Raw genomic sequence first — 57,671 nt, forward strand, 5'->3', positions numbered from 1 at the left:
AATCTAGCTGGAGTTTTTCCACTTAGTTTTCATTTTTCGCCCAAGAGAAGCAAACTAACTGTATAAAATCCATTAAGTCTGCCGGGATTCGCTGGTCTTTTGGGCACGAGGTGCGATGTTTGGCGTCGCATGACGGTGGTCAAGCACAAGCCGGAGAGGCACTCGTTGTGCGAGGCCTTAACGGTGGTGCTCTGTCAGCGGCGCGAGGGGTGGACTAACTGTATTTTATGCAGGTAGTTTGGGGCCAATGGCCAAAATGATCGTAACTAACTGGAAAAGATGTAGTTAGAATGGGGGATTTTTGCTGATATCGCCCTTTTTGTATAATCTAGCTGGAGTTTTTCCACTTAGTTTTCATTTTTCGCCCAAGAGAAGCAAACTAACTGTATAAAATCCATTAAGCCTGGCCGCGAGTCGCCGGTCTTGGGGAAGCTATCCAGAAGGGCGGGGTTTCTGTCACTCGAGGGGCCAAGCGGCCAAAGCCCGGAGGAATACCCCGTATGCCCCGGTTCAAGCGGCAATTAAATTTAAGTGTTAACCTACAACAAATTAAATCGATCATTGCAATCAGGTTTTGAGCGGGTGAATGGTTTCAATGGTCATAAGAAGGGATTTTTAAACATAACAGGAATTTGACATTGACGGTAAAGCGCATACCATGGTATAGTAACGATTAATTCTTTAATTTGGTAGTATGGTAGCACACTAAAGCGAAGCGGGTGCATAATGGGTGCAGGGTGTACGACTACCTGGCAGGTGCGCTTCTATCTATGGTTGGCCATTATTTATCCGGCTTTGGTTCGTTGTTACTACGGATGATTACCTATTAGACTAAATGGACAGCATTAACTTTTATAAAGGGGGGGGAGCTTATGTCCAAACCGAAAGTATTTGAAAAGCCGACCGGAGTCAAGGATTACTTGCCCGAAACGGTTTCCAAGCTGCGGAGTATCGAGACTCGCGTTCTTGATTGTATGGAGAAATGGGGATATCAGCAAATTATTACGCCTACGCTGGAATTCTATGATACGGTGGGGACTGCGAGCTCCACGATGGACAGGAAGCTGTTTAAGCTGCTGGATCAGAATGGACGGACGTTGGTGCTCCGTTCCGAGCTAACGGCTCCTATAGCGCGTGTGGTGGCTTCTCTCCTTAAGGATGAGCCTTTTCCGCTGCGTTTATCTTACCATTCAAATGTATTCAGAGCTTTCGAACAGGAAGCGGGCCGCGAGTCGGAGTTTTTCCAGACGGGAGTCGAGCTGGTCGGAGACGGGTCTCCGGAAGCGGATGCGGAGGTTATCGCTCTGGCAATCGCCACTCTGCAGGCGGCAGGAGTGCATGCCTTTAAAATTGCGTTGGGCCACGTAGGCTACCTAAACGGATTATTTAACGAAACCTTGCCGGGGCGCCTGGAAGAGCAGGAGGCGCTCAAGAAATGCCTGCTGAAACGGGATCACGTAGGCTATCGCCAGCAGCTTAGACAGTTGGATTTGGATCAAGGGACGCGCAGTGAACTGGAAGGAATATTGAGATTGCGTGGCGGCGAGGAAATCTGCGAGCAGGCGCGTTCGGTGACGAATGACCCGCTGGCTCAGCGCTCGATTCAGCATTTGTGCGAAATCTGGGATGTGCTGGAGGCCTATGGCTTGAGCAGCCATGTGCTGATGGATTTGACGATGATCGGCGACTTCTCCTATTATACGGGGATGACCTTCGAAGGATATTCGGCCGATCTCGGATTTCCGGTATGCAGCGGCGGGCGTTACGACAATCTGCTTGCTTTGTTCGGACGCCCCGCTCCGGCGACGGGCTTCGCCTTGAAGACGGACCGGATTCTGGAGGCCGTCTCGAAGCTTCCGGCGGAAAGACCGCGCCGGATATTGGTGGCTTACACGGCCGAAGGCAGGAAGGCCGCTTTCGCTCGCGCCTCCGAGCTAAGGCAGGGAGCCGGAAACCAGGTGGAAGCCCGCCGGGTGGATGGAGAATGGAACGGTGAAGCCGAGCAGCCGGATGCCGATGGCTTATACCATTATGCGGGCAAATTATATGATGAAGTGTATTATTTCGGATAAAGGAGGAGAGGCGGATGCAGAACCTTCTCAAAGTGGCGATGCCGAAGGGCCGGATTAATCAGCCGGCGGTTCGGCTGCTTCAACAAGCGGGCTTCTCCATTCCGGATGATTTGGAAGAATCGCGCAAGCTGGTCATTGTCGCGCCGGAGGCCGGGATGGAATTCATCATGGCGAAGCCGGTCGATGTGGCGACTTATGTCGAATATGGGGCGGCGGATATCGGGATTGTCGGCAAGGATGTGCTGATGGAAGAGAATCGGGACGTGTACGAATTGCTCGACCTGAATATTGCGAAATGCCGGATGTCGGTCATCGGTCTGCCCGATTGGCAGCCCAGTACCAATCCGCGAGTGGCCACCAAGTATCCGAATGTGGCTTCCCAATATTTTCGCGAGCGGGGGCAGCAGGTGGAAGTGATCAAGCTGAACGGCTCTATCGAGTTGGCTCCGCTTATCGGGTTGGCCGACCGGATTGTCGATATGGTCGAGACGGGAAGGACGCTCAAGGAGAACGGACTGGTCGAGATGGAAACGATGTTCGACGTCACCAGCCGTCTGATAGCCAACCGGGTCAGCTATCGGATGAAGAACGAACGGATACAGGACGTCTGTGACCGTCTGCAGTCGGTCATAGCAGGACAATAGATACAGAAGGAGGGCTACAGGGATGCGGATCTTACCGGCTAAATCTTTCTCGACCAAGAGGGAAGAGGATTACGGAACACCCGAACAGAACCGGGTGGTGAAGGAAATCATCGAGCGGGTCCGGACGGAAGGGGACCGGGCTTTGTTTTATTATACCGAGCAGCATGACCGGGTTAAGCCTGATAAGCTTCGGCTGGAGGAAGCCGAAATCCGGGCGGCCTATGAGCAGGTGGATGAGCCGTTCCTGCAGGCAATCCGCGAAGCGGCGGCCAATATACGGGCGTTCCACGAGAAGCAGAAGCGGAATTCGTGGATGGATCCGCAGCCGGACGGAAGCCTGCTCGGCCAAGTGATTCGCCCGCTGAAGAGGGTCGGCTTATACGTGCCGGGAGGCAAGGCGGCCTACCCTTCGTCCGTGCTGATGAACGCCATTCCGGCGATGGTCGCGGGCGTACCGGAAGTGGTGATGGTTACCCCGCCGGCCACCGCCGGACAACCGGGAATTAACCCGTATATTCTGGTGGCGGCGGCCGAGGTCGGCATCACCGAGATTTACGGCGTCGGCGGAGCCCAGGCGGTCGCCGCGCTCGCTTATGGCACCGAGAGCATCCCCGCGGTGGACAAAATTGTCGGCCCGGGCAACATCTATGTCGCGCTGGCCAAACGCTACGTGTTTGGCGCCGTGGACATAGACAGCATCGCCGGGCCGAGCGAAATTGTCGTGCTGGCCGACAGCTCCGCTGATCCCGCCTATGTGGCGGCGGATCTGCTGTCGCAGGCGGAGCACGACGAGATGGCCTCCGCGGTGCTGGTGACGCCGTCGGCGGAGCTTGCGGAGCAAGTCCGCCGGGAGGTGTCGCGCCAGCTAGCGGAGCTGCCCCGGAAAGCGATAGCGCAGCGATCGCTTGACGATTACGGCGCCATATTGACCGTCGATAGCCTCGAAGAGGGCATCGAAGTGGTCAATCGGCTGGCGCCGGAGCATCTCGAGCTGCTGCTCGAGGAGCCGTTCCGCTATCTCGGAGCGATCGAGAATGCGGGGGCGATCTTCCTCGGCGAGTACAGCTCGGAGCCGGTCGGCGATTATTTCGCCGGACCGAACCATATTCTGCCGACGAATGGTACGGCACGCTTCTCTTCACCGCTTAACGTCGATGATTTCCTGAAGAAATCGAGTGTGATCTACTACAGCAGACAAGCGCTGTTGGAGAACGGCCGCAAAATCATAACCCTCGCTCAGCACGAAGGGCTGCAGGGGCACGCCCGGGCGATCGAGGTTCGACTGGAGAAGGAATTGGAGAAGGAGGAAAACAGGGATGGCGGAAACTAACGAACGCTCTTTGCGCCAGGCATCGATCGAGCGGAAAACGGGTGAAACCGATATAGAGCTGTCTTTTAACGTAGATGGCACGGGTGTGTCTGAAATAGAGTCGGAAGTCCCATTCATGAACCATATGCTCGATTTGTTTACGAAGCACGGCCATTTCGATTTGAAGGTCCAAGCACGCGGGGATGTAGAGGTCGATGACCATCATACCGTCGAGGATATCGGCATCTGTCTGGGCCGCGCCCTTCGCGAAGCGTTGGGTGACAAGGTCGGCATCAAGCGATACGCGAACGTTTTCCTGCCGATGGATGAGGCGCTTGCGCAGGTGGCCATCGATGTCAGCAACCGCCCGCATCTGGTTTATAAGGCAGAATATCCGTCGGCGACGGTAGGCAGCTTCACGACGGAGCTGGTGCATGAATTTCTGTGGAAATTTGCGCTTGAAGCCCGGATTACGCTGCATGTTATCGTCCATTACGGGCATAACACGCATCATATGATCGAAGCGGTATTCAAGGCTCTCGGCAGAGCGCTGGATGAAGCGACGAGCATCGATCCGCGGGTGAAAGGCGTCCCCTCGACGAAAGGGGTGCTGTAGAACTTGATCGCGATCATCGATTACGGAATGGGCAATCTGCACAGCGTCAGCAAAGCGGTGGAGCGATTGGGGTATACAGCGGAGGTAACGTCCGATGCCGTAAGGCTGGCAGCGGCGGATGGCGCGATTCTGCCCGGGGTCGGGGCTTTCGGTGATGCGATGCGGGAGCTTCGGGAGACCGGGCTCGGAGACGCCGTTCTGGACTACGTCCGCTCAGGTAAACCGCTGCTCGGCATTTGTCTGGGCATGCAGCTTCTGTTCACCGCGAGCGAGGAGCATGGCGAGCACGAAGGGCTCGGCCTGCTCCCCGGTAGGGCGGTCCGCTTCCGCGGCGATTTCAAGGTGCCGCATATGGGCTGGAACCGGCTTTGCTTTCATCGGGAAAGCCCGCTTTTTGCCGGGATGGAGGAGGGCCACGTCTATTTCGTCCATTCTTACCATGTAAGACTGGGGGAACCGTCGGATCTGCTTGCTTCCACCGATTACCACGGCCCGGTGACGGCTATCGTGAACCGGGACAATGTGTACGGAATGCAGTTCCATCCGGAAAAAAGCGGTGCCGTCGGCATGCGGCTGCTGGATAATTATTTGAAAATGTGCCGTTAACTGGGGAACGAACGGGATGCGGTCACCGTCCTGAAAGGCGATGACCTGCAATAATGCAGGTCTTCCGAAGACTAAAGGCACAATAAGCCAAGGACAAACAAAAGTGCAGGTAAAACTTAGCCGATTCACTCCATTTTCGGATTTTGACGGTGAATGACATGCATTTTTGCCCGTCTTTTTGGTGATTTAGCGGATTTTCGCAATTAAGACATGTATTTTAGTTGGTCTTTGGTTCTTTGGTGTAAAAGGGTCGGCAATGTCCGGGGATTTGGCATTTCCACGATGACGGCATAAGTAACTATAATCTTGTTTCAAAGTGCCGCTGCTTAAGGGAGTAGGAAACTACTGGTACTTGACATTGCCTGATCAAGCCGGCGGTAAGGCGGCGTATTTTGAATCCAGGGGGGAGATTAATGGTGGCGAAACGAATAATTCCATGCTTGGATGTGAAGGATGGACGGGTAGTTAAGGGTGTTAATTTCGTTAATTTGCGGGATGCCGGCGATCCGGTGGAGCTGGCGGCGTTTTATGATAAGGAAAATGCGGATGAACTGGTCTTCCTCGACATCTCCGCATCCGTAGAGGGCCGGGCGACGATGATCGAGGTGGTTCGTCAAACCGCCGGGGAGATTTCCATTCCTTTCACCGTAGGGGGCGGCATCTCCAGTGTGGAAGATATGAAGCGGCTCCTTAGAGCCGGAGCGGACAAAATCGGAATCAATACGGCAGCCATCCGCCAGCCGGAGCTGATTTCGGAAGGGGCGGCGAAATTCGGTTCCCAATGTATCGTTGTAGCGATTGATGCGAAGTATAACGAAGCCTGGGGAGACTGGGAAGTGTATACGCATGGCGGCCGCAAGGAGACTGGCCTTCGAGCGCTGGAATGGGCCAAGAAGGCGGAGGAGCTGGGAGCCGGCGAATTGCTGTTGACCAGCATGGACGCGGACGGCACGAAGGACGGCTTCGATCTGAAGCTGACCCGGGCGGTATCGGAGCTGGTAGGCATTCCGGTTATCGCTTCGGGTGGAGCCGGTACTGCCGAGCACTTCTACGATGTGTTCACGGAAGGCAAAGCGGATGCGGGATTGGCCGCAACGGTGTTTCATTATAAGGAATTGACGGTTCAAGGCGTGAAGGACGTCTTGAAGCAGAAAGGAGTGGAAATCCGTTGACAGAATCGAAGAGCAGTCAAGGTACAACCGGGGGAGCTGAGCTTCGGGCGGTAGATTTCGCACAGGCGAAGGAGACGATTCGTTGGGATGACCGCGGACTCGTTCCGGCTATCGTGCAAGATGCGATCAGCAAGGAAGTCCTTATGATGGCATATATGAATAAAGACGCGCTCGACAAAACGAATGAAACCGGCGAAACCTGGTTCTGGAGCCGCTCCCGCGGGGAACTATGGCATAAGGGGGCTACTTCCGGCCATGTGCAGCGGGTTAAGTCCCTTCACTATGACTGCGATGCAGACACGTTATTACTAAAGGTGATTCCGCAAGGACCGGCTTGCCATACCGGCAAGTATACCTGTTTTCATAATGAAGTTGAGATTAAGGAAAATGCTTCATCGGGACAGGCTGATGATTCTTCTAAACCGGCCGGTGTTTCGGACGGGGACCGATTCGCTATCCTCGGCAAGCTGGAAACGATTGTGGCCGAACGGGATGCGGAGCGTCCGGAAGGGGCTTATACGACTTATCTGTTTGAGAAAGGCGTCGACAAAATATTGAAGAAAGTCGGTGAAGAGACGGCAGAGGTCATCATCGCGGCCAAGAACAGGGACAATGAGGAGCTTCGTTATGAAACGAGCGATCTGATTTTCCACCTTCTTGTCTTGCTGAGAGACCGCAAGCTTCCTTTGGATGAAGTGCTGTCGGAGCTGAACCGCCGGCATATTCAGAAGCCCGCGGGTGAATTTAAATAAAGATGCATGCAGCGGTCGCGATAACCGGCAGAGGGCTGGAAAAGTCCTCCGGTTGTCGGCCGCTTATTGCTGTTGTTGAAGAACGTTATGTTAATCAACATGCATCTTCGTCCGCTTTTCGGGAGACTTGAATAGAAATCTATCTTCATGTGGATTTTATATCAATTTTCAATCCAATGTTTCCTATGGGAAACCGTCATCTCATGTGAATGCTGCCTCCCAAGTTGGAGAATTAAGGGGATAGTGCGAAAATTTCGGGCCATAAATCTTCAACAAGGCTAATTAAATGTAAACGTTCGATAATTTCCGTTGTAAGTGCATTATTTTGAGATGCCAGGAATTAAGTCGGAGTAAATTGCGTGGTTTGGAGAGGCAAAGAAAATTGCACAATTTTAGAGAGCAAGCCTCGGAATGTAAGGAATTCGCATGCAAGCTTAAGACAATGTGGAATTGCAGTTGTTTCGTGTTGTCAAGCATTTAGATAAATGTCACGAAAAGTTCGTCCCTGCTCCGGCATGTGGCTTTGGAAATTTAACCGTCGTCACGGTATAATAAAGTAAGTTAATCAAAAATGCTGCGCAGGTGGGTTACAAAGTTTCGGGAGGGTATTATGAGCAACCACTTTAAAGTATTTTCCGGTTCATCCAATCCTAAGTTGGCAGAATTAATCAGCAAGGAGCTGGGTCAGCCACTCGGCAGGGTGAAGCTCTCACGGTTTAAGAGCGGGGAACATTATTGCCTTTATGAAGAATCTATCCGTAATTGCGATGTGTTTTTGGTACAGACCTTCTCGGGTCCCATTAACGAACATTTTGTCGAGCTGCTGGTTATGATCGATGCCGCCAAGAGGGCTTCCGCGAAGACAATCAATTTGGTCGTCCCCTATTACGGCTACTCCCGGCAGGAGAGAAAATCTGCGCCGCGCGAACCCATTTCTGCGAAGATGGTTGCCGATGTGCTGACGACGGTCGGTGCGGACCGGGTAATCACGATTGATCTCCATTCACCGGCGATTCAAGGCTTCTTCAATATACCGGTCGATCACCTGACGGCACTGGATTTGATCAGCGATTATATCCAGAAGAAGAACATTCCGAATCCGATTATCGTCTCGCCGGATGCCGGACGAGCCACGACCGCGGAGAATCTGGCCAACATTCTGTACGCGCCGTTCGCGATCATGATCAAGAAGCGTCCCGCGCATAACGAATCCGTCATTACTCATATCATTGGGGATGTTGAGGGCAAGACGCCGATTATTATCGAAGACCTGATTGATACCGGAACAACTATCGTTAACGTGGTCGAAGGCTTGAAAGAGCGGGGGGCCAACGACGTATACGTCTGTGCTACACATCCCGTCTTCTCGGGCCCGGCACTGCAGAGGCTCGATCATCCCAGCATTAAGGAAGTGGTCATTACCGACTCTATCGCCATTCCGGAGGAAAGGTCGGACCGCTTCAAGGTGCTGTCGGTTGCACCACTCTTGTCTAATGCCATCCGTATTAACCGCGAGGGCGGATCGATCAGCTCCCTGTTCAAATACGGAGGAGTCTAAATCAGAAATTATTCATGCAGCGGGCCAAGCACCGGCAGCCACTTGCCGTGTTCGCGCGCTGTTCTCTTTATCGGCATAAGAAAAGCCTTGAAGATGTTAACGGTAGGTATTCCGGATTAACTATGATATACTTTTGTTTGATAACCTGATAAAGCGGTCAGCCGCTTGTCAGATGAGCCGGAGGTGCCTTGCCCATGGGAAGGAAACTGAGTGTGGCAGACCAGCCAAAGCCTAAAGTGATTTCGTTGAAGATGGATGCCACCTTTTTTTTCGAGAGGGCTGTCCGGTCGTTGGACCGACTTCATTACGACAAGGCTCTTAAATATTTCCGCAAAGCGGTCGATTATGAACCGGATAACCCGGTCAACCATTGCAATCTGGCTGGAATATTGTCAGAGATGGGCATGTTTGCCGATTCCAACCGGATTTTAAAGCAAATTATAGATGAGGTAGATCCGTCCATGACGGAGTGTTACTTCTATATGGCGAACAATTACGCCAATATGGAGGATTTTGAGAACGCCGAGAAAGCGATTATCCAGTATTTGGAGAAAGATCCCAACGGACAGTATCTGGAAGAATCCGAAGAGATGATCGAACTGCTCAGCTACGAGCTGGAGCGCCCGACGCGACTTACTTTCGTCAAGAGCAGGGAAAGCATGTTCGAGCATGACAAGGCCAGAAGCCTGTTGGAGGAAGGCCGTTTCGGGGAAGCGGTCCGGGTGCTGAACCGTCTTGTTAAGAAGTATCCTGATTTTCTGGCGGCGCGCAATAATCTGGCTCTGGCCTATTACTATATGGGCCAGTTTGATAAGGCGATGGAGACGATTGTGCAGGTGTTGGAGCTGGATGCCGGGAATTTGCATGCTTTAAGCAATCTGGCGATTTTCTACCAGCATTTCGGGGCAGAGCAGGAGCTGGAGAAGCTGCTGTCGCTGCTTAGGAAGACTTGCCCGTTCCATCATGACCATGTCTTTAAGCTGGCTACGACGATGGGCATACTGGGTGAGCACGAGACCGCCTATGTATTGTTCAGGAGACTGATTAAGAGCGGGGAGGCGGGGGAAGACCCCTGCTTGTTCCATTACACGGCCGTTGCCGCTTATAACATCGGAAGGCTTAACGAAGCCCGCAAATATTGGCAGCAAGCCGAGAAGCTGGACCCGCATTCCGATATCCCGCGTTTCTATTTAAGTCAGCTGGAGAAGGTGCCTTCCGAAGAAGCGGGCAAGCCTTATTTCAGCTATCACTATCATCTTCCGTTCGAAGAGCAGTTCCGGACGATGGTCAAGACGAAGGATGCGTTGCCGGACAGTCTTAAACGGGATCCTCTAGTCCGCTCTTCTTTCTTCTGGGCCTTGAGACACGGCGATGTAGAGGCCAAACTGCAGGTCATCCAAGCCTTCGGCATTATTGCCGACGCGGAAGTGGAAGAAGCGCTACGGGAGTTTCTGTTGGAGCCGGGCGAAGACGATTATTTAAAAAGAGTCGCTTTATTCGCGCTGCGGAGCATGGGCGTTAATGAGCCGCTGCAGGCGGTGATGGCCGGGCAGCCGATCACTCTTCCTGCAACGCCGGTTTCTCCGGATCTTCCCGTATGGGAGCCGAAATGGCAGCGGGTGCTGGAGCTGGCGCTCCAAAATATGCAGAAGCGCTACGATATGATTCAACAGTATGATATGGAGACCCTCTGGGTGGAATACTTATCCCGAGCTTATCCTTCGGTCCCCGTCATTCATAAGCCGGAGGGCTGGGCGGCGGCGCTGGAATACCTGACCGCCAAGATGCACCGGCGTGCCATCTCCTATGAGGAAGTGGCCAAAAGATATCAAATCTCTGTAACCACGATCTGCAAGCATGTGAAGTCCATAGATGAAACCTGCGGACTGAAGCAGAAGATGGAAGCGATCTTCCCGAAGTTTTCCAGCTACATGAAGCAGGACGAAGAGAAGTAGGCCGGATACCGCCGATGTGAAGATCCGGTCTATCTCCGAAGGATTTGCAATCAGGTAAGGAGGAAGAACAATGTATAAATCCGTAGTTATCGGCACCGGTCCGGCAGGACTGACTGCCGCCATCTATCTGGCTCGCGCGAATTTGAATCCGTTGGTCATCGAAGGCCCCGAGCCTGGCGGCCAATTGACGACAACGACCGATGTTGAGAACTTCCCCGGATTTCCGGATGGAATCATGGGTCCCGAGCTCATGGACAACATGCGCAAGCAAGCCGAACGCTTCGGCGCCGAGTTTAAGACGGGCTGGGTGAACAGCATCGATTTGAGCCAACGCCCCTTCAAGATGAGTGTCGAAGGACTGGGCGAGCTCGTATCGGAAACCGTTATTATTTCAACCGGCGCGTCGGCGAAGCTGCTGGGAATCCCTAATGAGAAGGAAAGCATCGGACGCGGAGTCAGCACTTGTGCAACCTGTGACGGCTTCTTCTTCCGCGGCAAGAAGATCATCGTGGTCGGCGGCGGGGATTCCGCAATGGAGGAAGCCAACTTCCTGACCCGTTTCGCCACGGAGGTCAATGTCGTTCATCGCCGCAATGAATTGAGGGCGTCCAAGATCATGCAGGATCGCGCCCGCGAGAATTCGAAAATTACCTGGAGCCTTAACCGTACTCCTCTTGAGGTCCTCTCCGGAGAGAACGGCGTTATCGGCCTGAAGGTGAGGAATAACGAAACCGGAGCGGAAGAAGTCATTGAAGCCGATGGTATATTCGTTGCTATCGGTCATACCCCTAACACGAAGTTTCTTAACGGGCAGATCGATACGGACGAGATCGGATACATTCGGGTTAAGCCGGGAAGCTCGGAGACGAATATTCCGGGAGTTTTCGCTTGCGGAGACGTCCAGGACAACAAGTACCGGCAGGCGATTACCGCAGCGGGAAGCGGCTGTATGGCCGCTCTGGACTGCGAGAAGTTTCTGGAAGGAAATATGGTGCATGACTGGAGTCAAAGCTTAAGTGAATGATGGCGAAGTTCCGGATAAATTCCGGCTCTTATCGCACGTATAGGAAGAAAGGATGAGTTGCGTTCAACTTGTCCTTTCTTCCCGATTGCTTATCATCATTAAGCGGTCTGCCGTAACATCCTTGCCGATGAGTGCAGGGTTTAGCAGAAATCGGCAGAGGCAGTCCATTAATCGGAGAGGTGACATGAATGTCGGGAAATCTGTATGTCGGTGTCGATCTAGGAGGCACCAACATCAAAGTGGGGATATGTGACGAGACCGGAAAACTGCTGCACTCTTATGAAGGGCCTACGGGGACTGACGAGGGAGCGGAATCGATTATTGCCAAAATTGAGGAATACGTCCGCAAGCTGGTGGCCGATGCTTCTTTGTCTTTAGATCAAGTAGTAGGAATTGGGGCGGGGGTTGCCGGCTTCCTGGATATCCCTAACGGGATCGTCCTGTCGTCTCCCAATATTCCGGCCTGGCACAATGTGCCGTTGAAACAAATCCTCGAGGAACGGTTTAACAAACCGGTCATTATCAATAACGATGCCAATGTAGCTGCCCTGGGAGAAGCTTGGGGAGGCGCCGGAGCGGGCATTTCCAATCTGGTCTGCTACACTTTGGGAACCGGGGTCGGCGGCGGCATTATTATTGACGGCAAAATCCATCAGGGCTTCTCCGGAATGGGCGGCGAGCTGGGACATATGCAGGTCGTTCCCGACTTGGAGGCTATCGTATGCGGCTGCGGCCAAACCGGCTGTCTGGAAACGGTATCGTCCGCCACTGGAATCGTGCGGATGGCTAAGGATGCCGTAGGCCGGGGGGATAAAACGTCCCTGCAGCTGCTGGAGCAAATTACCGCCAAGGATGTCTTCGATGCCGCCAAAGCAGGCGATGAAGCAGCCATCCGGATTGTGAACCGGGCCGCATATTATTTAGGGCGGTCTCTGTCTATGCTGGCGGTTATCGTCAACCCTCAGCGGTTTATTCTGGGGGGAGGCGTTTCGAGAGCCGGAGAGATTCTGTTCGAACCGATCCGCGAAATTTTCTCGCAGTATACTCCCGCACCTGCCCGGGAAGGGGTCGACATCGTGCCGGCTATGCTCGGCAATGACGCCGGAATGGTGGGAGCGGCCGGTCTGCTGAGACAGCTATAATGTAAGTAATGCTTATAACAGAATAATTATTTTGTAAAAGGCTTTAGCAATCATATGGATTTTTATTCCAATGTATCCCATAATAGGAATAGGGTAACAAGCTGATTGAGTTCGAAGGCTCTTTCTTTCGGGACTGCATGGATGCTAATGGCTGTAGCTATAGGGAAGCAGGGGAAAGGAGAGACGGAGGATGGAAGAGAGGAATGGACTGGCGAAGCTGGTCATCATTACAGGCATGTCCGGAGCAGGCAAAACGATAGCGGTACAAAGCTTGGAGGACCTGGGATTTTTCTGTGTGGATAATTTGCCGCCTGTCTTGATTCCCAAGTTTGCCGAGCTGATTGAGCAATCTAACGGCAAGATCGGAAAGGTCGCTCTCGTTATCGATCTCCGGGGACGTGAATTTTTTACCGCGCTTTTTGAATCTCTTCGCTATATTAAGGAAAACTACACAATAACGTATGAAATTTTATTTCTGGATGCCATCGATTCGGTTCTTGTTCAAAGGTATAAGGAAAGTCGGAGAAGACACCCGCTGGCGAAGGATGGTTCGCCCCTCAGCGGTATCCTGCAGGAAAGAAAATTGCTGGAGGAACTGAAGGGGATGGCGACACAGGTGATCGATACGACCAGCCTGAAGCCTGCTCAGTTGAAGGAGCAAATTGTCTCCCGCTTTATTCAATCGGACGAGGATGTCATGGCGGTGGATGTCATTTCATTCGGCTTTAAGTACGGCGTTCCCATCGATGCGGATTTAATCTTTGACGTTCGTTTTCTCCCCAATCCGCATTATATAGAACAGCTTCGGCCGAATACCGGACAGCATCCGGAAGTATACGATTATGTTATGAAGTGGACGGAGACCCAGGAATTCCTGACCAAGCTGCTGGATCTTCTCCATTTCCTTATTCCCCAGTACAAAAAGGAAGGCAAGAGCCAGATTGTCATCGGAATCGGCTGCACTGGCGGCAAGCACCGTTCCGTAGCAATTGCCGAATATTTGGGTAAAACTCTCGGCTCCAGCGATACCGAACGGGTTCGCGTATCCCATAGAGATTCGGAGCGCGATCGCCTATGAGGATGGAACCGTTCTTGGCGGAAGATAGGGGAAAGGGAGCGCGGCCCAAGATTGTTGTCATCGGCGGCGGCACCGGACTGTCGGTCATGCTGCGCGGACTGAAGCAGAAGCCGCTCGATATCACCGCTATCGTTACCGTAGCGGATGACGGGGGCAGCTCGGGCATTCTCCGCGATGAGATGCAGATTCCCCCTCCAGGGGATATCCGCAATGTGCTGACTGCGCTTGCCGATGTTGAACCGATGCTGTCCCAAATGCTGCAGCACCGGTTCAATAGCGGGAGCGGCCTGGCCGGCCACAGCTTGGGGAATTTGATTCTGGCGGCCATGAAGGAAATTACCGGGGATTTCGTATCCGGAGTCCGGGAATTAAGCCGGGTATTGGCGGTTCGCGGCAGAGTACTGCCTGCCTCCAACCATTCCGTCATCTTGAAGGCGGAGATGGAGGATGGGACGATCGTGGAAGGGGAGTCCAAGATTCCGCAAGCGGGCAAGAAGATCAAGCGGGTCTCTATTGAACCCGCGGACGTAGAGCCGCTTGACGAAGCGATTGAAGCCATCGAAGAGGCGGATGCCATTCTTATGGGACCGGGAAGCTTGTATACCAGCATTTTACCCAATTTGCTGGTTCCGAAGCTCGCTGAGACGGTCGTCCGCTCCGAAGCCGTCAAAATTTTCGTCTGCAACGTCATGACTCAGCCCGGCGAGACGGATCATTATTCGGTAAGCGACCATCTGCAAGCTATCTGCGATCATGTCGGGCACGATTTGTTCGATTATGTTATCGTTAATAACGGCAGCATTCCGCCGCAGGTTCAACAGAAGTATGCGGAAGAAGGGGCCGAGGTGGTGCGGCTTGATCTGGAAGCGGTAACCAGCAGGGGATGCCGTGTCATTGCGGATCGTCTGGTGCTGTTCCGCACCTATTTGCGGCATGATGCCGATAAATTAAGCCGCCATATCTATGATTTGGTACAGCGCCGAATGTCTGAGAAGGAGTGAGCGGTATGTCTTTTGCGGCGGAGACGAAGAAGGAATTGACGCTGATCGAAGGCGAAGAATGCTGCGAGCATGCTGAGCTGGCGGCGCTGATCCGGATGAATGGGACGGTTCAGCTGACCAATCAGCGTGTAGTTCTGGATATTTCCACGGAGAATGCCGCCATTGCCCGCCGTATTTATTCCCTCATGAAGAAGAAATTCCAGCTGCATACCGAGCTTCTGGTCCGCAAGAAAATGCGTCTTAAGAAGAACAATGTGTACATCGTGAGAATTCCAAGCCAGGTTCAAGAAATATTGGCTGAGCTGAAGATTGTCTCGGAGGGCTTCCTGTTCACCGATGGCATCGACAAGCAGATTATCCGTAAGGATTGCTGCCGCAGAGCTTATTTAAGGGGAGCATTCTTGGCGGGAGGCTCGGTCAATAATCCGGAGGGATCCTCTTACCACTTGGAAATTGCCTCGATGTATGAGGAGCATTGCAAGGCACTCGTTCAGTTGGCCAACAGCTTCCAGCTCAATGCCAGATGCATCGAACGGAAGAAGGGCTTCGTCTTCTACATCAAGGAAGGGGAAAAAATAACGGAGTTCCTAAGCCTGATAGGCGCACATCAAGCCTTGCTGAAGTTCGAAAATGTAAGAATCATGAAGGACATGCGAAATTCGGTCAACCGGATCGTCAATTGCGAGACCGCCAATCTGAATAAGACGATCGGAGCGGCGGTAAGACAGATCGAGAACATTAAATTGCTTCAGAAGGAAATCGGCCTGGAGAATTTGCCCGACAAGCTGCGTGAGGTCGCCGAGATCCGGCTGCAATACCCGGATATTAACCTGAAGGAGGTCGGCGATTTGTTGAAAGGAACGGTCAGCAAGTCAGGGGTAAACCATCGGCTGAGGAAAATTGATGAAATGGCGGAAAAGATTAGGGCAGGAAAATAAGTTCGCCGACTTTTTTTCTAGTGTAGTTGTGGGAAAAATGATATAATATTTGAAAAACGTTGTTTTCTGGAGTAAAATTCGGTGTGATTAAGAATGGTAGGGGGTATTGGTTCATGACAAAGCGACCTGTTGTCGTAAAGTTGAAAACGGGCTTGCACGCAAGACCCGCCGCTTTGTTTGTACAGGAAGCCAACAAATTCTCTTCTGAAATTTATGTGGAAAAAGACGAAAAACGGGTAAACGCCAAGAGTATCATGGGAATTATGAGCTTGGCGATCAGTTCCGGTACGGAAGTAAACATAAGTGCAGAAGGCGCGGACGCGGAACAGGCTGTAAACGCTTTAGTTGCGTTGGTCAGCAAAGAAGAATTGGAGAATCAGTAATCAAGCAAAAATTGCTCTACATACAATGAAACCTTCTCCAACCGCAACTCCACTTAAAGGGAAGGCGAGTTGGGAAAGGTTTTTTTGTGCTGGCTATTATGTGAAGCCAAGGATAAACGGCAATCGCCGTCCTTAGGACGGGCGCGTTTACCAACGAAATATTAGAACAGTTATAAGGTGAAGCTTATAACTTTCTTATATGCTTGAAAAAAAACCGGTTCCCAGAGGAACCGGCATGAATGGTGCATCCTATTACAGAGATTGAATTACTTTATCGACCAGCCCGTACTCCTTGGCTTGATCGGCCCACATGAAGTAGTCGCGGTCGGTGTCCTTCTCAATCTTCTCCAGTGGCTGGCCTGTTCTGTCGGCCAAGATTTGATTAAGCTTCTCCCGCATCCGCAGAATACGCTTGGCGCGGATTTCGATATCACTGGCCTGACCTTCCGCTCCACCGAGAGGCTGGTGAATCATAATTTCACTGTTCGGCAGCGCGAAGCGCTTGCCCTTCTCCCCGGCAGCCAGCAGGAAAGCACCCATGGAGGCCGCCAGCCCTACACAAATCGTAGAGACATCGCTCTTGATAAACTGCATCGTGTCATAAATAGCCATTCCGGCAGTAATAGATCCGCCAGGGCTGTTAATATACACATGGATGTCTTTATCGGAATCTTGCGCATCCAGGAACAGAAGCTGCGCGATGACCGTATTCGCAACGGCATCGTTAATAGGTGTCCCCAAGAAAATGATCCGGTCTTTCAGCAGGCGGGAGTAGATATCATAAGCGCGTTCTCCCCTAGCATCCGGTTCAACAACCATAGGAATAAAGCTCATAGCCGTTTCCTCCCTTATTTTATCCAGATTATGATCCTTTAAGTGTAGACTAAATTTTTAACCTAAATACATAATACCTAATATTTTATCAAAGGTCAAGAAAGGTCAAACTGTGACATAAAAAAAGCACCTTGTTCAAGGTGTTTAGCTTTCAAATGATAAAATGGCGCGCCCGCGAGGAATCGAACCTCGATCTCAGGCTCCGGAGGCCTACGTCATATCCATTGGACCACGGGCGCTTATGATTTTACAATCGTAATTGACAAGCAAAAGTAATTATATGATACTGCCATAAAAAAATCAAGTGGCAAATTTTGCGCGATTAGGGGTTGCTGCTGCACAAAGTCCACTGAATGTGTAATGTACTCTCCTTGGAGATAGAGAAGCGCCTGATTAAGTGCATGCCGGGGATAGTACGACGTTGATTTTTGGGACTTGAGCAGTCTTGAGCGTGTAAGCTCTGTCAGCGACATGGGGAGCAAACTGTATTTTATGCAGTTAGTTTGAAGCGAATAGCCAAAATGAACGGAACTAACTGGAAAATATGTAGTTAGAATGGGATATTTTTGTTGATACTGCCCATTTTGCAAGTTATGTCCTTATAATTGTGTAAAAAGAAAGAGGTCACTAGAATCCCTCATGGTACAATGTTTTCAACCACGAAATACATGAGCATGAGGAGGATTTATAGTGACCCAACTACAGTTTAACTTAAACATTGATCACTTGAAAGAGTCCGCCTGACCCCGTGATACCCCCATCGTACCAGAGGCGCTCCTTTTCATTCAAAGGCTATTTCTTAGCACCAACAGGAATTTTTAGACCCTCATGCCGCTGACCGCGACACCATCAGATGATGAAAATGGATGGATTTTCAAGGTAGAATAGAGTTGAATTGCTTCAATAGTGTGAAATTTGAAAACTAAATGGATTTCATACAGTTAGATTTCTATATTCGGAAGAAATATGGAAACTAACTGGAAAACCTACAGTTAGTTTGCGCCAAAACAGCCGTTTCGCCCAAAGTTGCCCATTTTAACTGTAGTTTATCCAGTTAGTTTGATCATTTTCGCCCATTCGCTTGAATCTACCTGTACAAAATACAGTTAGACGTGCCGCTCCGCTTGCAACGATGCCTGCAGACGGTAAAATAGACGGATTTTCAAGGTAGTTTCCGTTGTTCGCTCTTGAGGAGCAAACTAGCTGTATAAATCAAGCCTTGCCGCTATCGCTTGTCCTGAATTCCTGGCGTCTTATGAGTAGAAATGCGCTATTCGGAGGGAGTCTGTAAGGATAGCAATTACTTAAATAGCTTGTTCTTATCAGAATAGGACGCAACTAGCAAAAGTGACACTACTCATTGTATAATGGATTTTGTTTGATGGACAGAGGCTGTCTTTAGACTAATTTACTAAGGAGGCGATAATATGAGAAATCGCCGGCTTGTGCGGACTCGCTGGATTTTTCCGATGGCTTTGCTGCTGCTTGCTTCCATGCTGGCAACCGCCTGCGGCGCGAAGGAGGCCAACTCGGGAGGGCACGAATCCCATAAGGTGACCCGTCTGCCGAACGGAGACCTTCAGGAAATAACGGCATCGACCGATCAACTGCCCGCCTTTCTGGATGGCAAGCATGAGGTGATTGTCCATGCGTACCAAACGGCTGCCGCGAATATGGAGCTTCTCGATTGGATTCCTTGCTACTGCGGCTGCGGAGAGGTGGCCGGACATAGCAACAATAAAAACTGCTTCATTAAGGAAGTCCGTGAAGACGGTTCGGTGGTCTGGGATGATCATGGCACCCGGTGCAACGTGTGTATTGAAATTGCGGAGGTGTCCGCCCAAATGAAGGAACAAGGAATGACGGACAAAGACATTCGTCAAGTAATCGATAAGGCCTATCAGGAAGGATACGCACAGCCGACCAAAACTTCGATGCCTTCGATGCCTGATTAATATAGAGTAGGAGAAAGTTCATTGAGATGTCTCAGTGAACTTTCTTTTTTTATATCCCGGCGATTAATGAAAGGGAGAGGGTTCCATTTTACATAAGTGGGGAGGGTGTTCGGTGGCATGGAGTTCCCTGGAATGGCCCGTTGAAATTCGTTATTTGGATAAGCTAATTGATGAGTTGGCAAAGAGAAAAGCGATGGAGAAGATTTTGCGGAAATAAAAAAATGCGACCCGGCCATGGTGCGACGGAATAGGCTTCGAAGGGCATGTGTCACTTTGTGCGGTTATTTTTTAGGGCATCCCCTTCTTGCAAATTTTATGAAAATTGGATACAATGTGTCCATAAAGTTCTTTTTTTTATGAGTATATGGGACTGAAAATGTGTATGCGGGACATTTCGCGTCCATGGTTGCCAAAGCGTGGAATCCTAAGATTGGCGGGAGTGATATAAGCCATGAGGGCCATTCTGGAAATTCAAAAGCAGTTGATGCCCGACATGATCGAAATGTTGAAAAAAAGATACACCATCCTGCATCACATTCAGGTATCTCGTCTGGTAGGCCGCCGAACGCTCGCTTCTTCCCTGAATATGACTGAGCGCGTGTTAAGGGGCGAGGTCGAGTTTCTGAAGACCCAGGGCTTGCTGGAAGTGGAAAGCTACGGCATGAGGGTTAGTGAGGCGGGCCAGAAGCTGTTGGAGCAGCTGGAGCCGATGATTAAAGAGCTGTTCGGCTTATCCGACATGGAGAAGCAGATCCGGGATGCGTTCGGATTGGAGAAGGTCATCATCGTTCCCGGTGATTCCGATCAGTCTCCTTCCACGAAGAAGGAATTGGGCCGGGCCGGGGCTTCGGCACTGCGCAAGATGGCCCAGGAAGCCGGCGTGATCGCCGTGACCGGCGGTTCCACGATGCATGAGGTAGCCAATCACCTGACTCCTACGACTCCGCTTAAGGGCAGCCTGTTCGTGCCGGCCAGGGGAGGCCTCGGGGAGAGCGTGGAGCTGCAGGCCAACACGATCGCATCTATTATGGCCAAGAAAACCGGAGGCCAGTACCGGCTGCTGCACGTTCCCGATCATCTCGGGGAGGAAGCCTATCAGTCTCTGATTCAGGACCCGAATATCCGCGAGATTATTGAGGTCATCCGGGATACCCGGATTGTCGTTCACGGAATCGGAGAAGCTATTGTTATGGCCAAGAGACGCAAGCTGGACAGGAATACGATCGATCGTCTGCTGGCGGACGGCGCTCTGGCGGAAGCATTCGGCTACTATTTCGACCGGGAAGGCCGGGTGGTGCACAAGATGCCTACCGCGGGACTCCGGCTGGAAGATTTGCAGAATACGAAGGTGATTGCTGTCGCCGGCGGCAGGAGCAAGGGCGAAAGTATAGCTTCGGTGCTCAAGTACGGCAAGGAGCATGTTCTCGTCATCGACGAGGCTGCGGCTACGGAAATGATGAATCATCTTCAGTGAAGCCAGTTTTTTGATAGAAAAAGGATAACCAAGTGATCTTGACGGGCCTTATCCGGTTCGTCTTGAGATATATATTAAGCACAAGAATGAGGAGGAAACACACCATGGTAAAAGTAGGGATTAACGGTTTTGGACGGATTGGCCGCAACGTTTTCCGCGCAGCGTTTAACAACCCGGAAGTCGAGATCGTAGCCATTAACGATTTGACAGACGTGAAGATGCTTGCTCATCTGCTCAAATATGATACCACTCATGGCAGATTCGAAGGATCTGTAGAAGCGGGAGAAGGCAGCATCATTGTTAACGGTAAAGAAGTTAAAGTATTCGCAGAGCGTGATCCGGGCAACCTGCCTTGGGGCAGCCTTGGCGTAGAAATCGTCGTTGAGTCGACGGGTATTTTCACCGCCAAAGAGAAAGCTGAAGCTCATATGAAAGGCGGAGCCAAGAAGGTTATCATCTCCGCTCCGGCTACTAACGAAGACATCACGATCGTTATGGGCGTTAACGAAGACAAGTATGATCCGGCCCAGCACAACATCATCTCCAACGCATCCTGTACGACCAACTGTCTGGCTCCTTTCGCCAAAGTATTGAACGACAAGTTCGGTATTGTCAAAGGAATGATGACGACGGTTCACTCCTACACGAACGACCAGAACGTACTGGATCTGCCGCATAAGGACGCTCGTCGTTCCCGCGCTGCCGCCGAGAACATCATTCCTTCCACTACTGGAGCAGCCAAAGCGGTTTCCCTTGTTCTGCCCGAGCTTAAGGGCAAGCTGAACGGAATGGCTTTCCGCGTACCTACTCCGAACGTATCGGTTACCGACCTTGTCGCTGAATTGAAAACGAACGTAACTGTAGACGAAGTAAACGCAGCATTGAGAGCGGCTGCCGAAGGCCCGCTGAAAGGTATCATGAACTACACGGAAGAGCCGCTTGTATCCAGCGACTTCAACGGAGATCCGGCTTCCTCCACTATCGACGCACTGTCCACTATGGTAGTTGGAGACAACATGGTTAAAGTCGTTTCCTGGTACGACAACGAGTGGGGCTATTCGAACCGCGTAGTCGATCTTGCTATTTACATCGCAGCTAAAGGCCTGTAATAAGAAGCTAACAAATTAGAGGAGAATAATCATTCTCCTCTAATTTTGAATGTAAACCGAAACGAATGTGAGAAGGAGGGACTCCCTTGAACAAGAAAAGCGTCCGTGATATAGATGTCAAAGGGAAAAGGGTTTTTGTCCGTGTAGATTTTAATGTGCCGCTCCAGAACGGTGAAATTACCGACGATACCCGGATTCGCGAAACTTTACCCACCATCCGTTATTTGATCGATAACGGCGCGAAGGTTATTCTGGCCAGCCATCTGGGCCGTCCCAAGGGACAGGTTGTCGAGGAGCTGCGTCTGACCCCGGCGGCACAGCGTCTGTCCGAGCTGTTGGGCAAGCCGGTGGCCAAAGCCGACGAGGCTATTGGCGAGAAAGTTCAAGCCATGGCAGCCGAGCTGAAGGAAGGAGACGTTCTCCTTCTGGAGAATGTCCGCTTCTATCCCGGAGAAGAGAAGAATGATCCCGAATTGGCGAAGGCGTTCGCATCGCTTGCCGATCTGTATGTGAACGACGCTTTCGGTGCCGCTCACCGGGCTCATGCTTCGACGGAAGGCATCGCGCATCATCTCCCTGCCGTATCCGGCCTGCTGATGGAGAAGGAGCTGGAGGTGCTGGGCAAGGCGCTGAACAATCCGGACCGTCCGTTTACAGCGATCATCGGAGGAGCCAAGGTTAAGGACAAAATCGATGTCATCGACAATCTGCTTAACCTCGCGGATAATCTGATTATCGGGGGCGGCTTGTCCTACACGTTCATCAAGGCTCAGGGCCATGAAATCGGCAAATCGCTGGTCGACAACGAGAAGCTAGATTTGGCTCTGGACTTTATCAAGAAGGCGAAGGAGAAGGGAGTTAATTTCCTGCTGCCGGTTGATATTGTCGTGACGGACGATTTCAGCGAGAATGCCAACACGAAGGTGGTCGGCATCGATCAAATTCCTGCGGATTGGGAAGGAATCGACATCGGACCGAAAACGCGAGAAATCTACGCCGACGTTATTAAAAAATCCAAGCTGGTCGTATGGAACGGGCCGATGGGCGTGTTCGAGATCGAGCCGTTCTCCAAAGGCACCCTCGCGGTAGGCGAAGCTTGTGCGGAGACGGAAGCTTACACCATTATCGGGGGCGGAGATTCCGCAGCGGCTGCCGAGAAGTTCAACCTGGCCGACCGGATGGATCATATCTCTACAGGCGGAGGCGCTTCTCTGGAGTTCATGGAAGGGAAAGCACTGCCGGGCGTAGTCGCTCTTAACGATAAATAATCTAGCCTGAAAGGAGCGGATGAAAATGAGAAAACCAATTATCGCCGGGAACTGGAAAATGTTCAAAACGGTCAAGGAAGCCCGCGAGTTTGCCTCTCAAGTGAAAGGCAAGGCGGAAGTGGACGGGGTAGAAGCCGTCATTTGCGCTCCCTATACCCAACTGGCCGCGCTAGTTGATGCGCTTCAGGGAACGTCGATCAAGGTTGGGGCACAGAACCTTCACTGGGAAGAAAGCGGAGCTTACACCGGGGAAATCAGCGGACCGATGCTGCAGGAGACCGGGGTGCAGTATGTCATCATCGGGCATTCCGAGCGCCGCGCTTATTTCGCTGAAACGGACGAAACCGTCAACAAGAAGGTGCATGCCGCTTTTAAATATGGCTTGACCCCGATCGTATGCGTGGGCGAGAAGCTGGAGGAAAGAGAAGCCGGCCGCACGAAGGAAGTATGCAAGACTCAAACGGCCGGAGCTTTGCAAGGCCTGACTGCCGAGCAGGCTGCTCAGGTAGTCATTGCCTATGAGCCTATTTGGGCGATCGGTACGGGCAAATCGTCCACGGCGGAAGACGCCAATGACGTCATCAGCTACATTCGCCAGTTGGTTCAGGAGCAATTCGATGCGGCAACGGCGGAAGCGATCCGCATTCAATACGGCGGAAGCGTGAAGCCGGGGAACATCCGCGAGTATATGCAGATGTCCGATATTGACGGAGCTCTCGTGGGCGGAGCCAGCCTGGAGCCGGATTCCTACATCCAACTAGTGGAAGGAGCTCGATAAGCGATGTCCAGACCGAAACCGTTGGCGCTTATTATTCTGGATGGATTCGGCCTTCGCGAAGAGGTCCAGGGCAATGCTGTCGCTCAAGCCAACAAGCCTAATTACGACCGTTACTGGCAGCAATATCCTCACACGACTCTGACCGCATGCGGAGAGGCCGTCGGACTGCCGGAAGGGCAGATGGGCAACTCCGAGGTAGGCCATCTGAACATCGGTGCCGGCCGGATCGTCTATCAGGACCTGACCCGCATCTCGAAGTCGATTCGTGAAGGGGAGTTCTACAGCAACGAGGTGCTGCAGGAGGCTATCCTTCACGCGAAGCAGAACAACAAGAAGGTTCATCTGTACGGCTTGCTATCGGATGGCGGCGTACATAGCCATATTGATCATTTGTATGCCTTGCTGGAGCTGTGCAAGAAGGAAGGCGTTCAGGATGTTTATATTCATGCGTTCCTGGACGGCCGGGATGTGGCACCGGATAGCGCCAAGACCTATATGGAGCAATTGTTGAGCAAGATCGAGGAAATCGGAGTCGGCCGGGTTGCTACCGTTCAGGGCAGATACTATGCCATGGACCGTGACAAGCGCTGGGACCGGGTAGAGAAATCGTACCGCGCCATGGTATACGGCGAAGGCCCGAAATTCCGCGATCCGATCGAAGCGATCGTGCAATCCTATGAGCAATCCGTCTATGACGAGTTCGTCCTGCCGACGGTTATCGTTGATGAGAACGGCGAACCGGCGGGCCGGGTGGAGTCGGAGGATTCCGTCATTTTCTTCAACTTCCGTCCGGACCGTGCGATTCAGCTGTCCCAGGTATTCACGAACAGTGATTTCCGTTCCTTCGACCGCGGAGAGCATTTCCCAACCAATCTGCACTTCGTCTGTATGACGCTGTTCAGTGAAACGGTTGGAGGATTCGTCGCCTACAAGCCGAAGGATCTGGATAATACGCTCGGAGAAGTGCTCGCGCAGAACGGCCTGACCCAGCTGAGGACCGCCGAGACGGAAAAATATCCGCACGTCACCTTCTTCTTCAGCGGCGGCCGGGATGTAGAGCTGCCGGGTGAAACGAGAGTTCTGATCGACTCTCCGAAAGTGGCCACCTACGATTTGAAGCCGGAGATGAGCGCTTACGAATTGACCGAATCGACCCTCCGCGAGATTGAGTCCGGCAAGCATGATGTCATTATTCTCAATTTCGCCAATCCGGATATGGTAGGCCATTCCGGTCTGGTGGAGCCGACCGTTCGTGCGGTCGAAGCGGTGGATGAGTGCCTCGGCAAGCTCGTGGAGGCCATCCTGGCCAAAGGCGGAACGGCCGTCATCACAGCCGACCACGGCAACGCGGATATTGTCCGCGATGAGCAGGACCGTCCGTTTACGGCCCATACGACCAATCCTGTGCCTTTTATCGTGACGGACAACAACGTTTCCCTCAGGGAAGGCGGGATTCTGGCCGATATCGCCCCGACAATGCTGAGCTTGCTCAATCTGGAGCAGCCTGAGCAGATGACCGGCCAAACTCTGATCGTGAGTAAGTAATTTCGTCCGGGCGAAGCTAACACAGGAAATCGAACGAAGATGATGTTCGGCCTGGTTAGAGTCCCCGCATATGGACGAGTGTCTTAATCTGATGATATGATCGGATAGAATATGACAAAGGAGAGCTGACGAAATGACTATTATTGCAGATGTATACGCCCGCGAAGTGTTGGATTCCCGCGGAAATCCGACCGTAGAAGTGGAAGTTGCTTTGGAATCCGGAGCCAGGGGGCGCGCGATCGTTCCTTCGGGAGCTTCTACCGGAGCTTATGAAGCGGTAGAGCTTCGCGACGGTGACAAGTCCCGTTATTTGGGCAAAGGGGTTCAAAAAGCGGTCGATAACGTAAATTCAATCATCGCTCCGGAAATTATCGGTCTGGATGCTATTGACCAAGTCGCTATCGACAAGAAAATGATCGAGCTGGACGGCACCCCGAACAAAGCGAAGCTGGGAGCCAACGCCATTCTGGCCGTTTCGATGGCGGTTGCCCGTGCGGCTGCGGAAGCGCTGGATGTTCCTCTGTACACCTATCTTGGCGGCTTCAACGCTAAGACCTTGCCTGTTCCGATGATGAACATTCTGAACGGCGGAGCCCATGCAGACAACAACGTGGACGTGCAGGAATTCATGGTTCTTCCGGTCGGTGCTCCTTCCTTCAAGGAAGCTCTGCGGATCGGAACGGAAATTTTCCACAGCTTGAAGTCCGTACTCAAGGAAAAAGGGTTGAACACCGCTGTCGGTGACGAAGGCGGCTTCGCTCCTAACCTGGCTTCCAACGAAGAAGCGATTACGACGATTATTTCCGCTATCGAGCGTGCAGGCTATAAGCCGGGAGTAGACGTATTCCTCGGAATGGACGTTGCTTCCACCGAATTCTTCAAGGATGGCAAGTATCATCTGGAGGGCGAAGGCAAATCCTTCACTTCCGCAGAGTTCGTTGATTTCCTTGCTTCCTGGGTAGAAAAATATCCGATCACCACGATCGAAGACGGCTGCGCAGAGGACGATTGGGATGGCTGGAAGCTGCTGACCGACAAACTGGGAGGCAAAGTTCAGCTCGTCGGAGACGATCTGTTCGTTACGAACACGAGCCGTCTGTCCGATGGAATCGAGAAGGGCGTAGGCAACTCGATCCTGGTTAAAGTAAACCAAATCGGTACGCTGACCGAGACCTTCGATGCTATCGAAATGGCGAAGCGCGCCGGCTACACGGCCGTTATCTCCCACCGTTCCGGGGAAAGCGAAGACAGCACGATTGCCGATATCGCCGTAGCTACCAATGCCGGCCAAATCAAGACCGGTGCACCTTCCCGTACGGACCGCGTGGCGAAGTACAACCAATTGCTCCGCATCGAGGACCAACTGGGCAGCGTCAGCCAATATGGCGGCAAGCAAGCATTTTACAACCTGAAGAACTTTAAATAATACGTCTGCTTGAAGATGAGGGGATGCCCCAGCTTTAAGGGCGAAACAAACGGGCTATGCTGAGATCATTCAGCATAGCCTAACTTATAGATTGGGATTATTATGAGGCCAATCGAAAATAGGACGCTGAAACTTAACGTCCGGAGGAACGTAATATAACAAGGACCGGAAGTGTGGCTCGGAAGAGTCGCGGTTAACCTAAAGCTTGATACTAAGGAAGATTCATTGGCAACCATATTTACCGTGCAAGGTTAAGTAGTAAGGTGGTAATTCATCATTAGACCGAAAAAATACTGGAGGGGATCGGATGGGAAGATGGCTGGTAACGATACTTTTTTTGATAGTGAGCGCCTTTTTGACCCAATGGATTCCCTTCTCATCCTTCTTCCGCAATTTGAATACGTTGATTCACGAGTTCGGGCACGCCCTGACGACATTGGTTCTGTCCGGCAAGGTGCTGTATATTGAGCTGTATTCCGACCACAGCGGAGTAACCCGGTCGGCGGTCAAGGATTCCTGGGCCTTCATTCCCGTCGCTTTAGCCGGATATACGACTTCTTCGTTGTTTGCCTGGTTTATGTTCTCCCTGGACGCCAAGGGCAAGCAGAAGCTCGCATTGTCGATCATAACCGGCATTGCCGTACTGAGTCTGATCCTGTTCGTTCGCAACTCGTTCGGAATGCTGTGGCTCGCCGGATTTATCGCGCTGACCGTCGTCGTCCTGCTGGTGGGGGGCCGGAAGCTTGGCCGCTTCTATTATTTGCTCATTTCCTTCCTGATGCTGGAGGATTCTGTATTCGGCTCGTTCTCCTTGATTCTGTACGCCTGGGAGGATTCGATGAGTGCGGGAGATGCCACTCTGCTGAGCCAACATACGCCGCTTCCGGCGATCGTGTGGGCAGGATTTTTCACCGTATTCTCCTTATGGTGCGCAGTCAAAGCTCTGATGACCTTCATCCGGCCCAAGAATGCACCCAAACCGGTTACAGCATCTAACGAGAGCCAGTTGTTCTAGGGGAGAATGCCTGCAAATGCCGCCGACTTCTTCAAGCAAAACCATGAATGCTTAAGGCCTTCAAAGGTTAGAATGGTTTACCATTAATGACATGGAATGTTTTGGGATTAGGACAAACATTAATTGTATTTTGGGCCGGCGTATGTTAAAATAAGTTTGCTGTGTCGGTTTCGGCTTTATTTCTCATGGAGAAACAAATCAACGCTGACGGACGATGCTGCACTGGAACTTGTCTTAGGAGGTGGAATTATGGTTGTTGCATTGAAAATCATCTTGATTATCTTTTCGCTAGGCTTGATTGCCGTTGTGCTCCTTCAAAAAGGGAAAAGCGCAGGCTTGTCAGGTGCCATCTCCGGGGGTGCGGAACATCTGTTCGGTAAGCAGAAAGCTCGCGGGCTGGATCTTCTCTTGTCCCGGTTGACGGCTGTTTTGGCTGCGGGCTTTATCATTGTTGCTTTGTTGATCGGTTATTTCGTAAAATAAAGAGCGAATTCGAATGCAGCAGGAGTTTTCCTGCTGTTTTTGTATTTCTGAGGCTTTGATCCGAATACATAACCCGGTGTGAACGGAAATTCCCTTCAGGGAATATTATAAAACGCTAATATGTTGGCGATAAGATGGACATTCCATTAGCGGAGGATGAAAGGGCGCTTGTGGACGAGTTTACGGTATGGCCAACGTCTCTGAATGCTTCGCTCGCCAGTAATTGACTCACGCAGAAGTTTTTTTCGCCCTTTAACGGATTTCATGTGCGTAAGGGGGATTAGTCCCTGTTCTTTGGGTAAATACTTTGAAGTAGGAAGCCATAAACCGGGACTTTATAAATGACTAAAGGAGATGCTAATGATAACGGAAGAAGAAATACTGAAGCTGCTGAATGATCCGGACTATCGTCCGATGACTTATCGCGAATTGGAGCAGCATTTTGAAATTAGCGATTCGCAAGATTATAAACAATTTCTGAAAATGTTAAACCGGATGGAGGAGGAAGGGACGGTATACCGGACCCGCAACGAGCGGTACGCCCTGCCGGATCGCCTGAATTTGATCAAGGGCCGGCTGCAGGCGCATCCCAAAGGATTCGGCTTCCTGATTCCGGAAGACAAAGATCTGGCCGATGTATACATTCATGCCAACGACATGGGCGGAGCCATGAATGGAGATACCGTTCTCGTCCGAATTTCCGTGAAGGGTCCGGCGGGAGGAAGGCTCGAGGGCGAAGTGATCAAAATCGTTCACCGGGCTACCACCCAGGTGGTCGGAGTTTTTGAGGATCACGACAGCTTTGCTTTCGTCATTCCGGATGACAAGCGGATTTCCCGGGATATTTTCGTGGCGAAGGAAGGATATATGGGCGCGGTCCACGGCCAGAAGGTGGTAGCCCGAATTATCAGCTACCCGGAAGGAAGGGCGGCTGCCCAAGGGGAAGTCATTGAAATTCTCGGACATAAGAATGACCCCGGTGTGGACATTTTATCGATTATTCGCAAATTCCAGCTTCCGGAGCAGTTCAGCGACGAAGTGATGGCGGAAGCCCAGGCGGTGCCCGATACGATCAGCGAAGAGGAACTGCGCGGACGGCGGGACCTGAGGAACAAGCGGATCGTGACGATCGACGGCGAAGACGCGAAGGATCTGGACGATGCGGTCAATGTGGAACGGCTTCCTAACGGAAATTATTTGTTGGGCGTGCATATCGCCGATGTCAGCTATTATGTGAAGGAAAATTCCGCTCTCGACCGGGAAGCGTACAATCGGGGCTGCAGCGTGTATCTGGTGGACCGGGTCATCCCGATGCTGCCGCACAGGCTGTCCAATGGAATCTGCAGCTTGAACCCGCAGGTGGACCGTCTAACGATGTCTTGCGAGATGGAAATCGACTCCAAGGGGAAAGTCGTTAACCATGACATCTTTACCAGTGTCATCCGGACTACGGAGAGAATGACTTATAACAATGTGCGCAAAATTTTGACCGGTGAAGAGCCCGAGCTGCTGGAACGGTTCAAAGATCTGGTCGACGATTTCAAGCTGATGGAAGAGCTGGCGCTTAAGCTCAGAGCTTACCGCATGCAGCGGGGAGCCATCGATTTCGACTTTCAGGAATCGAAGATCATTGTCGATGAGAACGGCAAGCCTCTGGATATTGTCAAAAGGGAGCGGACGATTGCCGAGCAAATCATCGAGGAGTTCATGCTGAAAGCGAATGAGACGGTGTCGGAGCATTTTCATTGGTTGAAGGTGCCGTTTCTGTACCGGATTCACGAAGACCCGGATTCGGAAAAATTGATGCATTTTATGGGTTTTGTTACAAATTTTGGGTATACCGTCAAGGGCAAGGGGAATACGGTCCATCCCCGGGCGCTGCAAACTCTGCTGGAGGAAATCAAGGGAAAGAAGGAGGAGACGGTCATCAGCACCGTGCTGCTCCGGTCGATGAAGCAGGCCCGGTATGACGCCGAGAGCCTGGGGCACTTCGGCTTGTCGGCGGAGTTCTATTCCCACTTTACTTCTCCGATCCGCCGTTATCCGGACCTGATTATCCACCGCATCATTCGCGAGGTGCTGGAGCAGGGGAATTTGTCGGAGAAGCGGACGGAATATTTGGCCTCCCGCATGGAGGACATCGCTCGTCAGTCTTCGGAACGTGAGAGATTAGCGGTCGAGGCGGAGCGGGAAACCGATGCGCTGAAGAAGGCCGAGTATATGCTCGATAAAGTCGGAGAAGAGTTCACCGGCATCATCAGCAGCGTCACCAACTTCGGAATGTTCGTCGAGCTGGAGAATACGGTGGAGGGGCTGATCCGCCTGAGCGATCTCGCTGATGATTATTATCACTATCACGAGATGCAGCATCTGTTGATCGGAGAGCGGACCTCGAGAATTTACCGCATCGGGGATGAGGTGAAGGTGAGGGTAGCTCGCGTCAATCTCGACGAGCATACGATCGACTTCGAGCTCGTCGAAGCGATAGCCCGCAGCTCGAAGGGAGAGGCCCGCGAGCTGATCGGCGCCGCCAAGCGCGGCCGGAACGGCGGCTCTCCCGCCGCCCGCTCCAAGAAGGGAGCGGAAGGCGCAGGCCGCCGAAGCGCCAAGCGCCAAGCGGCCGGCGAAGCCTTGGTCCCCGCTCCGGGGGAGGGGGACCAAGGTGCCGCCGCAGCGGGCCGCGCGGGAGCCGCGCGCAAGAGCCGCGCCGCAGGCGTCTTCGTCCCCGGCCGGGAGGGCGGGGATGAAGGGGCCGCGAAGAGGCGGAAGCGCAAGGCGGCGGCGCCGTTCTACGCCGGCGTGAAGAAGCGGCGGCGGAAGAAGTGAAAGATCGGATATAACGAAAAACTCCCGGGGAGATCCCTTGATTTATGCCCCGGGAGTTGGTACAATTAGCTCCTAGTTAGATGAAGGAGTGATTGTTATGGGCAAGAATAGCGAGAGCAAGACGCTCGCCCAGAACAAGAAGGCTTCCCATGATTACTTTATCGAGGAAACTTACGAATGCGGCCTGGTGCTTACCGGCACAGAGATCAAATCTCTGCGCGGGGGCAGAGCCAACATTAGTGACAGCTTCGCTACGATTCGTAATGGAGAAGCATTTGTGCACAATATGCATATAAGCCCATTCGAACAGGGAAACCGGTTCAATCCGACCGATCCTACAAGGGCCCGGAAGCTGCTTCTTAAGCGAGCCGAGATCAACAAGCTGATCGGCGCGGTTAAGCAGGAAGGATATACGCTCGTTCCCTTGAAGGTCTACGTGCGCAATGGCTATGCCAAGCTGCTAATCGGACTGGGCAAAGGGAAGAAGCAGTACGACAAGCGTCAATCTGCCGCTAAACGCGACGCCAATCGCGACATTCAACGAGCGCTGCGGGAGAAGCAGAAGGTTGCTCGTTAAGTAGTTCCCAGGCAATTTGTGGTTGTGTTGGGACCGCTGTTATCTCGTGGGTTTGTGTAAGGTTGTCCCGTTAAGACCTTATCTCTCATATTCCCGTTTACTGGATGCGTGAGGTGTCAATCAGCACTTATGATTAATGCTTAATAGATATGCTGTCTCGCCGGAGTTCTCTAATGGTTTAGCAAAGCCAGAGATCTCCTTGCTTTCCATGAAACGCCCATGCAGATGAGGGTGGTTTATGGTATACTAAAGGTATCAGTCCGTTCTTGGAACGGCTTATTATAGGCTCATGATCTCGATGATGCAGACGTTCCGGGAGTAGTGATTCCGAACGTTGAACCATCGATCCTATCGGCCTTATTACGGGGGCGTTTATGGATTCGACGGGGGTAGTTCGAGCATGGGTAGCGGGTAGTGGGGCTCGCGTCCACTATAAAACGCGTAAGCCAAATTTAAACGGCAAAACTAACAATCAACCTGTAGCTCTGGCTGCCTAATAAGCAGTCGCTACGCTCCTACTCTGCATCGCCCATGTGCCGGGCTAGGGGCTCAACTATAGTGGGATACGCCGCTTAGTCTCCGCCTGGGGCTAACGGAAGAAGACAATCAGGCTGACCTTAAGAGAACCCAGTTGCAGGGGGCCTCCTAGGGTGACATCAAATCTGCAACTACACCCGTAGAAGCCTGTGTGGCGTTATCTTCGGACAGGGGTTCAACTCCCCTCGCCTCCATAATGTGAAAGGGACATCTCGATAGAGGTGTCCCTTTCACATTATGAGAGAGGCGAGAGGTCGAACCTGACGTTGTCCGAAGAGGACAGGGGTTCGTCCCGCGCGCAGGGAGCGGTTGGGTGAGCTTCGGGGATAAGGCATCAAGCGGACGAGCACGGCATCGATTCTACATTAAATGCATTGCGTCGTCGAGGATATCGTTACTTCCCTTGCATCCATCAATACAAAAAAGCGACCGAGATAGGTCGCTTTTTTGTATTTCAAAATGTAAATAATACTGCTATTTTTTCAATCCGCAGATTCCTCTGACGCATTAAGACTAACATATTATTTAATTAACTTCAATAGTAGTATTATTTATCGTTTACAAGTGATTACTAATAAAGTATAATTAATTTGGAAAAATTTGATAGATGTGAGTTGGGTTAATGATCTCAAGCTAATAAGGTTTTCTTAATCACCATATCAGATAGAAAGAATCTATGCGAGAGTCCCCTAAGTACAACGAATAGGAGTAAACTCAGATGCTTGGGTTACATGAGGATACAAAGGCCTTCAGTGTTCTCATACTAGAAAAATTAAATGGGATAAAATAAAATTGCGTAGTATTCGTCTATCCGCAAAGTATTGGTTGATAATTATGAATGTATTTTTGGATTACATTAGTTCTACCTATTCCGTTTCAACAATTCTGAAAGAACAAAAGAGTCTAGATAAAACGGATTTACAACTATGCCTTCAAGGAAAGGAACGAAGTGATGAGGTTTATTAGTGAAGAAGATATTTTGAATCTTATTTTCCCCATGTGAAAAATAAAAAAGTTCCTAGAATAAAGGAATGAGGCTGGAGGGGGGATATGGAGGAAAGATCCCGTTAGCTGGAGTTAGCGAGCTGTTGTGATTGGCGTCAGTGTTTAGTGTATGCTTTCAAGAATACAGTGAATGAGTTAATAGAAGGTATCAGAGATGACTTGAACTCAAAAAAATTAAGCCAGGTGGTATATATGGTATGTGGGTTATTGAAGAAGATGATAGAAAGTGGCCTACAAAAGTAGAGTATAGAGGAAAGCCACTATTAGATTTCTTTCCATACAGCGATGACTTGATTGACGTTAGTTGCAATGAACAAAATGAATTTTATGAGCTTGTTAATTCTAACTTTCCATCCAATATTCGAATAGATATTAAAACAGAAGATTTGGGGCGTAATTCAATATGTTGGCTTGTGTCAGTGTATCAAGTTAATGACGAAAAATACATTCGGTTAATATGTGATTTACCAAAGGAGTATTGGAAAAGCCAATGGAACCCATCACTTGTTATTAAGACAATGGCTGAAAACCCACTGTATGGTGATTTAAAGGTTGAAGAGGCTGATTATGATTCAAGTGAAGATCCTTTTATTGTTTATAATAGAAAAACCACCTCAAATATAACTATTGAACAACAAATAAATTCTTCATTAGAAGATGTTAATTCGTCTGCATACTTTGCAGAATCTCTGCTGGGTAAGCCTATTTGGGATAAGGAATATGAATCTAACGAATTAGTTTTTAGTGATAGAATTGTTTTTCCCTTATTAAGAAGAATGGGTTACATCGACATCAGGAAAAATCATGGCCGAAAGGAATTTGGAAAGGATTTTACCTTTTCAGAAATATCGCCGCTTAATATTGCAATTCATCATGCAGTTCAAGTTAAAGCTGGCAACATAAGTGGAAAAGTTAATTCTCAAATAGATGAAATAATTAATCAACTTGATGATTCTTTTATGATACCATACAGAATTCCAGGATCAGAGGAAGAGAGATATATAAGTTGCTTTTATGTTGTAATAAGTGGCTTATTCACTGAAAATGCTAAAGAAAAGATCCTTCATAAAATACCCAAGAGTTTAAAGGGATCAGTTTATTTTATAGATAAGTTTAAAATATTAGAGTTGGTTGACAAGTATTTTTAAGTAGTCTCTAAGCTTACCTTCTCAATAAAATTGTACTAGACAATTGATGAATAGAATAATCCTTATTCCACATTGATTTTCCAGACTGACCCGAAGGGAATCAGGTGATAGTCCGTAGGGTGACATCAAAACTGCGACTACACCCGTAGAAGCCTGTGTGGCGTTATCTTCGGACAGGGGTTCGACTCCCCTCGCCTCCATAACACAGCAAAAGACACCCGAAGAGGGTGTTTTTTGTTGTGCGTGGAGGGGGAGGCAGAACCCCGCGGGTCGTCCGCGCGCAGGGAGCGGTTGAGTGATCTTCGGAGTAAAGGCATCAAGCGGACGAGCACGGCATCTAACATTACCGATAAGGTTGTCTTCGACAGGATCTGCTTCGAGAGCAGGTTCAATAAGGATGTTAGATACTCCCCTCGCCTCCACCATGAAAACCCAGTCCGCATGAGGGCTGGGCTTTGCTATGTCTTGAAATTGTAGTCCAAATGTAGTCCAAACCATTTTTGCTTTATCGATTTGAGCCTTTTCTGTAGTCCATTGGACTACAAGCGGTTCACTTAACTTTTGATTCCGACGATGCTACCATATTCTTGAGGTAAGGGATTCCCCTACGAACATCAAGGGATGAGGTGGTAGTGTGGCCGGTAATATAACAAAAATCGGGACAAAATACAGGGTAACATTTGATTTCGGTAGAGACAGCTCAGGCAAACGGATCAGGCAATATACTACTGCCTCGTCCGAAGAAGAAGCTAGAAAGCTTCTGAATGAATTCGAGTATAACAGGCAGAGAAACCTGCTCGTTCAGACCACAAAAATGACCTTTGCAGAATTTCTGGAACATTGGATGGAGAATTATGTGAAATACAACTGTGAAGAAACAACCACATACGCTTATAAGAACATTATCTATAAGCACGTGATTCCTTATCTCGGTTCTTTCGAGCTACAGAAACTGCAGCCGGTACATGTTCAACAATACTACAAGCATTTGATGGATGACAAGGGGTTGTCTCCAAACACTGTACACAAGCATCATGCGTGTATTCGCAAGTCATTGGATTATGGTTTGAAGCAGCAGTTCGTTTACCGGAACGTATCCGACGCCGTAACGCTGCCCAAAAAAGAGCGTTATACTGGACAATCCTACACCAAGGAGCAATTAAATACATTGCTTGATGCGGCCAAGGATACAAAGTTAGAGTTGCCGGTATATTTAGCCGGTTATTTGGGCTTGAGACGCGAGGAAATTGTCGGGTTGCGATGGAAGAACGTTGACCTTGAAGGAAGGCTCATTCATATTAAAGAGGTTCGTACAAGCGCCGGCAGTCAGGAAGTTGTGAAGACTCCGAAGACGGAGAAAAGCAGAAGGGTGCTGTTCATAACGGATGAGCTGTTGGAGGTTCTTTTGAAGGTGAAAAACAAGCAGGATGAACATAGACGTATGCTGGGTGATGAATACATAGATAGCGGCTACGTTTATGTTCATGATAACGGGAAGCCTTACCGAGTAAACTCAGTAACGGAGCAGTTTAAAAAGTTCCTGGAAAGGAATGGCCTTCCTAAGATCAGGCTTCATGATTTAAGGCATACCTTCGCCAGTATTCTGTATGAAGCGGGGGTTGATTTGAAGGCAATCTCTGAAGCTTTAGGTCATTCGGATCTTGGGACGACCAATAAAATATACACGCATCGATTCGATAAGACACATAAGAAGACTGTAACAGCAATGAGCATGGCATTAGGAAGACGCAGCTAATGTTTTTTAACGACAACCATTAGCAAGCGAATCCAGCCGGTATGTATCGGCGTGTATTCGCTTGCTATTATTTTGCCCGTGACTGATATGGCGGATTAGGCGATTAATTGTTTTTTTATCCATTCTTCAAGCTCCTTTAAAGGAATCCTGATTTGTTTCCCAATCTTAATATGTGGGACACCACCGGATTTGATCAATTCATACATCACGTTGCGGCCCACACGCAGAATTTTCCTAGCTTCATCGATTGTCAGTAGTTGATTTTGTTGATTCATATATACATTGCTCCTGTCCTTTTAATATAGTTGATGAAATGAGATCCCCCCTTTCAGCCGCCATCTTAACAGGGGGAAGGCGGCGTACAATTTGTTTTCGAACGCAAAAAGACCCATTTCAGCTGCAGAAGAGAGAGTCTCTACCTGAAATGGGCCATTTATTATACTTATTTATTATACTTATTAATTTAAATTCAAAATACAGAAGTAATTAATCTATTTGCTCGGGTTAGAATGTTCCCATCCGTCTGGTGGGAATGAGAAAAAGAAGGAAAAGGTATGGTATGACTTAATTATATTTTGTAACTCATATCTGGTCAAGTTAACTGCGAGAAAGGTATCGGGGTTGAATAAACAAAGTATCGGGGCCAAATAAACGCGAGGCGGAAAAGATTTCCACTCACATTCAATGATGGAGGCCTTTTACGGAGTAGAATGTATGTTTCAACGAATGCATCGCAGCGTCTGCAGGTATTTGAATGACAAAGGTATCGGGGTTGAAAGGACAAAGTGCCGGTTTTAACGAGAACTTCGCCTAGGACCACATGTAGCGCGGCAGGTCAAATATTTTATCCACAGAAAAGTATCTATGGTCCCGATAAGCTTTGTTAAGACACAGAAAATTATGAGGAAGATACATCTGGAAATTCGCTGAAATTGCGATTTATGATAAAATAGTTTTGTGACTAAGCGTGGTCACTGGATACAAGCGATCTTCGAGAAGGCGGCTAAATCTTGATCTCGATAGATCGCTTGTCTTGTCTTAAATGGTATAAACCAATATATAAAATTTGCGAAGGGGGGTAATTTTAGCGTAAGCGGAACGAGGTTGTCTTTGAGAGGTTGGCATACGAATGGAGTTTTATCGGATTCCTTATCATTATGAGTGGCATATCGGCCTCGAATTTCGACCACCATGTCTACTTGGTCAACCGGAAAACCACGGTAAACCAACAATAATTCTGAGTATACCGTCGTCTACCTCAAAAAGTGGTTACGTTTAAAACCGCTATAACCGCTAGGATGATCCGAGCGATGGAACCGATCCATCGTTTTCTCATAAAGCGAAACTCAACAAAATTAAGTTTTCTGTATATGTTTTAAGACTTCCCCATCTTGAACCGGAGATCTGCTCAAAAAAATAAGTCTTGGGTTTCTTTGTGTGTGAATGGGTTAGTTTTTGATTTACCGTCGAACTGTGGCAATTAATAAAGGATTCCTAACCCATTCCATGTTACAGCGTCTGAGCCGTTTCAATGAACAAATTGCGGCTTAAAATGATAGTCCAATGACCTTGTCGTACGATAAGTCCGAGTGCCGCTGCTCCTTCCATGTTCGTCATGTGTCCTTCTCCACCACAAGTACCTTTTTCAATTCTGCTCTGGTCAATGTCAATGTCTTCTGTCCCATAGTGACATTATCTCAGAACAGTTACAGGATGACATTATCACAGAACAACAACATGCAATAAACAGGTTATTGACAAAACTATCATTTTTGGTATCTTCGAATTAACTCTATATTCCCCGCCAACATAGTTGGTTGTGGTGATTTTCTGAACGTTTTGGTATCGCCGTTGCCCTTTATGGCAACTGTGCGGATTACGAAGAGCCTCCACTGCGGAGGCTCTTCCTCTTTTCTTTTTATGTTAATGGAGAAGTTGCGAAACATGTATTGAAAATTTAAACTTTCCTCGGGGCGGAGATGGTGAGCCATGCTCATCAACGCAATATCGGGTAGCGTCCCGTCAAGTGGTGTAAAATCGATTTCTACCGCGGACCCAGATTTATTTCTGCAAGAGTGTGGTGGATGCAAGAGGAACTTGCTCCCCATTGACGATTTTGGCCATGGATTCGAGACTGAAATAACGACGTGCAACGGTCCATTCATCTTGCTGCTCGATTAAGATGGCACCGATCAGTCGGATAACGGATTCCCGATTTGGAAAGATTCCTACTACGTCTGAACGTCGGCGGATTTCGCGGTTTAAACGCTCTAACGGGTTGGTGGAATGAATTTGCCGCCAATGCTCCCTGGGAAAAGCCATGTAGGCCAGTACGTCACTTTCTGCCTGCTCCAGAATATCCATGGCTTTCGGGAACTTCCCACGAAGTTGCTGGGCGACTTGTCGGAGCTGCATTACAGCCGCTTCTTGGCTCGGTTGCGCAAAAATCGTCCGGATGATCGACGATACCATCGATTGCGACGACTTCGGCACCTGGCTCAGAACATTGCGCATGAAGTGAACACGGCGACGCTGCCAAGTGGCACCCACCAGAACCTGCTCGATCGCTCTGCGCAACCCTTCGTGAGCATCACTAATCGCTAGTTGCACACCTCGAAGTCCCCGAGCGACCAGTTTCCGTAGAAACTCAAGCCAAAACGAACCGTCCTCGCTCATGCCAAGATCAAATCCGAGCACTTCCCGGTCACCGGTCTCCCGGACACCGATGGCCACGACAAGCGCCATGCTGCGCACCCGGCCTCCCTCGCGCACTTTCGGAAACGTGGCATCCAACCAGACATACGGAAATTGCCCCTCGAGCGGACGTTCTTTGAAGGCGATCACAACATCATCGAGCTCTTTGCAGATCCGGGAAACTTCGCTTTTGCTGATGCCCTTCATGCCCAAGGATTCAACGAGTTCATCAACTTTTCGCGTACTGACGCCGTGAATATAAGCCTCCTGCACAACGGAAAGCAAAGCCTTTTCCGCGCGCTTACGCGGTTCGAGCAGAGAAGGAAAATAACTGCCTTTGCGAAGCTTCGGAATGCTCAGATCAAGGGTGCCGACTCGTGTATGCCATTCCCGATGCCGATAGCCGTTCCTCTGGTTGGTTCTTTCTGTGTTGCGTTCATAACGTTCGGCACCAATTTGGGCTGTAACCTCCGCCTCCATCAACGAATGAACAAGAACATTCAGAGCTTCTTTGAGAAAATCTACATCACCATCAAAACCAGACTTGCGTAAAAGCTCCAAAAGTGACATTCTATCTATAGAAGCCACGGTTTGATCCTCCTTCTAAAGTAGAGTTGCGTCACTTTAGTAGAAATCATACCGTGGCTTCCCTTGTCAATAAGCTCGGTGCAATTTTACACCACTACTAGGGACTATAACCAATATCGTCATTACTACACCATGCTCAAAATCACCACGAGTCCCATTCATATAATGGCCGCTAACCTGGTTGCACTGAAAGGCTATATACCGCATGCAACCGATATTTTAAAACCTGTCCTAGGAGCAGTTTTTTTGCGCCGTCAAGCAAAGGCGATTTACGATTGACTTGTCAGTTACGGTGGCGTTGAATCAAACCTTTCAAAATGGAGAATGGAAAGTAGTAGACATTACTTTTGATATTTGTGAAATTATAGTTATGTAAATCGAGAAAGGTATCGTGGTTGAAAGGACAAAGTATCGGGGTTGAAAGGACAAAGTACCGGGGTCGAAATGACAAAGGTATCGTGGTTGAAAGGACAAAGTATCGGGGTCGAAAGGACAAAGGTATCGTGGTTGAAAGGACAAAGTATCGGGGTCGAAAGGACAAAGGTATCGGGGTCGAACTTCAAGAAAGTGAATCAGGAAAAATTCCGGCGGCACAAACTTCCTACACAAATGTTGCTATAAGACATCGCTTTCAAAATCAACAAAACCGGCAACTAGACTAAGGAATGTCTGGCTGCCGGTTACTTTTTAAGTGTCGTGTCTGTCTTTATCCCTGCTGGAACCCCTTTGATTTCCAGGACACCTTCATAAATGAGCTCCCTCAGCCGGTATTCAAAAAAAGAATCTCCGATGTCCTGTTCACAATAGCCAATAGCCTCTCCAATCAAGCGGGCGGATTTTAAAAAAATCGTTAACACCGGTGGGAGGTCTCAATTTGTCCAGTTTCTCAAGCAAGTATTGATCAAAATAATCGGTAGGCACCTCAAGTACTGCGTCGTTCTGCCATATACGCAATATTCCACCTTGTTCCGAAATCGCCAGCCATTCCTTGGAAAGCCACGCGATGTCGGCAGCCGACAGCTTACAGCTGTTATCCATTCTCATGAGCGCTTCCCGCAGTTTGTCAGGCGGTATTTCGCCGGAGTGCCTATATTCAATGGAGGCATCTGGGCGGTTTGTAAAGTTCCTCGCAGATTGCGCAAGCATCATATACACGAATAGTGTTTCGTTTATTGCGAAGTAAATGTAGCGAGTGCCGCATACCTACCTGTTCACGTACGCTTCGGCTGGTCCAGATAATCATTTCTATCTTTTCCCAGATTATAAAGCAAATCGTTGTATTCTTCTTCAAAATGAATGTAAGTCTCGAATGCCTCCGTGATATTGTTCTGAAACCAGTCACTCCGCGTCTTTCGCCCTTCCGGCGAATCAAGTCTGCCGATGGGACCTATGGCATAATTCTCTTTCATAGTTATGAGCTTATGCGTTTCCACCCAACCAAGTCCTTTAAGTGCTTGCTTCATACTACCCGCAAAGGACTCACCTACAACAATATGGACGTGGGTGCAGCCTGGATCAGGGTCCCCAAACGCTTTTTTTCATCGCTGTTTTCGTAAATATTGTTGCTTTAAGTAACAACCACTCTTATGAGGAGCGGTTGTTTACTAAGTAGTTTTTGAATTTCCTTATAATTACTTCAAAAGCAATAGAAATGTGCAAAAACAACAGTGATGCAAAGATGATAGACCATAACACTGCGAAAAAAGCTGATACACTACTCGCTCGTCCACCTTGAATAAATAACAAGAGAAGAAGTGTCACAAACACTCCGCCAAGGGTGTAAAAAAGAACTGAAAGCAAATAGTTTCTTGCTTTGTTGTTTGCTTTTAATTTGTTTAGGTAGAAGTCCAATATCATAGATATCGGTATGCCCAAGAAAAGAAATAACGGAATAATGTAGAGAATACCGCCAGCCACTAGAGCAGGAAATGAGTAGTAAAGGACATCTTCGTTTCGTTCGCTCAAAGGAGTGTAATCTATCACGGATAAAATGATGCTAAAAATAAATCCAGCGGTTATTGCTACAAAAATCTTCTTGAAAAACACTTAATTTACTCCCCGTTTCTTTTTATAGAATTTTACCATAAACTATTTTGTTGTTGAGAGAGGTCAACAAGGTTCCGAATGTTGCCTAAAAGAAACGACCATTGTATGATAAATCCAGACGGGCGCCAGACCGTCATAAATAATGTGGGCTAATTAGGCCTCGGAGATCGTGCATTGTTTCGGCGAAGAAAAAAGCGCACCCACCGTAAGGCGGCTGTATTTACTTTTTGGCGGTAGGTGAAGGCTTTTTTCTTTGTTTAGCGGAGTTATTAATAAATGGAAAAAGGGGGCTCTATATGCCAATCTTAACAGGCAGCGATCTGCAGCATATATACAGCAGAGCAAAAAGATCGGTAAGAAAAAAGGCTGCTGAAGCAAAGGCGCCCCTATACTATATTTTAGATGGAGTAAGGTATTGCGAGCAGGTCGTTCAAATTGATAATGATCAGGGGCAAATTTCCGTACCTGGGAAAGAACCTGAATCCCTAACGAGCAGGACTCGGCCTGAGATGTTTGTATTTGCAGGATGTAACGGAGCGGGAAAGACGACTTTAATCGATCACTTCGAGTATGATTTTGATGGTATCGTCAATGCAGACGTGATTGCTCAAAAACTAAACCCTGAAAATCCACGAAATGTCGATTTATCGGCCGGGAAGAAAGCATTGCTGGAATTAAGGGCAATGGTGGAAGAAAGAAAAACTTTTGCGGTCGAAACCACTTTAACAGGTAATTACATACTTAAGCAGATAAAAGTAGCTAAAACGATGGGATACAATGTTTATCTGTACTTTATAGGTCTTGCAGATACGGAACTTCATATTAACCGGATACATACCCGTGTTATTGAAGGTGGGCATTTTATTTCATCAGAAGACATTGTGCGTCGTTATCACTCCTCTCTTAATAATTTAGCCACAGCTGTTACTCTAGCAGATGCTTCTGTCATAATCGATAATTCCGGGGACGAATATGTAACTGTTGCAGAGATAGTCAGTGGGAGAATGCAATGGCGAGCAAATCGACTTCCGCAATGGATGAGCGAAGTTAACCTTGAGTTTATATGAACAGGGGACGCGCGAATGGAGGTTTCTGATTATTTCAAAAAAAAGCTTGAACAATATCCGGCTCTGGAGCTTGCTGAAAGCTTAGGTGGAAGACCATGCCTAAGAGGGACACAAGTTTCAGTATCATCGATTCTTGATTTTTTTAGATCGGAGAAGCGGGTATTGGAAATCGCGGCTCAGCTGAATCAAGATCCTGTGAAAATTCATGATGCCTTGAATTACGCGATTGATATCTTACAGATGCAAATAAAAGAACCCGATTTTACAGGACAGGACCTTGATGATATTGTTGAAGCGCAAACAGGGGGAATTTACTTAAATCCTTTTAGGGATGAGCAAACACAGGAAGAAATGAAAAAATATATGGAACTGCGTAAAAGCAGAAGTGAGGGGAATAGGGGAAGCTAGAAGCTGCAAGCTAAGTTAAGGTGCCAAGGGAGGCACCTTTTTCATGTTTAAGCTTTACCATCAGTAGAATCAATAAACTTTACATTTTTGAGGGCGTATTCCAATGCCATATTAATAATCTCGTTTCGGGAGCGATTGCTTTTACGGGCCAGTTCATCCAATTGCTCTTGAAGGACTCTTTCTATACGGATAGACATTGTTACTGTCTTGTCTTCTCTCGGGGTTATGATGAACTCGTCATTGCTCATGTGAATCACCTCACGTATCAGTATAGGTAAAAAGTGAGGTGCTAAAACATAACACAATTTGTGTTAAATATTGATTACTAATTGTAATTTTTATATAATACAAATAACATTACATATTTCTGGACTTGTACATATCGCGGAGTAAAATGTATGGTTAATGTCCAACTTTGGGGGGGCTTGTTGTGAAGGCGAGTAATGTTGATACTTTGATACTGATTGATGAGGAGGGAAACCTTACTGCATTCAGATTTTTTAAAATGTATACGGATAGCCGGGGATATTTGATGATGTCCTTAATAAAAGAGAATGTGTACTTTCCGTTTAGAGTGGTACAGACGGACGAAGACGTTACAGAACTCTTTAGTGATAACAACATGAGGTATAGAATTTCGGGGATTTCCTATAAAGTGCCCAATCGGAATAAAAACAAGATGGAGTTTAAATATGTTATAGCCGAATCGTTTGAGAAGGCATTGAATTTGAGGCAGTATATTTCTTAAGGGAGTGCACTTATGGAGATTATTGTCGGCGATATTCCGGGAAAGGCCTTATTCTACAAGGAGTATGGGGACGAACGGTTTGAAGTAAAAATCCAATTGAAAGACGGAAGAATAATTGATCCGATGTATTGTTATAGGCCGAACTCGCAGGGAGAGAAGTTTGAAGTTGAACGTTACTTCGAAGATTTGTTGCCGTATGTTAACGACGTTAAAATCAAAAGACTTTTGATAGAAAATCTGATTATGGATGCCCGCTTAGACATAGATGCTTATATGGAGGAACTCAGCACTGCTTCATCCGAAGAGCTTGCAAAATCATGGGAGCCACGCGACCCAAGCAAATGGTCGACTATGTTATATCCGACAAGGGGAGAACTTCTTCAGGGCAATATGAATGAAGTTCAGAGGAGTCTTAAAAGGTACGAGCAGATGCTGAGAGAACTACTTCATGATAAATAGTCACAGCCGCACCGGAAATGCGATGCGGCTGAAACATAGATTTTGAAAAGCCCCAATTATAAGTAGGAAAAATCCTTCCCAGCATAAACATCAATGACAATTGTTCTCTCGTGGCCGATTTCTTCGGATAGGATCCGTTTTAGTTCTTCACCGGTTAAACCCGAGGTTTGCAGTTGTCTCACCCTATCCTGGATGTAAGAATAGCGCAATCCGTGCCAGGTTAAATTGTTCACGACAATGGCCTGTCCTTTTTTGTATGATCTTTTCGCTATCCCCTCCTTTGTTTTAATCTGGTCTCTAACCCTGGTCAAAAACCTTTCAAAATTCTGAACAATATTGTGGGTGTTCTGATTCTCTTCAATGAATAGCTTATCTCCTCGTCTAATCAAGGGGAGCCGTTTTAAAAACATGTCCTTTGCTTCCGTGGATAAAGGGACGACCCGCTCCTTCCCATTTTTCGCTTCAGATCCGACCTTATAAAACCCGGATCTGAGCGCATGTTCGGCTTGCGCCCTTTTGACTGCCGCGGCTTCAGAGATACGTAATCCCATATACCTGCAAAGCACGGCTGCATCAGCAACGTCTTGTCTTCCGGACTGAACTGCAATATTGATAAGGTTGATATACTCTTCATTTGTCCATGCCCGGTTTCCCAGAGATGAAGTTTGGTCAATGACTACTTCGAACTGTTCAAAGAGTTCTTCATTTGATGAAAGCTGGAATCGGGGTGAATCGATTTTCGAATGAAGGAACCGGACAGCACTCAAGTCGTTTTTGATCGTTTTAGCAGAAATCCCCTCACTTTGACGGAAAGATACATATGAAGCGAGATGCTTATCGGAAATGTTGCGGATGTTTTGCAGCTTAAATCGTTCACTCAAAAAATTGGCGAAAACCAGGCATGAGATTTTGTAGCGGGTACGTGATTTAAAACTTAGCTGGCGATTATGCTTGAAGATCTTCTCGACTTGGACTTCGGGAGTGGTTTTACCCATGGCTGATCCCTTCCAATTCACGCTTGATTTCCTCCAACCCCGATAAAATCAAATGCACAGCTGTAGGATTTTCTCTGAATATTTGTGTATGAAGAACGACCTTTTCATGAAGCTTTCTAAGATCTTTTTCTGCGTCCTTTATCACTTTCGTTTTCTTACTGGTTACTTTCGTTGAAAGTGGGTATGGTGCTTCGGACCTCGAGGTTGCTTCATCATGTATTTCATCAATGAGGGGAGATAAGTCTTCTTCTTTCAATTTTTGATTGATTATCTTCAAATAAAGTGTCTTTTGTTGTTGTTCATCGAGTTCGTTTGCAATTTTTTCAACCGATCGAATTCCAATCTCTTCTTTCCTAAACTTATTTTGTAATTCCGGAATGATATCCAGGAGTTTTAAAGCCCGAAACATTGCTCTACGGGACATATCGAACATTTTCGCGATATCATCGGCAGTTACTTTAGTGCCATCGTGGCACTTTTTCGGTCCTGGTTTGATACCGTGATATTCCAAAGCCGCTTTAATTCGTTTTGCTAGAAATATTTTCTCTTCCCTAGTGTTGTTTCTTGCACAGTTGTATGTTGTTAAAAGGTAGTTCGCTTCTTCCTCTGAAATCTTTTTAACTGTTACCGGTAAGGTTTCGATTCCCATTCGTTTGGCTGCCCAATAGCGATGGTGGCCGTCGAGGATGACATTTTCCGACGTTATGATGAGCGGACTGATGTAATTGGATTGTTGAATTGCGGCAATGAACCTTTGGATGGTGGCCTCGGAAACCGCTGGATAATATGCATGGTACAGTGGATGTTCCGATAAATCGGCAACTCTTCTAAATTCATGTGATTGATCCATAATCGATTTTTTCCTCCTTTTTGAAAATTGGACATACCTGTGACATTAGTGGAATCCATGATCCTCGTGGGTTCTCACTCGTCAGCATCTATATAAAGCTCTACAAACAGAAGCGGGGTAAGGGTTTAAAAACCATAAATGTGTTCCATCTCATTTCTGTTTGTAAGAAGCGGGTTTTCTAAGAGCAAGGCTTTGAATGAGTAGTAGGTGAGTATTGGCGTCAGCCTTAGTGTCAGTCCCAAGGTCTTAAACTGCCGAGAATGTGCTTCTCAACTCCTGAGGTTTGACCGAGCCCGGATGGGTGACTTGTAGTCCGGTCTCCTCGTTTTTCTCCGCTTTTTCCAGCCATCCGCGACCGCAAGCGATCTTTGGGGGGAGAGTATGGCTATCACCGACTTGCAAAATCCGTCAGACGGCCAATCAAATCTATGTAAAAAAGCCACAGGCTTTGATTTTCATCAAAACTCCGTGGCTTTGAATAATAAAAAAAGCCCGATTTAGGAAAGTGAATGCATCACTACCCAAATTGGGCCTTTCATTTATATGCTGATAATCATCAGATTGGAAAAGAGCAGACTATCGGTCTGAATAATTGGTTAAAAGGAAAATTAGGAATTAGAATGGCCTGCTTTGCGCATGCATCAGGCTAGGAATAAAAGTTAAATGAATGGTATGACCCTAGTTTATCCTATTTTCATTCTAGAAGTCAACAGAAATGTTAGGATGACCCAGAGGTGACCTCAAGGTCACCCAAGGGGTTTATGGGACCCTACGAAGGTGTTTATTGCAAAATAAAAATGCCGAACATTGCAGCGTAAAAATGCTCACAAGCAATGCAAAAAGGCACTTGTCAGCACCTCAACTTCCTCCTATCGTTAGGTTTGCGAGAACTGGACGAAGGAGACTCGAAAGGATGTTGAAAATGCCTCAACAACAATATATCAGGTTTTTACGCGAAGTAGAAGGCTGCACCATACAAGAAATTGCCGATCGGGTCGGTGTGCATTGGCGGACCGCGAAAAAATATGCCGATCAAGATGACTGGAATGTTTCGATGACGAAACGGAAAAGCAGAAGCCCTGTCATGGGCCCCTATATGGAGATCGTCGATGCTTAGCTGGAAGAAGACCGTTTGCTTCCTCGAAAACAACGTCATACCGGAGTGCGCATCTTTCAACGATTGCGTGACGAATATCAATTCCAAGGTGGTCTACGCACTGTGCTGGCTTATGTGAAACGGCGAAAAGACGAACTGGAACTGGAGCGAGCCAAGACCTACGAATGGTTGGAACATCCGCCGGGTGAAGCGCAGGTCGACTTCACGACGATCGAGGTATGTCAAGGACATCGACTGCTTACCTACAAATTGCTGGTCATGTCGTTCCCGTATAGCAATGCAGCTTTCGTCTATCCAACACCGGCTGAGAATCAGGAATGTTTCCTGGAAGCGATGAAGCAGATTTTTGAGCAAATGGGCGGCGTTCCCCGCCGCATCTGGTTCGACAATCTGCCCGCCGCCGTCGTGCATATCGAAAAGCAAGGCGAACGCCAACTGACGGAGAATTTTCAGCGTCTCTGTGCGCACTACCGCTTTGAAGTTGTTTTCTGCAATCCGTACAGCGGTCACGAGAAAGGGCATGTGGAAGCCAAATGCGGGTATTCCAAACGCAACTGGGCCGTCCCGATCCCCTTGTACGAAAGCCATGATCGATTGGTCGCCTACTTTGCGGAGCAAGCGCTGCAAGATCGGCAGCGTCAGCATTATGCGCAGCAGCGCCAGATCGACGATCTGTGGGAAGAAGAGCGGCATCAATTACTTGCGCTGCCAGAGCACGGCTTTGAAGCCTTCCGCCTCCATGCCGCCGTGGTGAATAAGTACGGTGAAATTCGGGTAGACGATACAACCATTCCGTTGTTAGGGCAGGTTGCTCCGGGCACCGAAGTGATGATTCAGATGTATTGGGACCGCTTGATCATTCTGAATCACCAACACGAGAACATTCGGGAGGTGCCGAGGCCGTATACGGGACGAACTGCGGAAATTCCATGGCCGCAAGTTTTCTCCGGCTGGCTTCGCAAACCGCGCAGCGTCACGCACTCCCAATTTCTGCGGATGTTGCCGGAGGGGATACAGACGTATGTAACGGTTCAGGAGGTGGGCATCCGTAAGGAACGTCTTCAAGCGTTAATCCATTGGAGTGAAGTCTACACCATGGAGCAGATTGAAGAGGCGCTCGAGCTGTTCGGTTCGGATGCAGCCATCACGCAGATCACCGCGATTCTCGGCATGAAGCATGGCAGCCGGGATGTCCCCGCCACTTGGGAGGAGACGCTGTCGCCGCCCGGAACCCGTACGGAGAATTCGCTGCAACGTTATGACCGACTGATGGGGGTGATCTAAGATGGCGATGGAACTGGCAGACTTGTGCCGGCAACTGCGCCTGGCACATGTCGTGGACTATGTATCGTTGCAGCAAAATGAACAACTGCGAAGCCTCGCGGAACAACTGCTTGCGGCGGAACTGGATGGTCGCCGCCGGGCTAAACTGGGGAAGCTGGTGCAACAGGCAGGGTTTCCGCACATTAAGACGTTCGAGGGATATGTGTATGACCACATTTCGTTCCCTCAAGGAAGCAGTCCCGAGCAATTGCGATCACTGGAGTGGTTGGAGCGCAAGGAAAACTTGCTGCTCATGGGCGCGGTAGGCACAGGAAAGACGCACATGGCCATCGCTTTGGGAGTGGAAGCCTGCCGACGCGGTAAGGCCGTACAGTTTTACCGAGCTTCCGATCTGGTTGCTGTATTACAAGAGAAGTTTGTGGCCGGTACACTGAGCCGATTCCGTGAGAAATTGAGGAAGGTCGACTTGCTCATTCTGGACGAGGTAGGCTATGTGCCGTTCAGCCAAACCGGGTCTGAGTTATTGTTCAATGTGATTGCGGACTGCTATGAGCAGCAAAGTGTGATTGTGACGTCCAATTTGGAATTTGGGCAATGGACATCAGTGTTTGGCGACACCAAGTTAACATCTGCCCTTGTGGATCGACTCGTGCATCATGCACATATTCTCTCATTCACCGGTGAGAGTTTCCGCTTCAAGCAAGCGATGGAACGTATTCTGTTGTAACGAACTTTGCTGGCAAGACGCCTTGGCATTTTTCGCTGCAAAACTGAGCATTTTCTACTTGCAAAAAACACGAAGGGGGGGTTAAATCACGATATGCTCGGAACATCGCGTTGCGTATTTCAATTTAGCCGGATGGGGGAATATTGGTTTTAGTTACCCTTGTATCGAGGGGATTATGATCGGTTTATTTCGCATGTAGTTATAAGGAGGTGTGTAAGTAAGGGGGGATACAATTTTTATCGCGTTTGAAGACAAGGGAACGTATATTTGGTGTCAAACTATTGTCAGTGGATTATTGTATTTTATAGGTAATCGTGAATTTGGAAAGCCATAATGTGTAGTTCGTTTCATTTTTTTGGCAGGGAATAACTGTTAACTTTGTGCCTTTTCCTCATAATGGGTCTTTTTTACTGTGCCGAAAGCAGGGAAATGAAACGACCGGTCGAATAAGTAAGAATATTATCATTTATAGAGCTAAACAGTAATCATGGTTTTGGTTTATCATTTGTTGGGTCTTTTGCAATATTAGTGTAAGGTGGAATCACTGTGGGAAAATTGGATCGTTATAAGACATATGCTCAGTTTCTCCCTACTCCATTAAAAATTAATATTAAAAATATAGATCCCGCTCTGATTACTGAAATTGAGGATTTTTCTGGAAAGGACCTTGGAAGAGGTTTATTAAATCATAAACTATATCACTTAACAGAAACTCTTTCATTATTTGATGAAGAAAATATAGATAATCGTCTCGAATCACAGGTTGAGTTATCCGATGTTGATAACTTAATTTTAACGGCATCGTTAAAGTATTTTCTAAACTCCAAGCTGCTTAAGCAAAGTGGCAACTGGTCTCTTCTAATACCTAACACTGCATATGCCTATCCTCTATTGCTAACATACCATTTAATTTTACAGCATCTAGGAGAAGGGCTAGTTCCAACTCTTGGAGCCAGATTTACTCATGGTAGTGGTGTACTCATTGTTACTGACAATATTGAACTCCATTCTCATGTATGGAGAACCACTATTGCAGACACATTTCTAAGGAAATTTATAGATACTTACATAATAAAGGGGAATAAATTCGAGAAGTTTAACCTCTCAAAAAATGATGGCACTTCTGGTCTAGGGGACGGCTCCCTTCCTTGGCTATGTTTTTATAGAGCTGTACGTCATGAATTGCTTGAGACATTTGAGAAAATACCTGAGATTATAATTCTTGATCTTATCCCTCTTAGACATCGCCATAGGGCACTTTCATTAATTGAGTGGGCTAAAAAACACAGTAATCATGTCATTATTGTCGCACCATTATTTGACGATGTGACGTATTCCGCCATTAAAACGAGTGATAATATAATCTTACCTCTTGACCCGGCTAGCGTAGATTTGTTGAGAAATATCTTTAGGGAGGAAAATCAAAACGCTTTCTCTAACAGTGTAACAGCTTCCTGGAGTATAAAGGCTTCACAGATATATTTGACAAGAGAAAGACCAATTTTTTACATACATAACATACAGGGAACAAAGTCTATCGAATCCAAAATAAATGAAGTATTGTCGTTAGTTTCCAACTATCAGTCATTCAGAGCTGTTAAAAAATTAGTAGGAACAATATCTGAAATTTCCAACCTAATAATTCCATTAAGTCTTTATGAACAACTACTGGCTTCGAGTGGCAAGCCTTCGTTGCTAAGCAAGATTCATTCTTGTGAAAAAATTATGCCCGAGGATGAACATGAACGACGGATCTACCAGACAATATTGCCGTTAGCAGTTAAACTAACAAAAGAATTATATGGTTTATTAAAGGATCATTCGGGATCTCCCCGAGGAGAAGCTATCTCTAATGTTATTCAAAATAATGCTGGAAGAAAGATATTGGTAATTACCTCAAATAAATTAGCAGCTTATGAATTCAAAGTTTGGTTAAGAGTTAAAACCGGTTTAACTGCAGCAGATTTAATTAATCTAACAGTCATATCTCAAGATGAATGGGTTACCAGCCAACTGAGAGAAGTTTACTTTGAAGATAAGTCTTTATCTGAAATCATCATTTTAGCAAATGTATGGAAACCAAAGTTTCTTAGTAGTTTCCTATTTATATCAACGACTACTGTACATTGTATTTCTTTTAATAACGAAGAGAGACTTTATACATACCAGATTAATAAAGTAAACTGTTCCGATCAGGATTATAAGCAAGAGCTTATTAAAGCTTTTTTTAAATTAACAAATATACAGCTACCACTGTCAACACAAGAGATAAAACCGATTATAAATAAATCTATAACTAATGTCTCAAGTGTGCGCGGCGAGCTACAAGATAAGGAAAACAAAAATGTAACAGTCGATGATCTCTTTGACGAGAAGACACTTGTTTCAATGATTACTTTTGATGGCGATGATGAGCATGAGTTTGATCTTGATAATGACGAGTTCTTTAATTCAATTGCAGATAATGAAGATGCGAATAGTCATGAAGAGTTTGTACCCTCCGTCAAGGTGACCGTCAAAATTAATGGCATAATAAAAACCGTATTTGTTGAACAGGGTACACCTATGAAGATAGTGCGCAATGGAAATGAAGATATCATTTCTGCAAACCCACTTGAACTTAAAAATGGGGATATCTGGGTTAGAATAAAAGGGAAACAAAGAAGGGAACTATTTGAGACTGTTTTAGAATTGGCATCTAATACTATGGTAATGAAATGGATTCAGGTTAACGTGTCTGAGTGGAGAGAAATGGTCCAAACCCTATGGCAAAGGTTTCATCACCATAATTCATTTAGAAAAAACACTTACGTTAAGATAATGAGAGCTGTCAATCAAAATGGTGGGAACGTTGACTCTTATTTAACGATTTCTAATTGGGTTAAAGGTGAAGTTTCGGCTGTAAGGGATGAAAAAAATGTTAAAGCAGTGGCCCAGATTCTAGGTGATCCAGAGTATAAAAAGAGATGGCAAGTGCTGTACAAGGCTATGCGCACTCTTTGGAACATTCATATAAAGTTAGGGAAGATTTTAGGTAAGGTTATTACTGATTCTGCGACTAGACTGCATGATATTAATTATTTAAAGGATGAGTGGGTAGATTTGGGAATGGATATAAAGCTCCCACTTGATGATGTTTTTAATGCTATGGAATTAGCTACAGTATCAACTGTCGATATTGATCGTGACTATTATATCCATCAACGCTTTCTGGAAAAAACACTTAGCGAAAACGAAGTAAATATCTTATCTACAAAGGGCTGGTTAAAGTATGAGTCACTTTGATACAAAACTTGCAAGAACAAATGATGAGATTAAATTAGTTAGGCATTTACATCAAGTTATTAAAAATGGATTACTTGGAAGAAACGAAAATTATGTTATTGGTGTTGAACCGAGTAAAAAATTTTTCTCAGGTGTTTTATTTCCAGACTATGAATCATTTTTACAGCAGCAAAATAAAGAAGGCGAACAAGATCCGCAGCCGATATATCGTAGTCTCGCCAAAAATTGTAATATTGGACTGGAATTTTTGGTCAAACCGATCAATAACGAAGTTCGATTGAGTATTTCAGGTTCTTTTAATCTTTATATCCGCGTATTACCTTCATTTAATGAACAAGATTCTTATTTAAGTGCTCTTGAAATAGGTAACAACGATTTAAGAATATCTGAGTTAACAGAATTGCCACCAGATGAATTATCACCGGATCCTGAAGAATTTGAAAATCAAATCCTAACAGATAAAAAAAGTGAAGATAAAGGATTAAAATTACTCGATAAGTACAGATTGTATAAAATAAGTTTTAAAGATATTCCTTGTGTTATAAATACAGCGCATGATGATTACTTTGATTTTGATTTGGAAATGTATATCAAAGATGCATTAATTGAAGCATCAAAGTGGGAGGATATTTTCTCGATCAAAATTGAAGAGATTCATCAATCTGGGACAATACCATTAAAAACAAGACCCTCGGACATTTTGGAATTCGAGAGATGGTTAACATCCATAAGATCTGCAATTCCGAATTTCCCCAATTGGTCTGGTTCAGTAAAAATTGAAACGCGTCCTTATAAGTTCAATGAAGATAGAGATATTTTGAAATTAATGGTTTCCCTTGTAAATAACACAAGTGTCCCTAATATAAATAACGGAGAAAAACCAACTGGTCATCCTCTTGAATTTTATGATTGCAATTTGAAAGTTGAAGTTGTAAAAGGGATCCATGTACCATTTGAATTCGACGGCGCCCCTCGTGATTATAAGCATGACAAAACCTATCCAGTGAGGGGTATAAATTGTGTCGGGGTTATTAATAATGACCCGCTTCCAGTATTTGAGACTGAGTGCATTCCTGACCATTTTCAGAGACTTTATCGAACACGTGAGGATTTATTTATTAACTTTTCGGATCTTACTGATCCACAAAGCACTCAGATCGCACTAAGTAACATTGCTGTTGAGATGAGAAGATTTTTAAATGAATGGAATCATTATATTGCAGCTAGAGGGTTTGGACAACTTAAAAATGAACGTGAAATTAACCAATGTCAAGAAGAGTATAATGAATTTCTGTCTGAAATAGAATCTTTTGAACTTGGTCTACATTCACTTACCCAAATTCATGATAAGCGGTTAATGATGGCTTTTAATCTAATGAATGAAGTTTTTAAAAACGCTGGTAAAGGTAAATATGAAAGTTGGCGATTATTCCAAATTGTTTTCATTGTGAGACTTCTCCCCAGTCTATATGCACGAGAAGTATCACAACAGGATATTATGTACGAAAAGATTATCAAAGAGCCAAATTATGCTGATGTACTCTGGTTTCCAACAGGTGGCGGTAAAACAGAAGCTTATTTGGGGCTAATTGTTTGTGCTCTTTTCTATGATAGGCTAAGAGGGAAAAAGCGAGGTTGCTCAGCCTGGATTCGTTTCCCATTGAGAATGTTGTCAAAAAATCAATTGGATAGGCTGGCGCGAATACTAATATATGCTGAGGAATTAAGGCAATCAAATGATGAGTTAGTAGGAAAAGGTAAGCCATTTTCAATTGGATTTTTTGCGGGTGGAGGAAATACACCGAATTTCATCAATGAAAAAGCAGTAAATAAGATGCTTTCTTCTGACGTGTCCAGAAAGAAGATGATGTTGCTTCATAAATGTCCAAGATGCTCTCAGGAGTTAGAATTGGACTTCGATTTTTCAAGATGGAGAATCGTTCATAAATGTAACAATGAAGAATGTTTCGTTTTCAAAAGTAAGGAATTAGCAGGTATTCTACCATTTTATCTTACTGATTCAGAAATATATCGCTTTGTACCGAGTGTGCTGTGTGGGACTGTTGATAAGCTTTCTATTGTAGGGAGATACCGAGAATTTTCTCACATCTTTGGTCAAATAGGAGGAGTATGTCCAAAGCATGGCTTTTATTCAGACAGATGTATTGTAGGTTCAAGAGAATCGACTTGTGAGGAAAAAGTTTCCGTGGCTAGTAAAAAAGAAGGAGAAAAAGTCAGAGCTTCTATTTATGATCCAGTTCCATCCCTGTTCATTCAAGATGAACTCCATCTACTAAAAGAGGAATTAGGAGTTCTTAATGGACACTATGAAGGAATACTGACGGAATTCTCCAGGAATTTGGTAAATAAACCAGGTCATATTCCTAAGATTGTAGCTGCAACAGCGACAATAGAATCCTATGAACATCATATTAAGCATCTCTATTTAAGGGAGCCAAGAAGATATCCTTCGATGGGATATATTCTTGGAGAGTCGTTTTATGCGACCAGTTCTCCCGAAATCATGAGAAGGTTGTACATCGGGATATTACCTCATTCAAAATCACAAGAAGAGGTCATAGGTAGGGCCCTGTTCCTCTATCACAAAGAGATCCTTAAACTTTATAGAGAATCAGAAACGGTATGGCAAAAATTTAATTTCGAAAGTATTAATAGTCAAGAAGATTTTTTGAAACTTTTGGCATTCTATGATTTGTCAGTCGTTTATGTTAATCAAAAGCCTATGGGGCACGACATAAAACGAAGAATTAATGATACTACGGTACCTGCTTTGAGGACTGAAGAAAACCAGGATTTCGATCTTCTATCCGAAATGTTGACAGGTGAAAACGACATGGACAAGATCGTAGAAGTAATTGATAGGATTGAGGCGGAGGCTAAGGGTAGCTACAGCGATAAACTTCATACATTAATTGCCACAAGTTTAATTAGTCATGGGGTTGACTTAGATAGAATTAACGCTTTATTTATGGCAGGTATGCCGTCTAAACAAGCTGAGTATATACAGGCGAGTAGTCGCTCTGCACGTAGCCATGCCGGATTAGTATTAGTTTGTTTTCGACCAAACGACTTACGTGAACGGTCACAGTATCAGTTTTTTAAGCAGAACCATATTTTTATGGATAGGTTAGTAGACCCTGTACCGATAAATAGAATGTCAACGAAAGCAATTCAGCGGTCACTTCCTGGTTTATTATCAGGTCTCCTTTTATCATTGCATTCTCAACAGCATGATAAAACTATCTATAACTGCAATGAGTACAGAAAATTTACCGCAAAAGCTAATGTAAACGGCGGAGATATTCAGAGGAAATTATGTGATCAGCTTAAACGGATTATTGGGACCGATTCTGGATTCTTTTCAGTAACTGCGAGTGAGAAAGCTAACCATTTTATTGAAACTTACTTTGCTGAGCTGGATCATGTACTAAGCATGGGTAACGGTAATATTAAGGATGAAGAGGTATTAAATCCTATAACTAGTTTCAGGGATATTGAAGAAGGCTTGCCGTTATATGCTAGTAGGGAAACAACATTATTGTTAGCCGAGGAATCCTCCGATTACAAATAAAATTTAACATTGGGTGATCGTATGAAGTTAAAACGAGGACGAAGTCAAGTTCTTTTCAAATATCTCCCCGGCTCTGTATTCCAAGAGAAAGGCACTTGGTTTATGGTCACGGAGTTAAAGATAAAAGAGTTGAATGGGAAAACGGATCACTTGCTGCAATCCGTCTATAGTTATATTGAACAGTGGTCTAGTAATTCAGAGTTAGATAAAAATCTTTATCCAACGATAGATAAAATGTATTACTTTGGGGAGATTGAAGAAGTTCAGTACGAAATGTTCCCTTTAGTTTTCTATTGTTTAAAATGTTCTAATGTTCACCCATACAGGGACCTGCAACAGATCAATAGGCAAAACCCCAGATTACGTTGCGAATTCTGTAAGGAAGGTCAATTGAAGCAGTATTCATATGCTTTAGTTCATCCAAATGGAGATATCCAGCCAATTAATGTTAAATCAAATAGCGGATCAACATGGAAAGAAAGATATGATGGCGTAAAGATGATTGACACCAGGAGTTTTAAAACTGCAACATGGTATAATTATAAGAAAAAATATCATCTTGGGGATCTTGGGACAAAAAGCACTACTCTTCCATTGACAAAAACAATGAAAGAGAAGCGACATTATACACTAGGCGGTACAATACTTTCAGAAGGAGATATATACTACCCTGCATTGCGCTCATTTGTAAATCTAGAGCATGAAACGTTACTAAAAAGAAAAGAAAATGAGAATTTCCCCTACATACAAATAGGTGGTTTATTTGGTTTAGAAAGCGTCAATCAAAAAAATTATTCTGCAAATTTTGAGAAAAAAGAAAACGATACATTAAAACAAATGTGGCTGTCAGCTAAGACGGATGATCAAAAAGCGTTTGTCAGAATGTTCGCGGAAAAACAAAATATTGATATAGACAAACTTTGTAATGAGATATCATCAGAAGTGAATCAAATATTTGACAATGAAGTCCCAACAGAAGTTATTTTAGATGACAGATCCCTTCATGAATTTGTATTCTCTTGGTACGAAAATAGTGGACAATCTTTGGAATTAAAATTAAGGGAAGCAACCGATAATTGTGACTTTGTTCAAGAAACCTTGTTCAAGGATACCCAAGATGCATTTAAAAGTTTCGGAATACAAACTGCGATGTTAGTTGAAAAGTTTCCTGTATTGATGATGGCAATTGGCTATACTAGAAAATCATTTGACAGAAGTAAAGCTGTCTTGAATCCATTTCGCCAACGAATAAATGACAGGGAACGTATAATTATCCCAATATTAAAAAATGAAAATGAAGCTATTATATTCAAACTTGATCCTTCTAGGGTTCTGGCATGGCTTATTATTAATGATTTCTTTCCTTCTATCAGCGTTGTACCAAATTCTAAGGAAAAAGCTCATGCAATTATCTACAAACATTTATGTTTTACCAAATATAACATTGACGAATTGTCTAGACTGAGGCCAAATGATGCGGAGAATGATAAAAAAATACTTGGTACTATTATGACATTTAAGCTAATTCATTCTTATATTCATAGTCTCTTACAGGCAGGTAAAACAGTATTAGGATTAGATATTGACAGTTTGACGGAGTACATTTTTCCATCTTCGTTAGCAGGTGCAATTTATGTTTCAAAACTTGAAGGGGGGGGCATGGGGGCATTAACTTCCGCGTTCGATAATGATTTAAAAAGATGGATTAACGGATTATACGAGAAGGTTAATACTTGTTTGTATGATCCGGTTTGCCATCAACATTCCGGAGTATGTCATGCCTGCATGTACTTAAAATTTTCATGTTCTCATTTTAATCATGGAT

General features: G+C 47.1%; 48 protein-coding genes, 1 tRNA gene, 1 other RNA gene and 1 pseudogene (1 of these 51 cut by a window edge). 39 read left to right on the plus strand and 12 right to left on the minus strand.

The window, feature by feature from the left end:
• The first annotated feature begins 872 nt into the window (after nucleotides 1-872).
• From ACTHRH_RS18800 to ACTHRH_RS18870, 15 genes are all read left to right on the plus strand, one after another.
• A complete protein-coding gene (locus tag ACTHRH_RS18800) occupies nucleotides 873-2,072 on the plus strand; it encodes an ATP phosphoribosyltransferase regulatory subunit (RefSeq protein ID WP_150960603.1) in 1,200 nt (399 codons plus the stop codon).
• A 14-nt stretch (nucleotides 2,073-2,086) separates the two neighbouring features.
• On the plus strand, nucleotides 2,087-2,716 hold the full coding sequence (hisG, locus tag ACTHRH_RS18805; RefSeq protein WP_144940665.1) for an ATP phosphoribosyltransferase: 630 nt from the start codon (nucleotides 2,087-2,089) through the stop codon (nucleotides 2,714-2,716).
• Between the two features lie 22 nt (nucleotides 2,717-2,738).
• A complete protein-coding gene (gene hisD, locus ACTHRH_RS18810) occupies nucleotides 2,739-4,046 on the plus strand; it encodes a histidinol dehydrogenase (RefSeq protein ID WP_440416998.1) in 1,308 nt (435 codons plus the stop codon).
• Entirely contained in the window at nucleotides 4,033-4,641 is a 609-nt protein-coding gene (hisB, locus tag ACTHRH_RS18815) for an imidazoleglycerol-phosphate dehydratase HisB (RefSeq protein WP_440417000.1), read from the plus strand. The genes hisD and hisB overlap by 14 nt, the downstream gene beginning before the upstream one ends.
• 3 nt (nucleotides 4,642-4,644) lie before the next feature.
• The gene (gene hisH, locus ACTHRH_RS18820) at nucleotides 4,645-5,247 is read left to right on the plus strand and encodes an imidazole glycerol phosphate synthase subunit HisH (protein ID WP_144940659.1); all 603 of its coding nucleotides are present in this window, start codon (nucleotides 4,645-4,647) and stop codon (nucleotides 5,245-5,247) included.
• Nucleotides 5,248-5,660: 413 nt separating this feature from the next.
• Nucleotides 5,661-6,419: an imidazole glycerol phosphate synthase subunit HisF gene (gene hisF / locus ACTHRH_RS18825; RefSeq protein ID WP_144940657.1), complete on the plus strand. Its 759-nt coding sequence runs from the start codon at nucleotides 5,661-5,663 to the stop codon at nucleotides 6,417-6,419.
• Nucleotides 6,420-6,496: 77 nt separating this feature from the next.
• Entirely contained in the window at nucleotides 6,497-7,171 is a 675-nt protein-coding gene (hisIE, locus tag ACTHRH_RS18830; protein WP_440417071.1) for a bifunctional phosphoribosyl-AMP cyclohydrolase/phosphoribosyl-ATP diphosphatase HisIE, read from the plus strand.
• A 610-nt stretch (nucleotides 7,172-7,781) separates the two neighbouring features.
• Entirely contained in the window at nucleotides 7,782-8,729 is a 948-nt protein-coding gene (locus ACTHRH_RS18835) for a ribose-phosphate diphosphokinase (protein WP_370451797.1), read from the plus strand.
• Between the two features lie 194 nt (nucleotides 8,730-8,923).
• The gene (locus tag ACTHRH_RS18840; RefSeq protein ID WP_144940653.1) at nucleotides 8,924-10,684 is read left to right on the plus strand and encodes a tetratricopeptide repeat protein; all 1,761 of its coding nucleotides are present in this window, start codon (nucleotides 8,924-8,926) and stop codon (nucleotides 10,682-10,684) included.
• 70 nt (nucleotides 10,685-10,754) lie between these two features.
• Nucleotides 10,755-11,708 carry a thioredoxin-disulfide reductase gene (gene trxB / locus ACTHRH_RS18845; RefSeq protein ID WP_144940651.1) on the plus strand — a complete coding sequence of 318 codons (954 nt, stop codon included), beginning with the start codon at nucleotides 10,755-10,757 and terminating at the stop codon, nucleotides 11,706-11,708.
• Nucleotides 11,709-11,896: 188 nt separating this feature from the next.
• Nucleotides 11,897-12,850 (plus strand): ROK family glucokinase, encoded by a 954-nt coding sequence (locus tag ACTHRH_RS18850; protein ID WP_144940649.1) that lies wholly within the window; start codon nucleotides 11,897-11,899, stop codon nucleotides 12,848-12,850.
• A 190-nt stretch (nucleotides 12,851-13,040) separates the two neighbouring features.
• Nucleotides 13,041-13,928: an RNase adapter RapZ gene (rapZ, locus tag ACTHRH_RS18855; RefSeq protein WP_144940647.1), complete on the plus strand. Its 888-nt coding sequence runs from the start codon at nucleotides 13,041-13,043 to the stop codon at nucleotides 13,926-13,928.
• A 14-nt stretch (nucleotides 13,929-13,942) separates the two neighbouring features.
• A complete protein-coding gene (locus tag ACTHRH_RS18860) occupies nucleotides 13,943-14,929 on the plus strand; it encodes a gluconeogenesis factor YvcK family protein (protein WP_225312822.1) in 987 nt (328 codons plus the stop codon).
• Nucleotides 14,930-14,934: 5 nt separating this feature from the next.
• Nucleotides 14,935-15,867, plus strand: coding sequence for a DNA-binding protein WhiA (gene whiA, locus ACTHRH_RS18865; RefSeq protein ID WP_144940645.1), 933 nt, complete (start codon nucleotides 14,935-14,937; stop codon nucleotides 15,865-15,867).
• Nucleotides 15,868-15,980: 113 nt separating this feature from the next.
• Nucleotides 15,981-16,250, plus strand: coding sequence for an HPr family phosphocarrier protein (locus ACTHRH_RS18870; RefSeq protein WP_144940643.1), 270 nt, complete (start codon nucleotides 15,981-15,983; stop codon nucleotides 16,248-16,250).
• Between the two features lie 252 nt (nucleotides 16,251-16,502).
• Here the strand turns inward: ACTHRH_RS18870 and clpP are convergent, their stop codons facing one another.
• Together clpP and ACTHRH_RS18880 are read right to left on the minus strand one after the other, a co-directional pair.
• Nucleotides 16,503-17,084 carry an ATP-dependent Clp endopeptidase proteolytic subunit ClpP gene (gene clpP, locus ACTHRH_RS18875; RefSeq protein WP_144940641.1) on the minus strand — a complete coding sequence of 194 codons (582 nt, stop codon included), beginning with the start codon at nucleotides 17,082-17,084 and terminating at the stop codon, nucleotides 16,503-16,505.
• Between the two features lie 164 nt (nucleotides 17,085-17,248).
• Nucleotides 17,249-17,323: transfer RNA gene (locus ACTHRH_RS18880), tRNA-Arg, on the minus strand.
• A gap of 1,188 nt (nucleotides 17,324-18,511) precedes the next feature.
• On the opposite strand from ACTHRH_RS18880, the gene ACTHRH_RS18885 reads away from it, so the two are divergent.
• The 15 genes and pseudogenes from ACTHRH_RS18885 (at nucleotide 18,512) to ACTHRH_RS18955 (ending at nucleotide 35,986) form a co-directional block, all read left to right on the plus strand.
• Nucleotides 18,512-19,039, plus strand: coding sequence for a PCYCGC motif-containing (lipo)protein (locus tag ACTHRH_RS18885; RefSeq protein WP_440417006.1), 528 nt, complete (start codon nucleotides 18,512-18,514; stop codon nucleotides 19,037-19,039).
• A gap of 136 nt (nucleotides 19,040-19,175) precedes the next feature.
• Nucleotides 19,176-19,256, plus strand: a pseudogene (locus ACTHRH_RS18890) (DUF2200 family protein); the annotation flags it as partial.
• Between the two features lie 234 nt (nucleotides 19,257-19,490).
• A complete protein-coding gene (locus ACTHRH_RS18895; RefSeq protein ID WP_144938340.1) occupies nucleotides 19,491-20,513 on the plus strand; it encodes a sugar-binding transcriptional regulator in 1,023 nt (340 codons plus the stop codon).
• A 104-nt stretch (nucleotides 20,514-20,617) separates the two neighbouring features.
• A complete protein-coding gene (gene gap, locus ACTHRH_RS18900; protein WP_144938343.1) occupies nucleotides 20,618-21,622 on the plus strand; it encodes a type I glyceraldehyde-3-phosphate dehydrogenase in 1,005 nt (334 codons plus the stop codon).
• Between the two features lie 86 nt (nucleotides 21,623-21,708).
• The gene (locus ACTHRH_RS18905) at nucleotides 21,709-22,890 is read left to right on the plus strand and encodes a phosphoglycerate kinase (protein WP_144938346.1); all 1,182 of its coding nucleotides are present in this window, start codon (nucleotides 21,709-21,711) and stop codon (nucleotides 22,888-22,890) included.
• A 25-nt stretch (nucleotides 22,891-22,915) separates the two neighbouring features.
• On the plus strand, nucleotides 22,916-23,668 hold the full coding sequence (gene tpiA, locus ACTHRH_RS18910) for a triose-phosphate isomerase (RefSeq protein ID WP_144938349.1): 753 nt from the start codon (nucleotides 22,916-22,918) through the stop codon (nucleotides 23,666-23,668).
• 3 nt (nucleotides 23,669-23,671) lie between these two features.
• On the plus strand, nucleotides 23,672-25,213 hold the full coding sequence (gene gpmI / locus ACTHRH_RS18915) for a 2,3-bisphosphoglycerate-independent phosphoglycerate mutase (RefSeq protein WP_144938352.1): 1,542 nt from the start codon (nucleotides 23,672-23,674) through the stop codon (nucleotides 25,211-25,213).
• A gap of 133 nt (nucleotides 25,214-25,346) precedes the next feature.
• On the plus strand, nucleotides 25,347-26,639 hold the full coding sequence (gene eno, locus ACTHRH_RS18920; protein ID WP_440417009.1) for a phosphopyruvate hydratase: 1,293 nt from the start codon (nucleotides 25,347-25,349) through the stop codon (nucleotides 26,637-26,639).
• A 307-nt stretch (nucleotides 26,640-26,946) separates the two neighbouring features.
• Nucleotides 26,947-27,654 carry a M50 family metallopeptidase gene (locus ACTHRH_RS18925; protein ID WP_150960609.1) on the plus strand — a complete coding sequence of 236 codons (708 nt, stop codon included), beginning with the start codon at nucleotides 26,947-26,949 and terminating at the stop codon, nucleotides 27,652-27,654.
• Nucleotides 27,655-27,903: 249 nt separating this feature from the next.
• Nucleotides 27,904-28,137, plus strand: a complete 234-nt coding sequence (secG, locus tag ACTHRH_RS18930; protein ID WP_144938361.1) for a preprotein translocase subunit SecG — start codon at nucleotides 27,904-27,906, stop codon at nucleotides 28,135-28,137.
• A gap of 360 nt (nucleotides 28,138-28,497) precedes the next feature.
• Nucleotides 28,498-30,963 carry a ribonuclease R gene (gene rnr / locus ACTHRH_RS18935; RefSeq protein ID WP_440417012.1) on the plus strand — a complete coding sequence of 822 codons (2,466 nt, stop codon included), beginning with the start codon at nucleotides 28,498-28,500 and terminating at the stop codon, nucleotides 30,961-30,963.
• Nucleotides 30,964-31,060: 97 nt separating this feature from the next.
• Entirely contained in the window at nucleotides 31,061-31,540 is a 480-nt protein-coding gene (smpB, locus tag ACTHRH_RS18940; RefSeq protein WP_144938367.1) for an SsrA-binding protein SmpB, read from the plus strand.
• Nucleotides 31,541-31,904: 364 nt separating this feature from the next.
• Nucleotides 31,905-32,274: a transfer-messenger RNA gene (ssrA, locus tag ACTHRH_RS18945) on the plus strand.
• Nucleotides 32,275-33,279: 1,005 nt separating this feature from the next.
• Entirely contained in the window at nucleotides 33,280-34,230 is a 951-nt protein-coding gene (locus ACTHRH_RS18950; RefSeq protein WP_440417014.1) for a hypothetical protein, read from the plus strand.
• Between the two features lie 634 nt (nucleotides 34,231-34,864).
• Nucleotides 34,865-35,986, plus strand: a complete 1,122-nt coding sequence (locus ACTHRH_RS18955; protein WP_085279127.1) for a site-specific integrase — start codon at nucleotides 34,865-34,867, stop codon at nucleotides 35,984-35,986.
• Nucleotides 35,987-36,081: 95 nt separating this feature from the next.
• On the opposite strand, the gene ACTHRH_RS18960 is transcribed toward ACTHRH_RS18955, so the two are convergent.
• The 7 genes from ACTHRH_RS18960 to ACTHRH_RS18990 form a co-directional block, all read right to left on the minus strand.
• A complete protein-coding gene (locus ACTHRH_RS18960; RefSeq protein WP_440417017.1) occupies nucleotides 36,082-36,261 on the minus strand; it encodes a helix-turn-helix domain-containing protein in 180 nt (59 codons plus the stop codon).
• A 1,786-nt stretch (nucleotides 36,262-38,047) separates the two neighbouring features.
• Entirely contained in the window at nucleotides 38,048-39,250 is a 1,203-nt protein-coding gene (locus ACTHRH_RS18965) for an IS256 family transposase (protein ID WP_440417073.1), read from the minus strand.
• A 698-nt stretch (nucleotides 39,251-39,948) separates the two neighbouring features.
• On the minus strand, nucleotides 39,949-40,125 hold the full coding sequence (locus tag ACTHRH_RS18970; RefSeq protein ID WP_440417019.1) for a DUF3658 domain-containing protein: 177 nt from the start codon (nucleotides 40,123-40,125) through the stop codon (nucleotides 39,949-39,951).
• Nucleotides 40,067-40,312, minus strand: a complete 246-nt coding sequence (locus tag ACTHRH_RS18975; protein WP_440417021.1) for a DUF3658 domain-containing protein — start codon at nucleotides 40,310-40,312, stop codon at nucleotides 40,067-40,069. Before ACTHRH_RS18975 ends, ACTHRH_RS18970 begins: the two co-directional genes overlap by 59 nt.
• A 49-nt stretch (nucleotides 40,313-40,361) precedes the next feature.
• Nucleotides 40,362-40,511, minus strand: coding sequence for a DUF1835 domain-containing protein (locus ACTHRH_RS18980; protein ID WP_440417023.1), 150 nt, complete (start codon nucleotides 40,509-40,511; stop codon nucleotides 40,362-40,364).
• On the minus strand, nucleotides 40,480-40,761 hold the full coding sequence (locus ACTHRH_RS18985) for a DUF1835 domain-containing protein (protein WP_440417075.1): 282 nt from the start codon (nucleotides 40,759-40,761) through the stop codon (nucleotides 40,480-40,482). The genes ACTHRH_RS18980 and ACTHRH_RS18985 overlap by 32 nt, the downstream gene beginning before the upstream one ends.
• Before the next feature lie 91 nt (nucleotides 40,762-40,852).
• Nucleotides 40,853-41,314, minus strand: coding sequence for a hypothetical protein (locus ACTHRH_RS18990; protein ID WP_440417025.1), 462 nt, complete (start codon nucleotides 41,312-41,314; stop codon nucleotides 40,853-40,855).
• 296 nt (nucleotides 41,315-41,610) lie between these two features.
• Between ACTHRH_RS18990 and ACTHRH_RS18995 the strand changes: the two genes are divergently transcribed.
• Nucleotides 41,611-42,381 carry a zeta toxin family protein gene (locus ACTHRH_RS18995; protein ID WP_440417027.1) on the plus strand — a complete coding sequence of 257 codons (771 nt, stop codon included), beginning with the start codon at nucleotides 41,611-41,613 and terminating at the stop codon, nucleotides 42,379-42,381.
• Nucleotides 42,382-42,396: 15 nt separating this feature from the next.
• Complete coding sequence (locus tag ACTHRH_RS19000) at nucleotides 42,397-42,789, plus strand: DUF433 domain-containing protein (RefSeq protein ID WP_440417029.1); 393 nt, start codon at nucleotides 42,397-42,399, stop codon at nucleotides 42,787-42,789.
• Between the two features lie 47 nt (nucleotides 42,790-42,836).
• Here the strand turns inward: ACTHRH_RS19000 and ACTHRH_RS19005 are convergent, their stop codons facing one another.
• Complete coding sequence (locus tag ACTHRH_RS19005; RefSeq protein ID WP_440417031.1) at nucleotides 42,837-43,037, minus strand: ribbon-helix-helix protein, CopG family; 201 nt, start codon at nucleotides 43,035-43,037, stop codon at nucleotides 42,837-42,839.
• Between the two features lie 512 nt (nucleotides 43,038-43,549).
• Between ACTHRH_RS19005 and ACTHRH_RS19010 the strand changes: the two genes are divergently transcribed.
• Nucleotides 43,550-43,996, plus strand: a complete 447-nt coding sequence (locus ACTHRH_RS19010; protein ID WP_440417033.1) for a hypothetical protein — start codon at nucleotides 43,550-43,552, stop codon at nucleotides 43,994-43,996.
• A gap of 56 nt (nucleotides 43,997-44,052) precedes the next feature.
• On the opposite strand, the gene ACTHRH_RS19015 is transcribed toward ACTHRH_RS19010, so the two are convergent.
• Together ACTHRH_RS19015 and ACTHRH_RS19020 are read right to left on the minus strand one after the other, a co-directional pair.
• Nucleotides 44,053-45,012: a tyrosine-type recombinase/integrase gene (locus ACTHRH_RS19015; RefSeq protein ID WP_440417035.1), complete on the minus strand. Its 960-nt coding sequence runs from the start codon at nucleotides 45,010-45,012 to the stop codon at nucleotides 44,053-44,055.
• The gene (locus ACTHRH_RS19020) at nucleotides 44,984-45,841 is read right to left on the minus strand and encodes a ParB/RepB/Spo0J family partition protein (protein ID WP_440417037.1); all 858 of its coding nucleotides are present in this window, start codon (nucleotides 45,839-45,841) and stop codon (nucleotides 44,984-44,986) included. Before ACTHRH_RS19020 ends, ACTHRH_RS19015 begins: the two co-directional genes overlap by 29 nt.
• A 913-nt stretch (nucleotides 45,842-46,754) precedes the next feature.
• Here ACTHRH_RS19020 and ACTHRH_RS19025 point away from each other — a divergent pair.
• From ACTHRH_RS19025 to ACTHRH_RS19050, 6 genes are all read left to right on the plus strand, one after another.
• Nucleotides 46,755-46,958 (plus strand): hypothetical protein, encoded by a 204-nt coding sequence (locus tag ACTHRH_RS19025; protein WP_440417039.1) that lies wholly within the window; start codon nucleotides 46,755-46,757, stop codon nucleotides 46,956-46,958.
• A gap of 15 nt (nucleotides 46,959-46,973) precedes the next feature.
• Nucleotides 46,974-48,242 carry an IS21 family transposase gene (gene istA, locus ACTHRH_RS19030; protein ID WP_440417041.1) on the plus strand — a complete coding sequence of 423 codons (1,269 nt, stop codon included), beginning with the start codon at nucleotides 46,974-46,976 and terminating at the stop codon, nucleotides 48,240-48,242.
• A 1-nt stretch (nucleotide 48,243) separates the two neighbouring features.
• On the plus strand, nucleotides 48,244-48,969 hold the full coding sequence (gene istB / locus ACTHRH_RS19035) for an IS21-like element helper ATPase IstB (RefSeq protein ID WP_440417043.1): 726 nt from the start codon (nucleotides 48,244-48,246) through the stop codon (nucleotides 48,967-48,969).
• A 546-nt stretch (nucleotides 48,970-49,515) separates the two neighbouring features.
• A complete protein-coding gene (locus ACTHRH_RS19040) occupies nucleotides 49,516-52,254 on the plus strand; it encodes a DrmE family protein (protein WP_440417045.1) in 2,739 nt (912 codons plus the stop codon).
• Nucleotides 52,241-55,846, plus strand: coding sequence for a helicase C-terminal domain-containing protein (locus tag ACTHRH_RS19045; protein ID WP_440417047.1), 3,606 nt, complete (start codon nucleotides 52,241-52,243; stop codon nucleotides 55,844-55,846). Before ACTHRH_RS19040 ends, ACTHRH_RS19045 begins: the two co-directional genes overlap by 14 nt.
• A 21-nt stretch (nucleotides 55,847-55,867) precedes the next feature.
• Nucleotides 55,868-57,671: the 5' portion of a hypothetical protein gene (locus ACTHRH_RS19050; RefSeq protein ID WP_440417049.1), read on the plus strand. It continues 113 nt past the right edge of the window; only the first 1,804 of its 1,917 coding nucleotides appear in the window; the start codon lies at nucleotides 55,868-55,870; its stop codon lies off the right edge, out of view.

The organism is Paenibacillus sp. SAFN-117 (genome assembly GCF_051966115.1).
GTDB classification, from domain to species: Bacteria; Bacillota; Bacilli; order Paenibacillales; family NBRC-103111; genus Paenibacillus_L; species Paenibacillus_L residui.

Excerpts from the sequence above, each read along its gene's own strand:
- ACTHRH_RS18885 (WP_440417006.1), top strand. The coding sequence starts at position 18,512 with ATGAGAAATCGCCGGCTTGTGCGGACTCGCTGGATTTTTCCGATGGCT.
- gap (WP_144938343.1), top strand. The coding sequence starts at position 20,618 with ATGGTAAAAGTAGGGATTAACGGTTTTGGACGGATTGGCCGCAACGTT.
- ACTHRH_RS19020 (WP_440417037.1), bottom strand. The coding sequence starts at position 45,841 with ATGGATCAATCACATGAATTTAGAAGAGTTGCCGATTTATCGGAACAT.
- ACTHRH_RS19000 (WP_440417029.1), top strand. The coding sequence starts at position 42,397 with ATGGAGGTTTCTGATTATTTCAAAAAAAAGCTTGAACAATATCCGGCT.
- rapZ (WP_144940647.1), top strand. The coding sequence starts at position 13,041 with ATGGAAGAGAGGAATGGACTGGCGAAGCTGGTCATCATTACAGGCATG.
- hisG (WP_144940665.1), top strand. The coding sequence starts at position 2,087 with ATGCAGAACCTTCTCAAAGTGGCGATGCCGAAGGGCCGGATTAATCAG.
- ACTHRH_RS19025 (WP_440417039.1), top strand. The coding sequence starts at position 46,755 with ATGTTGAAAATGCCTCAACAACAATATATCAGGTTTTTACGCGAAGTA.
- ACTHRH_RS19045 (WP_440417047.1), top strand. The coding sequence starts at position 52,241 with ATGAGTCACTTTGATACAAAACTTGCAAGAACAAATGATGAGATTAAA.
- secG (WP_144938361.1), top strand. The coding sequence starts at position 27,904 with ATGGTTGTTGCATTGAAAATCATCTTGATTATCTTTTCGCTAGGCTTG.
- hisD (WP_440416998.1), top strand. The coding sequence starts at position 2,739 with ATGCGGATCTTACCGGCTAAATCTTTCTCGACCAAGAGGGAAGAGGAT.
- ACTHRH_RS19005 (WP_440417031.1), bottom strand. The coding sequence starts at position 43,037 with ATGAGCAATGACGAGTTCATCATAACCCCGAGAGAAGACAAGACAGTA.
- ACTHRH_RS19010 (WP_440417033.1), top strand. The coding sequence starts at position 43,550 with ATGGAGATTATTGTCGGCGATATTCCGGGAAAGGCCTTATTCTACAAG.
- ACTHRH_RS18975 (WP_440417021.1), bottom strand. The coding sequence starts at position 40,312 with ATGAGAATGGATAACAGCTGTAAGCTGTCGGCTGCCGACATCGCGTGG.
- ACTHRH_RS18895 (WP_144938340.1), top strand. The coding sequence starts at position 19,491 with ATGAGGGCCATTCTGGAAATTCAAAAGCAGTTGATGCCCGACATGATC.
- ACTHRH_RS18995 (WP_440417027.1), top strand. The coding sequence starts at position 41,611 with ATGCCAATCTTAACAGGCAGCGATCTGCAGCATATATACAGCAGAGCA.
- ACTHRH_RS18800 (WP_150960603.1), top strand. The coding sequence starts at position 873 with ATGTCCAAACCGAAAGTATTTGAAAAGCCGACCGGAGTCAAGGATTAC.
- gpmI (WP_144938352.1), top strand. The coding sequence starts at position 23,672 with ATGTCCAGACCGAAACCGTTGGCGCTTATTATTCTGGATGGATTCGGC.
- whiA (WP_144940645.1), top strand. The coding sequence starts at position 14,935 with ATGTCTTTTGCGGCGGAGACGAAGAAGGAATTGACGCTGATCGAAGGC.
- ACTHRH_RS18840 (WP_144940653.1), top strand. The coding sequence starts at position 8,924 with ATGGGAAGGAAACTGAGTGTGGCAGACCAGCCAAAGCCTAAAGTGATT.
- trxB (WP_144940651.1), top strand. The coding sequence starts at position 10,755 with ATGTATAAATCCGTAGTTATCGGCACCGGTCCGGCAGGACTGACTGCC.
- rnr (WP_440417012.1), top strand. The coding sequence starts at position 28,498 with ATGATAACGGAAGAAGAAATACTGAAGCTGCTGAATGATCCGGACTAT.
- ACTHRH_RS18850 (WP_144940649.1), top strand. The coding sequence starts at position 11,897 with ATGTCGGGAAATCTGTATGTCGGTGTCGATCTAGGAGGCACCAACATC.
- hisF (WP_144940657.1), top strand. The coding sequence starts at position 5,661 with ATGGTGGCGAAACGAATAATTCCATGCTTGGATGTGAAGGATGGACGG.
- ACTHRH_RS18925 (WP_150960609.1), top strand. The coding sequence starts at position 26,947 with ATGGGAAGATGGCTGGTAACGATACTTTTTTTGATAGTGAGCGCCTTT.
- ACTHRH_RS18950 (WP_440417014.1), top strand. The coding sequence starts at position 33,280 with ATGTGGGTTATTGAAGAAGATGATAGAAAGTGGCCTACAAAAGTAGAG.
- clpP (WP_144940641.1), bottom strand. The coding sequence starts at position 17,084 with ATGAGCTTTATTCCTATGGTTGTTGAACCGGATGCTAGGGGAGAACGC.
- ACTHRH_RS18870 (WP_144940643.1), top strand. The coding sequence starts at position 15,981 with ATGACAAAGCGACCTGTTGTCGTAAAGTTGAAAACGGGCTTGCACGCA.
- istB (WP_440417043.1), top strand. The coding sequence starts at position 48,244 with ATGGCGATGGAACTGGCAGACTTGTGCCGGCAACTGCGCCTGGCACAT.
- eno (WP_440417009.1), top strand. The coding sequence starts at position 25,347 with ATGACTATTATTGCAGATGTATACGCCCGCGAAGTGTTGGATTCCCGC.
- tpiA (WP_144938349.1), top strand. The coding sequence starts at position 22,916 with ATGAGAAAACCAATTATCGCCGGGAACTGGAAAATGTTCAAAACGGTC.
- hisB (WP_440417000.1), top strand. The coding sequence starts at position 4,033 with ATGGCGGAAACTAACGAACGCTCTTTGCGCCAGGCATCGATCGAGCGG.
- ACTHRH_RS18960 (WP_440417017.1), bottom strand. The coding sequence starts at position 36,261 with ATGAATCAACAAAATCAACTACTGACAATCGATGAAGCTAGGAAAATT.
- ACTHRH_RS18980 (WP_440417023.1), bottom strand. The coding sequence starts at position 40,511 with ATGATTATCTGGACCAGCCGAAGCGTACGTGAACAGGTAGGTATGCGG.
- smpB (WP_144938367.1), top strand. The coding sequence starts at position 31,061 with ATGGGCAAGAATAGCGAGAGCAAGACGCTCGCCCAGAACAAGAAGGCT.
- ACTHRH_RS18965 (WP_440417073.1), bottom strand. The coding sequence starts at position 39,250 with ATGTCACTTTTGGAGCTTTTACGCAAGTCTGGTTTTGATGGTGATGTA.
- ACTHRH_RS18835 (WP_370451797.1), top strand. The coding sequence starts at position 7,782 with ATGAGCAACCACTTTAAAGTATTTTCCGGTTCATCCAATCCTAAGTTG.